A 57,671-nucleotide genomic window follows, 5' to 3' on the forward strand; every position below is an offset into this window, starting at 1 on the left:
AGAAGGTTTTGAAGCAGGTGGTCACAATGGCCGCGATGAAACAACAACTTTAGCCCTAATCCCGAATGTTAAAAGACATATCACAACACCACTAATTGCTGCAGGCGGTATTGCAACAGGAGCGCAGATGAAAGCAGCGATGATTCTTGGTGCAGACGCTGTACAGGTAGGATCACGTTTTGCCGCGACAACTGAGGCGAGTTCTCATGAAAATTTTAAAAATAAAATTGTTGAAATCGGAGAAGGTGACACACAGTTAACTTTGAAAGAATTGGCGCCAGTACGTTTGATAAAAAATAAATTCTATCAAGATTTGGAGGCGCTTTACGAGCAAGGCAGAAATGTTGAGGCGCTAAAGGAAACGCTTGGCCGCGCGCGTGCAAAACGTGGCATGTTCGAAGGCGATTTGGTGGAAGGCGAGTTGGAGATTGGACAATCTTCGGCTTTGATCGATGAGGTGCTTCCTGTTGAAAAAGTTTTTGAAAAGCTGATTGCAGAGTTCAATGCAGCAAAAGTTGATTTGATTCTTTAAGAAACTGGGAATTGGGAACTAGAAATTGGGAACTGGGAACTGGGAACTTGAAACTTGAAACTGGAAATTAATCATTAATAATTTAAAAAACGTGTTTTCAAAACAAGAAGCGGCGCAGTTAAAGAAAGAATTTTGGACAGCTTTTGGGAAAGCTTTTCCGAGAAAATGGCTATTGTATGATACCAAAATAAAAGATTTTTCTTTTAAATTTTATGCGGATAACAAAAAAGTAGAAGTTTCGCTGGATATCGAAATGAAAGATGAGCTTTTCCGAAATGCATATTTCGAGAAGATTTGGTCCTTGGAATCTATTTTGGAAGAATACGTAGGCGACTTTACGAAAGATGAATTTTATGTTTTGGACAATGGGAAAGTTATCAGCCGAATTTGGGTTACAAAAACGAATGTTAGTATTTTTAATAAAAATTCGTGGCCCGATATTTTTGATTTTTTTGTTGAGAAAATGTCGGCTTTCGAAATGTTTTATTACGAATATGAAGATTTTATAAAAGATGTGTGATCCAATGTGCTGCTTAAAATTAATGATTAAAGGCTTTTAAAATAAAAGTATAAGAATGAAGAAAATAACAATAAAAGCTAAAGATTTTTTCGAATTGTTAAAATTGAAAGGCGAGTCGATGTGGGACGTTTTTGCATCGCTTATTGATGGGGAAGAAAAGGAACTGATTTTTGTGGATGAGGACAACCGGTTTTTGTTCGCGTATATTTTGCCAAAAAATCTTGAAAAACTGAAAGAAGATAAAGCGCTTTTTTCTAAAGAATATGCCGAAAAATTGAGTGACCTCAATTAGTCCAGCAAAAGAAAAAATCTACATCTAGCCCCGATTGCAGCGAATAGCCTGAGCAGTCGGGGTTTTGTTTTGGCGCGAAGCCTAGCAGCGGAAAGCGGGCTGGGATTGTCGAAGAATGCACGCTTGTCCTGCTCCTAAGATTTGGGCTGAAGTTTTAAACTTTTCTGCCATTCGATATAACCAACAATGGCCATGAAACTGAACACGAAATATTGTAAAGATGTGATGGCGAGGCCTTTGTAAACCATCATCGGGATGCAGATGATATCGGCGACAATCCAAAAAATCCAGTTTTCGACGCAGCGTTTTGCCATGAGCAGCATGCCGACCAAGAATAAAGAGGTTGTTAAAATATCGAGATAATTGGCCCAATCCAAATGGTAAAGTCCGAGGTTGACATTTTCTAAACTGAATTTGTTGTCGATAAAAGGTTTGAAGTAATAAACTATTCCGACAAAAATTATACTCAATACAAATAAAATACTGGCATTGAACCAATCTTTTTTTGAGGCTTTTTGTACTTGGACATGGATATGGTCATCCGAATGTTTTGCCCACAAAATCCAGCCGTAGATGCTCATCACCGTGTAATAAACGTTGATAAGCATGTCGCCTAAAAGCCCGAAAACAAACATAATGTATATGAACAAAATCGTGGAAACCAAGCCAGTGGGATACACCCAAATGTTTTTTTTGATGGAAAAATAAACACTGAGGATACCAAAAACGGTCGCAATGATTTCTAAAATAACCAAATATCTGGGATAGTCTTTGTATTGGGACGCAAGATCTACGAAAAATTCTAACATGTTGTAAAGATATATAATTATTAAAAAATAAGGAATATTATTATGATATCTTTAAAGCTGATTTGTCGCTAGAGTGTTAAAGAATTTTAATAAAATTTTAGAAATTAGTTCTGTAATCGCCTTTTTTTTATATTTTCGTAAGCTTAAAATAAAAACGAAGTAAAGAGTATTTTTTATGTCAAATATTTGGATTAAAAAGCCGCTAAGTGCCTACGAAGCGGATATGAAAAAAAGCCAGCTAAAGCGCGTTCTTGGTAAATGGAGCCTTACAGCTATTGGTGTGGGAGCTATTATTGGAGGAGGGATTTTTGTGTTGACGGGGACGGGTGCTTATTATCATGCAGGTCCAGCTTTGGCAATTTCGTTTATTGTGGCTGGAATTGCTTGCGTTTTTGCAGCCTTATGTTACGCGGAGTTTGCTTCTATTATCCCAGTAGAAGGTTCGGCTTATGCTTATGCATACGGCACAGTAGGTGAGATTTTCGCTTGGGCCATGGGCTGGTGTCTTATTTTGGAGTATGCCATGGCAAGTATGGCGGTCTCGGTGAGTTGGTCCGGGTATTTTAATAAATTTCTGAAGATATTTGGTATTGATTTACCCGCTTACTTAACGACAGATCCTGCAAGTTTTACAGGGGAAGGTTTCTCTATGAATTTACCTGCTTTTATTATTGTGTTATTAATCACTGCTTTGTTGGTTAAAGGAACCAAAGAAGCTGCTGGTGCTAATAATCTTATAGTTATAATGAAAACTTCTGCAGTTATTTTTGTAGTAATTGCAGGTGCTTATATCGTTTTTACCAATACAGACCTTTATAATGCTGTAGATGGTGTTAAAAACTGGAAACCCTTTATTCCTGCCGAAACTTTAATAAAAAATCCGGATGGTGAAATGGTTTCCGCCTATGGTGTCAAAGGAATTATTTCTGGAGCAGCCGCAATTTTCTTCGCTTATATAGGTTTTGATGCCGTTTCGACGCAAGCAGGAGAAGCTATTAATCCGAAAAAAGATGTGCCTTTTGCGATTATCACGTCTTTATTAATTTGTACCGCTCTTTATATCTGTGTGTCTTTGGTATTAACAGGGATGATGCATTATACAGACTTTAATCCAGAAGGGAAATTCCCAGAGGCAATAAAAGCACCAGTAGCTTATGCATTTGAGATTGCAGGCTATCATTGGGCGAGTAATATTATAACTATTGCCGCGACAGTAGGGCTTATCTCTGTAATTATGGTGATGATGATGGGGCAATCCAGAATTTTTATCGGAATGTCAAAAGATGGTTTGATCCCAAAATTCTTAGGAGAGATTAATCCAAAAACCAAAACTCCAGCTAAAGGAATTATTCTTCTAGGGATTGTAGTTGCTTGTGTAGCAGCGTTTACGCCAATTTCGACATTAGCGGATATGACGAGTTTCGGGACATTGTTTGCCTTTACATTGGTGTGTATCGCTGTTTGGGTTATGCGTAAAAAAGAACCTAACTTGGAGAGAAGCTTCAAAGTTCCTGCTTATAAAATCGTGGTAGCATTAGGCGTGTTTATCAATATTTATTTAATACTCAATCTTAGTGCGCACGCTCTAGAATTGTCTGCGGGCTGGCTTTTGTTGGGCGTTTTGGTCTATATCTTCTATGGACGTCGCAACAGCCATCTTAACAATCCACACAAAGACACCAACAACTAATTATACTATTTTTAGCCCGCTTTTATGCGGGTTTTTTATTTGGGCGTCTTTGCGGTCTACGGGCAGTCGCTGTTATCCGCAAGGGCTTCGGCTGCGCTCAGCCACCGCGGATAACGAGCTCCGGCAATGCCCTTCGCCCGGACGCGAGATTTGTCATAAAAATTGTAATTTGTCCTTCGAATATTAATTGTACCTATGAAATCAATTTTCCTATTTATCAGCTTAGCTATTTTCGGCTTCTCAAAATCTCAAAACATCAAAATCGATACATTATTTACCGATAAAATTAGCATTAGAGCCATTCAGTTGCACGATGGGAAAGTGTGGTATGCAGGTTCGCAATCCAAATTTGGTTATGTTAACTTTCGAAATCCTAAAGATAAAAGTCAAATAAAAGTAAATGCAAAAAATCAAGAATTCAGAGTGATTGCAAGGTTTCAGGAAAACTTTTTTGAAACTGTTAATGTGGGGTCTCCCGCTCAATTTTATAGTATTTCCGCTGCTAATCTCAAAGTTTCGGAACTTACTAAAATGTCTGATTCCAGCGTTTTTTTTGATTGCTTCAAAGTCAATTCTAGTAATAATAACGGCATTGCAATCAGCGATCCCTATCCCGACGGAAAACCTAATTTTTTTATCACCTCAAAAAATAGACAATTGGTGGATGATCCGCTGCGAAAGCTCCCAACTTATGCGAAAGGTGAAGCGCATTTTGCAGCGAGCAATTCCAATGTTGCCATGCATCGTAACAAAGTATGGATTGCTACAGGTGGCACAAAAGCTAGAATTTTCAAATTCGATTGGAAGTCGCCTTACGTTTGGGAAGTTTATGAAACGCCTTTTGTGCAAGGTTCATCCTCCCAAGGGATTTATGCGATAGATTTTGCAGATGAAAATTTCGGAATCGCTGTGGGAGGCGATTATACCAAACAATCCGAAAATATTAACAACATCGCCACCACAAAAGATGGTGGGAAAACATGGCAAATACAAGCTTCAGGACAAAATGCCGGTTACTCCACTTGTGTGAAAATAAAACCAAAATCCAAAGGGAAAGAGATTGTGGCATTGGGCGACCAACACATCAGCTACTCTAACGATTACGGGAAAACTTGGACAAAAATCTCCGATGAAAAAGGATTTTATACGTTTGAGTGGCTGGATTCTAAAAGCTTAATATTAGCAGGTAAAGATAGAATCGTTAAATTGACTTTTCTAGATTATTAAAATGTAATAGTCTTTTTCAATGTTTGTCGATTGAAAATCATATTTTATAATTAAGGCATCAAGATTCTATTTCGTACCTTTGCTATTCATAACTAATGTCAAAGTACGAGATGATTTCTTTAGTTGATAAATACAATATTCCAGGACCACGTTACACTTCTTATCCAACTGTTCCATATTGGGACGAAAGCACTTTTTCCACTGAAAAATGGAAACAAAGCGTGATAAGAACTTTTAAAGATACGAATGCCAAAGAAGGTATTTCCATTTATTTCCATTTGCCATTTTGTGAGGCTTTATGTACATTTTGTGCGTGTCACAAACGCATTACCAAACAACATTCTGTTGAAGTTCCGTATTTAGAATCTGTGATTAAAGAATGGAAACTTTATTTAGAATTATTTGATGAAAAACCGATTCTTAAAGAATTACATCTTGGTGGAGGTACACCGACTTTTTTCTCTCCAGAAAATCTGAAACGACTTTTAGAAAGTATTTTTGAAACGGTAGAAATTGCAGAACATCAAGAATTTTCTTTTGAAGGTCATCCTAATAATACCACCAAAGAACATTTGCAAACGCTGTATGATTTAGGTTTTAGACGCGTAAGTTTTGGCGTTCAGGATTACGATATCAAAGTTCAGAAAGCCATTCATCGTGTTCAACCTTTTGAAAATGTTGAAAATGTAACCCAATGGGCGCGTGAGATTGGTTATAAAAGTATTTCGCACGATTTGGTATTCGGATTGCCACATTCCAATTGGGAAACAACCGAATATACAATCCGCAAAACTTTAGAATTAAAACCTGACCGTTTGGCATTTTATTCCTATGCGCATGTGCCTTGGATAAAAGGTGTTGGGCAACGCGGTTTCGATGAGAAAGATTTGCCTTCTGGCGAAGAAAAACGTAAACAATACGAAAACGGAAAAAAATTATTAGAAGAACTTGGCTACATCGAAGTAGGAATGGACCATTTTTCTTTGGAAGCAGACGACTTGTATCAGTCCTTGGTTCAGAAGAAATTGCACCGTAATTTTATGGGTTACACTTCTAGCAAAACACAATTGATGGTTGGACTTGGTGCTTCTTCGATTTCGGATTCTTGGTATGCTTTTGGACAAAACGAAAAGTCGGTTGAAGCTTATCAAGATTTGGTGGGAAAAGGAGAAATACCAGTTGTTAAAGGTCATATTTTGGATCATGAAGATTTGGTGATTCGTCGTCATATTCTCAATTTGATGTGTCAGTTGGAAACAACTTGGGACGCCGAAACCAGTTTCCCTGAACTGGAAAATGCTTTGGAAACTTTGAAAGAAATGGAAAGTGATGGTTTGGTAGAATTTGACGAAAATCAAATCAAGATTACTGAGAAGGGAAGGGCTTTCACGCGAAATGTTTCTATGGTTTTTGATCTTCGTATGATGCGCAACAAACCAGAAACCCGAATTTTTTCTATGACGATATAAATAAACCCCCGACTTAATTTTAAGTCGGGGGTTTATTTTTGGAATTTAATTATTCAATACTAATTTTCTACGAATATATTTTGTTGTTGTTATTCTTTAAGTCCCAAAATAAATAGCTTTTGGTAAAGTAGAAATATCAATTGCATCATTTTCTTTGACATTGTTTCTGGTCAATACGAGTTTTTTTGCCTCATTATAAGGATCAAAACTTACGATATTGGTGCATTTTGGTTTTTGTTGGATTTGGATAGCGTTTTGTCGAGTCTTAACAGAATGATTTGTTCTTAAATTTGTTGTTTTTAAGTTGTGGATTTTTCCAATAGAATGTTTGAGGATTGATAAGAATGAAAGAGATAAGCCTTGAAATGAAAAATTGGTTTTTGTAACACTTTGATATTTAGTATCTTGTGGATTTGGTGAAATCTGAAAAATGTATTATTCCTAAGTTTTTAATAAAAATATTTAATAATTCTCATTAATAAATTACAAGTAAATCTTCCGATGTAATTGGAAATAAATAGATTCGGGTGTTAAAAATTCATAAAATATCAAAAAATCATTATATTTGCCGACTAAATTAATTAATATATATTAAGAAAATGCAAGGAAAAGGACTCGTTACATTGGTTGCTATCGTGCTGGGACTTATTTGTCTTAATGAGCTTTTGCCATCTTTCTATGCTAACAAAATAGAAAAAGAGGCATTGGCAGTTGCTGGCGATAACCAACAAAAATACCAGGAGGAAATTGCAAGATTATCTAAAGATACGTTGAATTTAGGCTTTACTAAACTTAACTATACAGATGCTAAAGCTAAAGAAATGAAGCTTGGTCTTGACCTTAAAGGTGGTATTAACGTGCTTTTGGAAATTAACCAAAGAGACTTGGTGAATGACTTAACAAACTATTCAACAAATCCTGTGTTAATCGAAGCACTTAACAGAACTGAAAAAGTACAAAGAAGCTCAACCAAGAACTTTATTGATGACTTCTTTACTCAGTTTGATTTAGTGAACAAAGAAAAAGCTACAAACTTAAAACTTGCAGATCCTGAAATCTTTGGGAATACCAATCTTACAGAGATTAAGTATAATACGCCAGACGATCAGGTAAAAGATATTGTAAGAAAGAAAATTGACCAATCTGTAGGATTCGCGTACGAAGTTATCCGTACACGTATTGACAAGATGGGCGTTACACAACCCAACGTACAACGTGTCGCTGGTACAGGTCGTATCCTAGTAGAGATGCCAGGTATCAAAGACATCGATAGAGTTAAAAAGATGTTGGCGACTTCGGCTAAACTACAATTCTGGGAAGTACAACAAGTTCCTGAAGTGTATCCATATTTTGAACAATTAGGACAATTGGTTCGTGCAAAAGGTGATTCTATGGGTGTTAAAAATAACACGGACTTAGTGAAACTTATGCAGATTAATACACTAAGATCGAATGGTGTTGCTAATGTTAAATTGTCGGATACCGCGATTGTTAATAAAATTATTAACAGCGAAGTCGCTATTGCTGCAAGACCAACCAATATTAAGTACACCCAATTCATGTGGGGTTACAAACCAGAAAAAGAAGATCCTAACAATCTTGTACTCTATGCCATAAGAGGTAATATCAACCAAAAAGCGCCGGTAGATGGTGCGGTAGAAAGCTCTAATGTAAACTATGACCAGATCGGACGTATCGTTGTAGATATGCAAATGGATTCTAAAGGTGCTAAAGAGTGGAAAACCATGACTGGGAAAAACATCAACAAGCCTGTTGCTGTTACTCTAGATGGTAGAGTATATACTGCTCCTAACGTACAAAGTGTAATCCCGGATGGTAGAACACAAATTTCTGGTAATTTCTCTCAACAAGAAGCTAAAGATCTCACAGACGTTCTAGGTGCTGGTAAATTACCAGCAGGTGCTAAAATCGTTCAGGCTGATGTTGTAGGACCTTCGTTGGGTGCTGAGTCTATTCAGGCGGGTGTTGTATCATTCCTTATCGCATTTGCGGTTATCATTATTTATATCATTTTCTATTATGGAGGTGCAGGTATTTATGCCGTTATCGCGATGGTGATTAACCTGTTCTATATCTTCGGAATTATGGACTCTCTAGATGCGACACTCACGCTTCCTGGTATTGCAGGTATCGTATTGTCTATGGCAATGGCAGTCGATGCTAACGTAATTATTTACGAAAGAACCAAAGAAGAACTTTTCCGTGGCAAGTCTATTTTAGAAGCTTATAAAGATGGTTTCAAACATGCATTATCAGCAATTATTGATGGTCACCTTACGACTTTGATTACGGCAATTATCCTTTACATCTTTGGTACAGGACCTATCCAAGGTTTTGCGGTAACGCTTATCATTGGTTTGATTATGACTTTGTTCACATCAGTTCTTTTGTCAAGATTGATGATTTTCAACAGATTAAGCAAAGGTAAATCGCTTTCTGTATGGACACCAATGACGAAAAATGCATTCCGTAACGTATGGATTGACTTTATTGGAAAAAGAAAATATGCTTATATCTTCTCAGCAGTTTTAATGATAATCAGTATCACATCTATTGCTGTTAATGGGTTCAAATTCGGTATCGACTTTACAGGTGGACGTAACTATGTGGTACGTTTCGAAAAACCAGTCGATGCAGAAAAAATTGAATCTAGCATTGCCAAACTAATGCAAACAGAAGATGGTAAAAACTCTGCTGTAGAAGCTAAAACATTCGGTAGTGGTAGCCAACTTAAGATCTCAACAGATTACCTTATTGATGATGAATCTTTAGCAGCTGACCAAAGTGTAGAACAAAAAATCTACGAAGGCGTAAAAGCACAACTTCCAGCTAATATGACTTTAGCAGATTTCAAAGCAGCAGACAAAGATCATGCAGGTATTGTATCCTCAACAAAAGTAGGACCTACGGTAGCAGATGATATCAAAACAGGAGGTATGTTAGCCGTACTGGCATCATTAGTCGGTATCTTTATCTACATCTTGGTGAGATTCGACAAATGGCAATTTTCTCTAGGTGCAATTGTAGGTTTATTCCATGATACAGTTGTTATTCTGGGTGTATACTCATTATTCTATAAGATTGCACCATTTAATATGGAGATCAATCAAGACTTTATTGCTGCAATTCTTACCGTGATAGGTTACTCGATTAACGATACCGTAATTATCTTTGACCGTATCCGTGAGTATATCCGCGAGAAAAAAGCAATTACCCTTGCTGGATTGTTCGACGACTCTATCTCAAGTACAATCGGTAGAACATTCAATACCTCATTCACAACGATATTGGTAATCCTAGCGATTTTCATCTTCGGTGGTGATAATCTTAGAGGCTTTATGTTCTGTCTATTGGTAGGTATTGGTTTCGGTACATATTCATCAATCTTCATTGCGTCTGCAACTGCATACGATTTCTTAAAAGGAAAGAAAAAAGAAGAAACGCCACATGGCAAAACAACAACAGATAATCCTTTGGTTAATCAATAATCAAACAACTTGATACAAAAAACCTTCAGCACAGTTCTGAAGGTTTTTTTTTGTTTGGGCGCCATTTCCGGCTGTCACTAGTCGCTGCGCCGCGCCTTGGCTAATGCCCGCGCCTGCGGCGCGAGCTCCAACAGGCCGTTCCATCCGGGGCGCACCAGCTTTGCGTATATTTTTAATACCCATTTTAATAGACTATTTATACCTTATAAATTTAGCAAGCTTGGTAATATCCAATAGCAAGCTTGGTAATGCTCGATAGCAAGCTTGGTAATGTTCAATAGCAAGCTTGCTATTAATTTAAAACAAGTTTTCAGTTAGAATTATAATTTACAATTGATAATTTGTAATTCACAATTCGTAACTTCGCAACGCATGAAAAAGAAGCAAAAATCAGCCGCTATCGGCTTTATATTCATTACGTTATTAATAGATATAACAGGTTGGGGAATTATTATTCCAGTAGTTCCGAAGCTTATCCAAGAGCTTATCCATGCAGATGTTAGCGAAGCTGCACGCTATGGCGGATGGCTGAGTACGCTTTACGCGGTGATGCAGTTTTTGTTTGCCGCAGTATTAGGAGGGCTAAGTGACAAATTCGGGCGTCGCCCCATTATTTTAGCATCATTATTAGGATTTGCTATTAACTTTTACATTCAGGCCATCGCGCCGACAATATTTTGGTTGTTTGTAGGACGTGTATTTTCGGGCATTACAGGCGCAAGCATTACAACAGCCAGTGCTTATATTGCAGATGTATCGACAGACGAAGACCGTGCGAAGAATTTTGGATTAGTAGGGGCAGCATTTGGTTTAGGATTTATTATAGGACCTGTCATTGGAGGTGTTTTAGGACAATATGGTTCGCGTGTTCCGTTTTATGCAGCATCAGGATTGTGTCTGGTCAATTTTCTTTACGGCTTGTTTGTACTTCCTGAAAGTTTACCGAAAGAAAATCGCAGAAACTTCGATTGGAAGCGTGCCAATCCTATCGGTGCACTTATGGGATTAAAACGCCATCCCGAACTTTTAGGTCTTATTGCAGCTTTGGTTTTGGTGTATATCGCGGGACATGCTATGCAAACCAACTGGACATTTTTCACAATGTACAAATTCAATTGGAGCGAGCGACTGATAGGGATTTCATTAGGTGTTTCTGGTCTTATGGCGGCTTTGGTACAAGGTGTTCTGATACGTTATTTGCAGCCTAAATTGGGTAACGAAAGAAGCATTTATTATGGATTAATATTATATTCTATCGGGATGTTGTTGTTTGCATTTGCTAGCGAAAGTTGGATGATGTTTGCATTTTTGGTGCCTTATGGTTTAGGTGGAATTTGTGGTCCTGCTTTACAATCGGTGATTTCGTCTCAGGTCCCGAATAGTGAACAGGGAGAATTGCAAGGGGCTTTAGCGAGTTTGGTAAGTTTGACATCTATTGTTGGACCACCTTTGATGACTAATATTTTCTTTTATTTTACACACGACAGTGCGCTTTTCAAGTTTGCAGGTGCGCCATTCTTTTTAGGTTTTATTTTAATGGGAATAAGTGCTGCTGTGGCTTATTATAGTTTTGTCCATAATAGAAAGCTTAAAGAAAAGAAAAATAAAATGTCTTAGTTATAACTTGTAATTCGTTAGTTTCTTAAGAAATATTTAAGCCAAATATTTAGAATCGATTTAATAATGTTTTGTAAGTTTGCACAATGGAATTAAGTTTTGGTGAAATGCTTATGATAGCTTTGGCTATCATTGTTTTATTTGGACCGGACAAACTGCCGGAAATTGCCCGTGGTTTGGGACAAGGTGTTCGTAAAATGCGTGGTGCAGTGGATGATATCAAAACCGAAATTATGAAAGAAGCGGATAATCCTGTTGCCGAAATCAAAAAGGAAATTGACAAGGTGAAGCAATCTGTACAAGATTATAATCCAGTTAATGATCTTAAAAAAACGGTGTCCCTAGAGGAAGATAAACCTAAAGTTGCTCCGCTGAATGATGAACACGAAGGTCCTGTAAGTCGATAATATGCACGAATTAATAGATAAAGATAGAACGCTCTTAGTGTTTCTGAATAATCTTGGCGATGTAGGAAGTGATCCTTTTTGGTTGTTGATTACTGGCAAATGGATTTGGATTCCGTTGTATATTATTTTTCTTTATTTACTTTTCAAAACCTATAAGCCAAAATCCCTGATATTCATTGTTATTTTTATTGCTTTAGGAATAACTTTTACAGACCAAATTGCTGGTGTTTTCAAATATGGAATTGCGCGACTGCGACCTTGTCACGATGAAGAATTAATTCCACAATTAAGAATGATAACTTGTGGCGGAAAGTATGGTTTTTTCTCATCACATGCTGCCAATAGCTTTTTTATCGCAACTTTTCTAAGCATACTTTTAGCCAAAAAATACCGATGGCTTCCGATGGGCGTTTTTATTTGGGCAGGTTTTATTTCATACAGCCGCATTTATCTCGGGGTACATTTCCCATTAGATATTATTTTCGGTGCTTTGGTAGGTTTTTTATCAGGCGGATTGTTTGCTGAGTTTACCAAAATTGTTCTTAGAAAACAACAAGTAATCTAGCCTGTTGTGCATTTTGAAGTAAAGTAAAAAGTGATTGATAACCAGCAGTGCTTCATTACTTTAGTATAGCTTATATAAATTGAAGTGCTGTTGTTTAACTTTAAAAAAACTTTTTTTGAACAAAACTTTGTTTATCATTGCGATAATTTAAGTGCAAAGCAAGACAAGACAAGAATTATTCAATACCATATTGAAAATAGGTATAAACAACGACGTTACACTTATTTACTAAATACAAAAAGGAAAAATGCACAATGAGTAGGTAATCTAGTCTTAATTAATCGTTGTGATAAGGTTTTCCTTGCAGAATTGTGGCGGCACGATAGATTTGTTCCACAAAAAATAAGCGTATCATTTGATGTGTGAAGGTCATTTTGGAAAGTGATATTTTTTCGTTCGCTATTTGATAGATGTCATCAGAAAAGCCATAAGCACCGCCCACCAAAAAATTAATTTTCTTGACAGAACTACCCATCCAAAAATCAATTTTTTGTGAAAACTCTCTACTCGTGAATTGTTTTCCTTTTTCGTCGAGCAGAATGACCAATTCGCCAGCTTCGATATGATGTTTAAAAAGTTTGGCTTCTTCTTTTTTAAGCGCTTCTGGACTTAGGTTTTTTACATTTTTAACATCAGGAATTTCTACAAGACAAAAATTCCAATGCTTGGGAAGTCTTGGGATGTAATAGTTGATGAGATTACTGATTTCTTTGTCATCGGTCTTGCCAATGCAGAGCAAATTAATTCGCATTTAGTATATTTGTTTGTGCAATAAAAAGCTATGGCTAAAAAATTACCCAAATTTATTATAAAAATTCGAGATTTTCTGGATGGTATTCATATTCCAGGTTTGGGTATATCATTACTGCAAATGATGAAGGTCTATTTTGCGGGGATTTTTAATAATCCTTTGGGCAAGCAGGCGGCAAGTATATCATGGAGTTTCTTTTTGAGTCTTTTCCCGATGATACTATTCATGTTTTCTATTTTGCCATACATGCCACATTATGATAAGTTACAGTTCTATATTTTTGAAGTGCTGATGGACAATGTTTTTCCGTCTCATATGCAGCAAGACGTCAGCGATTATATCCAAAATAATATTGTCCCAAATATGAAGGGCATTAGCAATCTCACGATTTTGTTGGTGTTTGTTTTCGGGACCAATGGTGCTTTTAGTTTAATCAATGGTTTTAATCATAATACCGAACTGCAACGTGGTTTTATCAAAGAATATGCTTTGGCAATGCTCATTACTTTAGCATTTATGAGCTTAGCATTGCTTTCCGTTTTTGGGATTTATTACAGCGAGGTGGTACTCAAACTTTTTACGCCAGAATATAACATCAGTTGGTTGGTCGATAACTTGTCCAAAATTATTGGATTTATCTCATTTCCGTTATTTTACTTTATCCTATTGGCTTTGTTTTATTGGGTAGGCTGTCTTAAAATTACTAAGTTTTCTGAAGCCATTCCTGGTGCGATTTTAACGACCATTTTATTTGTTATTCTTACTTATGGTTTTGCGATTTATGTGGCTAAATTTGCGCGCTACAATGTACTTTATGGTTCTATTGGGTCTATTATATTGGTGATGGTTTGGGTAAATATCAATGTGATGCTTATCCTTCTTGGTAACGAATTGAATCTCGCTATTAAAAAGGTAAAACTCGAAAATATCATTCAGCAAGAGATGATTGTTCATGAAGAGCATGCGGAATCTCTATCAGAAAATCTGGATTAAAATTACCTAGAACTCGGTATGTTTTTTTAAAAAACATAATATATTTTTGAAATCAAATAATATACTATGAAAAAAATTACATTAGTTCTCACATTAATCTTTTCAATTTCAATTTTGAATGTAAGTTGTTTTGAAGATCTTTTTGGAGAAAGAGATGATGAGACGACTTCTACATCTTCGAGCAATACAAATGAAAGACCAGGTTATGACTACAGCTTTACATGTCCTGGTGGTACAAAAAGCAGCGTTCCCATTCCAAAAGGATCAGAGAAATGTCAAAAAGCACAAGAGTATTTTGCAAGAACTTACGGATGTAATGATGCTGATAATTTTAATACCGCTAATTGTCGAGTATGCAAGGATTGTAATTGGCAAAACTACTGCTCTGTCTGTAATTAAAATTTTTCTAAAAAAAACGACTGAAGATATTCAGTCGTTTTTGTATTAATTGTTTTTTGCTTTATCAAGATTTACTTTTAATAGAAAAAATCCAGCAACGCCCGAAATTAAGGATGCAAGAAGAATTGCAACTTTAGCTTCATTTTGATAATCGACATGTCCAGGGAAAGATAAAATCGCTAAGAAAATTGACATTGTAAATCCGATTCCCGCCAACAGCGCAACACCAAAGATAGAGTTCCAGTTGCTTCTCTCCGGAAGACTGCTTAGTTGAAGTTTAATAGCGATGTAGGAAAACAAACTGATTCCGATAAATTTTCCGAATATTAGGCCGCCCATAATTCCGTAAGATAAAGGATTGAAAAAGTTATTAAAAACTTGTGGGTCAATCATAATATTGGTATTTGCAAATGCAAAAACAGGCATGATAAAATAAGAAACAGGCTTGTGAAGACTGTGTTCAATACGTTTTAATAAAGAGCCACGATTGGTTTTGTTTGGAATACAAAATGCCAGAATAACGCCGGCAATTGTTGCGTGTATCCCAGAATGATGCATAAAATACCACAGCAATAATCCTGGAATAATATAGAAAATAGGCTGAGAAACTTTTTTAAGGTTAAGAATAATTAGCAATACGACAATCGCTAAACAATATCCCAAATACAGCCAATGTAAAGAAGTCGTATAGAAAATTGCAATTACCAATATCGCACCCAAGTCATCCACAATAGCCAAAGCCGCTAGAAAAACCTTCAACGATATAGGAACGCGTTTTCCCAATAATGAAAGAATTGCTAAAGAAAAAGCAATATCGGTAGCCATCGGGATTCCCCATCCAGCGTGATATTCGGTGTCGTGATTGATAGCAAAATATATTAAAGCAGGAACAAGCATTCCTCCGATGGCAGCAAAAATCGGGAGAGAAGCTTTTTTGATGTCCGATAATTCGCCTTCGAGGATTTCTCTTTTTATTTCAAGTCCTACCAAAAGGAAAAATACCGCCATAAGGCCATCATTAATCCATGTAGCGAGAGAGTATTGCAAATGCAGACTTTCGAAACCGAAAGGATGTGCTAGTAGTTCCGCAAAAAGTTCTCCCGCGGAGGAATTTGCAATTAACAATGAGAAAATTACACAAATGATAAGGATAACGCCAGAAGACTGCTCTGACCCAAAAATGCTCTTTAATTTTAATTTCAAAACTTTTATTTTACGAGGCGTTTTACTTTGTTAACGCCATTAATATTCTTTAGTTGTCGGAAGGTTTCATCCAACTGATTTCTATTACGGACTTCAAGATTTATTGTGCCAGTGAAAATTCCGTCGTTAGACGCAATAGACATCGACTTCATGTCCATCTCCATAGAGTTGCTGATAACGGCTGTAATATCGTTAATCATACCCATTCTGTCCAGACCTTCAATCTCGATTTGGATTCTGTTTTTGAAGCTTTCGGCATTTACCCATTTAGCCACCAAAACACGATAATCATAGTTGGCACGTAGGTTAATCGCATTGGGACAATTGTCGTTGTGGACTTTAATGCCTTCAGAAATGGTAATAAATCCAAAAATCTTATCACCAGGAATTACCGTACAACATTTTGCAAAACTATAATTCAGTTTTTCTTCATCTTTTCCAAATACAATCAGGTCAAGATCTTGCGTTTGGGTATCGTTTTCGATATTGACTTTGGAGGGTGGTGATTTTCTGAAACGTTGCAAAATATTGCTAAACAGACTTCTCCCTTCCAGATATCGTCGAAGGTCCCCTATGTCATAAGTGCCATCTTGGAATCCTAAAAAGACATCTTGCGATGTTTTTAAATTTAGGAATTTCTGAAGTTTATTAATTTCTTCATCATTGAAATTAAGTTTTGCATGGCGCATTTTACGTTGCAAAATTTCTTTGCCTTCTGTTGTGCGCGTGTTTTTTTCTGAATTAAGAATGGTCTTAATCTTCGATTTTGCTTTTGATGTTACTACAAAATCCAACCAATCGGATTTTGGTTTTTGGTTTTGCGAAGACAAAATATCCACTTGGTCGCCGTTTTGCAAAACGTAACTTATCGGCACCAATTTGCCATTAACTTTTGCACCAAGACATTTCATCCCCAAATCTGAGTGTACCGCAAAAGCAAAATCCAGAGCTGTTGCACCAGTTGGCAAAATTTTAATTTCTCCTTTTGGCGTAAATACAAAAACTTCCTTAGAATAAAGATTAAGTTTGATATTATCCAAAAGCTCCGAGGTTGATAGATCTTGTTGTTGCTCGAGAACTTCACGGATTTCGGTCACCCAACGGTCAAAATTTTGGTCGTCAGAATTTTTGTAACCTTCTTTGTAACGGTAATGCGCAGCGACACCTTTTTCGGCAATTTCGTCCATACGCTCGCTGCGGATTTGCACTTCTATCCATTTTTTATCAGGCCCCATCACGGTAAGGTGCAAACTTTCATAACCAGTTGACCTTGGCTGTGAAATCCAGTCGCGCATTCGCGAAGGATTGCTACGGTAAAGATCGGTTACAATGGAGTAGATTTTCCAAGCGAGGAACTTTTCATTTTTAGCATCAGATTTATAAATAATTCGGATGGCGTAGTTGTCAAAAACCTCTTCGAACGTTACGTTCTGCTTCATCATTTTACGATAAATAGAACTTATAGCTTTCGCGCGACCTTTTATTTTGAAGTTGAGTCCTTCTTCTTTCAGCTGTTCAGAAACTTCTTTTTTAAATTCTTGAATATATTTGTCGCGACTTTCTTTTGCAAGCTCGAGTTTGCTGACAATTTCGTTATATACTTCGGGGTTATTATATTTTAGAGAAAGGTCTTCCAGCTCGGATTTGATGTTATAAAGCCCAAGACGATGCGCCATAGGGGCGTAGATATAGACGGTTTCCGAAGCTATTTTCTGTTGCTTGTCGGGACGCATACTTTCCAGCGTTCTCATATTATGAAGACGGTCGGCAATTTTTATTAAAATTACACGGAAGTCTTCTGATAAAGTCAAAAGCAACTTACGATAATTCTCAGATTGTATGGAAATGTTTTGGTTATTCATGACCGATATTTTGGTCAAACCATTCACAATATCCGCAATCTTTTTTCCGAAGATTTTTTTGATATCTTCATAGGTGTATTCCGAATCTTCGATAACGTCGTGTAGCAGGGCACATGCAATACTTGTCGCACCAAGACCAATTTCGTTGGCAACAATTTTTGCCACTTCTATTGGATGATAGATGTAAGGTTCTCCCGTTTTTCGTCGCTGATCTTTGTGCGCGTCCAATGCAATATCAAAGGCTTTGCGGATCAACTTGTTTTGATCTTCGTCTAAAGTTCGATATGTATTGGCTATCAGGTCTTTATAGCGGGCAAGGATCTCCTTGTTTTCTTTTTCTAAATCGTAAGCCATGATTTGTGTAATGAAGCTACTAATTTAAGAAAAAAATCAAGTTTTGTTCAAGTTTTTGAGATAGAATCTTTGGTTTTTTCAGCGATTAACAATAAGTTTTCGAAGTTTTCGAAAATATGTAGATATTAAGCACTGTGTTTGATTTTCAAGATTTTTTTTGATTTTAAAATTAATCCTTGACAATCGCGTACAAAACATGATTTTGATACTTATCGCCTTTTTTAGAATTGGCTTTCAAAATACCTTCCATCGTCATTCCTGCTTTTTGCATAACTTTTCCTGAAGCGGGGTTGAAATCAAAATGTGTTGCAAAAATTCTTTTGAGATGTAAAGTTTCAAAACCGAAATCTATAATGGCTTTTACAGCTTCGGTTGTGTAGGCGTTGTTCCATAAGTTGATGTCCATCCAATAGCCTACTTCGGCTTTGTTAAAAGCTTTGTCAATGTTTAAGTCGATGCCGCCAATGATTTGATTATCTTCTTTTAGTCGAATAGCGAATATATAATAATTTTGATTTTTAAAACCGTTTTCGGAGAGATTTATCCAAAATTTTGCACTTTCTGTTGTGTATGGGAAAGGCATACTCAAGGTGTTTTCCGAATAGATCTTGTTATTAAGGATTTTTACAATGGATTCTATGTCGGTGTCGTGTGGTTGGTTCAGGATAAGGCGTTTTGTTTCTATTTTTGGAAAATCCATGCTTTGCTTTTTATTTAATTTAAAAATAATAAAACCTGCCGAATAGACAGGTTTTAATTTATGAAAATTGTTTTTTTCTTAACCAAAAAAATAGGCCTCCTAATAAACCTAAAATCCCAAGTGGTAGGAGAAGGTTGATCCATTGCCAATTTTGGCGCTCTGCATCAATACGTTGTTTATCTAATAGTCGCATTTCGAGATTTCGGTTGCGCAATGCCATAAGGTTGGAGTCGTCCAAAAGGTAATCTAGTGCGTTTCTCAAAAACTGCTCGTTACCATAACGTTGTTGGGTTAAATAATCGAATCCTAGTGGCATGGCTTGGCCTTTCACCGTTTGGTTTTTGGCAACGTCACCGTCGGCGATGACAATCATTTTGTTATTTTGACTTTGGGTTTTAAAATCGGGATAAGCATTTTTCTCACTTCTTGTTGCATAAGCAGATTGGAATTTTCCTTCCAAAGAAACCGCAAATATCTTGGGTGTAGAAGCTTGTTCCATAATGCCAAGGCTATCCATTTTTATCATTTCGGATAAGGCAACATAATTCGGGACAGTCTTGGTTATAGTTCGGTCGCTGGATTCAAACAACACATTGAATTTTACATTCTTTCGGGATAAGGTGTCGATAGAAGTTGGGAATTCGAATTTTACGGGATTAATGTTCTTAGTAATGGCATTTTGATTTTGTGAAATCCCGAGTGGAAAATAGGGCCACATCAAATTGGTGAATTGTGGGTTGCCTGCGATCTCTCCAGTTTTGAGACGGATGATAGCGGATTGTTTCATGTCTTTTACCAAACCTGGATTGACACGAACACCATAACTGAACATCATGTCTGTAAGATTTATATCAACAGGGAAAGCCATAATGTTTTTGGAACGGAAAAGCGTATCCATTTCAGCATTAACAGCATCGAGCATCCAGAGGCTTTTTCCACCATTCATGATGTATTGGTCGAGGATTATTTTTTCGTTTGTCGTAAAGGCTTTTCGTGGTTTTGCAACGACGATGGCATCCATTTGTTTAAGCTTCGGAACGTCGGCAAGACTTAATTCTGTTTTGTTTTCTGGGATAATAGGTCCAATATTATAATTTTCCAAAGCCATATCGATAAAACTGGTGAACTCTTGTCGTCCCAATTCGTCTTGATTAACCAAAAAACCAATATTTTTTTTAGTTTCTTCGGTTATTGCTTTGATGTTAGAAGCGAAGTTGTATTCGAGGTTTTCGATGGATTTGTTAAGCTGCTCGTTGGAGTCGATGCCGGCTTGTTGGATAATCAACGGGATGGAAAATCCGTAATTATCATAGGTGATTGCGGCATAAGGATAAAGTACAATATTGGTGATTTTTCCGTCTTTGATGTCTGGTAACATCGATGGTTGCATGCCCATAGCTTGTAGGGTATCCATTGGGATTTTTTCAGCAATTGGATCACGGAATTTATAATCGATTTTTGGATTTATTTTTCGAAATTCCTCCAAAATAAATTTGGTTTCGTTTTGTAATTGTTTGAAAGAAGCGGGGAAATCACCATCAAGATAAACTTCGATTGTGATGGGTTTTTTAACCGATTCCAAAGTTTTTACGGTGGCATCAGAAAGCGTATAGCGTTTTTCTTGAGTCAAGTCGAATCTTTTATAAAATACGCCAAAAACGCCTAATATTAAAAGAAGTCCTACAAGGATGTATATGATTTTGTTTTTGTTCATTTCTAAAAAAATATTGAGAGTCTTACTTCTTTTTTAATACCGAAAATTCAGCGGTTTTAAGACAAATTAATATCACCAAAACGAAATAAAATAAGTCCCGCGTATCAATTAATCCTCTTGTGAATGATGTGAAATGTTGATAAAATCCTAAGTTTTGTAAAATAAAATCTGCGGATCCGAGAAGTTTGTAACTCGCCAATTGTTCTATCCCAAAATACATTACAAAACATAGCAAAACTCCGATAAGGTAAGCCATGATTTGGTTAGACGAGAAAGAAGAAGCCAGAATTCCTAAAGCAGAAAAACCGCCTATCAAAACAATAAGTCCAAAATAGCTTCCCATAGTCATTCCCATATCAATATTTCCAGCAGGAACGCCCAATGTGTAAACGGTATAAAAATAAATAAGCGACGGAATTAAACACAAAATGCCAATCGTCCACACCGAGAAAAATTTGCCATTAACGATATCAGATATTTTTAAAGGTTGCGAAAATAACCAAAGCAAAGTTCCGGATTGTTGTTCTTCTGCCAAGCTTCGCATACTTAAAGCGGGAATGATGAACATGAGTAACCACGGCGCTAACACAAAAAAACTTTGTAAAGAGGCGCTGCCGATATCTAGAATGTTGAAGCTGTTTTCGAAGAAAAATAAAAATAAAGCCGAGATAAAACTAAAAGCGGCGATGATCATCCATGCGCTCCAGTTTCCAAAATAGCTCCAAAGTTCTTTTTTAAATAATGCAAACATGCGTTTTGTATAATTTATAGTTTTGGTATTTCTAAGATATTCAATTTTTCACCAATTATTTTTTTCCTTTGTTTACCAATTTTACTGTTGCCATAATAAGCATTATTATAACGATAAAGCTTACTAATAATTGCCACCAATAATCGATGATATATGATTTTAGAATAACTGTGAAAACAACACCGAACAAAATGAAAGTCGCAATCTCATTGAATTGTCGTAGTTTGATATTAGCTGTGTCCAGACTTTGTCCATCTAAGAGTTGAAGACTTTTGGTCTTTTTCCAACTCCAGATATGATAGGCGAGAAGTCCAAGGAGAAAGGTTAATTTTAAATGAAACCACGGCATTTTCATAAGGCTGGGGTTGAGTCCAATCATCGTAATGCCACTTATTAACATGATAATTCCGGCTGGGATGATGATGATATTCCATAATCTTTTTGCCATAAAAGCATATTGGTGACGAAGGATATTTTGTTTTGGGTTTTCAAAAGTATCTGTGTCTTTGTAGTACACAAAAATTCTTACCAAATAAAAAATTCCCGCAAAATAGCTCACCATGAAAATAATGTGGATCGCTTTGATAATCAAATAAAGCACGTGATAAATTTTTGCAAATATACTTATTTAAAGAATTTCAGATTCTATGAATTGCTAAATATGCTCAATTTCTTTAAATGTAAATAATTTATCTTAAGTTTGTGAAAATTAAAATAAAATAATTAGTATGAAGAGAGTTTTACAAGTGGTTTTCTTGTTTTTTGTGTTTTCGTTATCGTTGGGTCAGTCGGCTCAGTTGGTGGGTAAGAAAATTGCGGATTACAAATCGAGCAAACAAAGTTTTACCACTTACAATTTGTTTCAGCAAAGTAATGCTTTGGCAAAACAAGCGAAATTTCAATTGGCGGCAAGAGATGCGATTGCATTGGATCTTAACAAAGTACAGCTGAAAGAATTGGTGGCAAAAAGACCAACAGCTGTAGAAATTTCTGTTCCGTTTCGTGATAAAGAGATTACTTTAGAATTAATTCAAAATGATATTTTCGGAGGTCAGAATAATTTAACAATTCAAACGGATCAAGGTGAGTTTAAATCTTACGAACCTGGTGTTTATTATCAAGGTATTATTAAAGGCGATCCGACGTCGGTGGTAGCATTTAGCTTTTTTGAAGACGATGTTGTAGGTCTTGCCTCAGATCTTAAAGTGGGAAATATTGTGGTTGGAAAAGCAATAGATTCTGAAGATTTTTTAATTTATTCGGATTCAACCTTGACGGGTGCTAGCCCTTTTGTTTGTAAAGCTGATGAGTTGATGGAAAATCAAAGTCAGAATTTTTCTTTTGATCCATCTACTGTTAATAAAAAAGCGGAAACTACAGAAAATTGTGTACGTGTTTACTACGAAATTTGTAATAAACCTTACAAGCAAAATTCTAGTAATATTACAACAACGACCAATTGGATTACGGCGATTCATAATAATATAGGAACTTTGTATAATAACGACGGCGTGAAAATGTCGCTACACGAAATTTTTATCTGGACAACTGCAGATCCTTACACAGGCGATTATGGCGAAAATTTAGCGCAATTCCGTGCAACGCGTACGACTTTTAATGGTGATTTAGCGCATTTGGTTAACTATCCATCAACTACGAGTGTGGCTTATCTTAACTCGCTTTGTTCAAATTCTAAATATGCCTACTCTGGAATTTCTATGAGTTATGCTTCTGTACCGACCTATTCTTGGACTATAATGGCAATGACGCATGAGATGGGACATTCTCTAGGTTCGCCTCATACGCATGCATGCGTTTGGAATGGTAATAATACGCCTATTGATGGTTGTGGTGCTGTAGGTGGTTTTTCTGAAGGTTGCGATGGTCCACTTCCTGCTAAAGGAACCATTATGAGCTATTGTCATCTTGTGGGAAGTGTTGGGATTAATTTGGCTTTAGGTTTTGGACCGCAGCCAGGCGCATTGATTCGTCAAACTGTAGATTCGAAATCTTGTCTTAATACAGATTGTATAACGGGTTGTAATCCTACCGTCTCGGCACTTCAGATGTCGAATATAACGAGCAATTCTGCAACAGCAACCATTGTTGATACAAAAGGCGGGACAGAATGGAAATATAGAATAACCAAGCCCGATGGCACTATTGTGAAATCCGGAATTGTTACTAATAAAGTTATTAATTTGACCAATCTGGATTCTAATACCTATTACTATGTTTTGGTGGGGGTTAATTGTGGTGGCGAGAATTCTTATGCGGCAAAACAACTTATTTTGACCGATGCGCAATGGTGTAATTCTAATCTTAAATTTACCGATACAGGAGGAGAAGCGGATAACTACGGTAATAGCGAAACTGTTATCAAAACCTTTACACCAGCCGATCCTAATGATAAAATTAAATTAACGTTCTCAGAATTTGTGACAGAGCAAGGCAGCGATTTTATGAGAATTCATAATGGTCCAAGTATTGGTTCTCAAGCATTTTTGGTGAATGGAAATGTTAATATATCAGGGAATTTGGATCTTGGAAGTTTCGAATCTACACACGAGACAGGCGCCATTACAATTAGATTTATTTCAAATGCATCTGTTGTTGAAAAAGGTTGGGTAGCACAGGTTGAATGCAAAAAATTGTCAAGTATAGATATTAAAACAACCAGCTTTTCATTAGCACTTAATGCATCAAAAACCAGTCTGAATTTAAAATCTAATAAAACAATTGATAAACTTGAACTTTTTGATATGAATGGGAAACTTATTCACACATCGTTAACCTTGGATAACAACTCCGAAATCGCGATTTCTCATTTGCCAACAGGCGTTTATGTAGCATACGCTCATATTGATGGTCAAGTGATTTCGAAGAAATTTGTGAAATAAATTAAAATATATTCTTCTAAAAAAAACAAAAGCGCTTGTGAATAACGAGCGCTTTTTTTATTTATTTTTGTCCCGTCCTGAAATAGCGATACAAAAAAAATAATCGTTATTATGGAAGAAAGAAAAATTTATGTAAAACGCACTCAGCGCGATTACAGCATGTCTTTTAAGTTGAACGTTGTAAAAGAAATCGAGTCTGGAGAACTCTCTACCACTGGTGCTTGCCGAAAATATGGCATCCAAGCCCGAAGCACAGTTGTGAGTTGGCTCAGAAAATTTGGTACCTTTGATTGGGAGAACCAATCCCCATCGAATATGCCAAAGTCACCAGAACAAAAGATTATGGAGCTTGAAGCTCAAGTAAAACTTTTGCAAAAACAGAAGACCTTTCTTGAAAAACAGGCTTATGTAGCGGATAAAAAAGCTATTATTTTCGACATGATGATTAACCTTGCCGAAGAGGAATATCAAATTGATATACGAAAAAACTCACCACCCGAACTATCGAATCTTTCCGAAAGGAACAAAAAGAAACCATAAGTTTCTCCTGTGAATTGTTCGGGGTTGACCGACAGGTTTATTATCGTCATTTAAAGCGAAGAGCAAAGCGGCAACAAAATGCACAGCAGGTTGTGGATTGGGTAGAAGAAGTGCGAATGGTTCATCCCAAAATGGGTGGAAAGAAGTTGTATTTTCTTTTGAAGGAGAAGCTTGAAGATTTAAGAATTGGCAGAGACAAATTCTTTGATATCCTAAGGGCTAACCATTTGTTAATCATCCCTAAAAGATGTTATCACAAAACTACCAATTCATATCATCGTTTTAAGAAACATAAAAATTTAATTAAAGATTATCAATGCAGAAAACCAAATAATGTATGGGTGTCGGATATCACCTACTTGGGAAACAGAGAAAATCCTGCCTATCTAAGTTTAATAACCGACGCTTATTCCAAAAAAATCGTAGGCTTTGATGTGTCGGATTCTTTGGCTACAGCATCTTGTTTAAATGCTCTAAAAATGGCATTGAAAAAAGAAAACCCGAAGAGTCTTATTCATCACTCAGACAGAGGTTTACAATATTGTTCCGATGATTATCAAAAGTTATTAAAAAAGCATAAAATACGTTGTAGTATGACACAAGAATCAGATCCTTATGAGAATGCCATAGCCGAAAGAATTAATGGAATTTTAAAACAAGAGTATGAGGTCAAACAAACCGTAAAAGTTTATAATGAGTTAAGACCGCATTTGTCAAACTATTATTTAACACCGATGCAAATGCACCAGCAACAAGAATTAATACCAAAAACGTACAAAAAGAAAAACAGTACAAATACGAATATATGTACTGTTTAAAATAAAATTTTATTAGTCTAATCCTGTATCATTTTTTCAGGACGTTACATTTTAAAACTTAAGAATCGAATTCGATGTAGATCTTTTCGCCCATATTCATTCCGAATAAAGAGGCGGCGCCATTGTGAAGACTTCCTTTGTAGACAGTAAGTTCCAGAAGCTTGTTGTCGTTAAAAATGACTGCCGATTTGCCATGATATTCGGCTTCGTCATTCCAATCTGCCACAAGGTCTGTGTATTGATTGTAAATTTTGGTCAAAACGATATTCCTAAATTTTATAATAAAACTTGTTGCATTACTCATATGAAGCTCAAACAAACTACGATGTATATTGGAAACAACATTTCCAAAATTGTCCACATACATTACTTCGCCAATAATCATTTTTTCGGAAGCTTTGTAACTCGCATTTACAAAATAGGTTTCTTTGGTTTCGGTAATAAGTTTTCCGATAACTTCTGGCACGCCACCGTTATACAGATGTATGGCTGCTGGCACAAAAATATCTGTTGCGGTGAAGTTAATTGTATCATCAAACCTTTTATTTAAAGTAATTTCAAAAATATAATCAGGTTTAATATCAAAAAAAATAAGATTGAGAATACCATTGTCTGCTGCTAAAAAATAATGACCATCAATTTTGACTAAAATATTTTTTCGGTCTTTATGGAAAAAGCTGTCAACGCAAATAATATGGATGCTACCTTCAGGAAAATTTTTATAAGAACTTCTAATAACGTAAGCTGCCTGCTGAATGTTGTATGGCAAAATATCATGCGTGATGTCAACAAGTTTGATATCTTCATTCATGCTCAAAAGACTTCCTTTAATGCAAGCGACGCGGTGGTCGACAGTTCCGTAATCGGAAGTTAAACTTATTATAGGCATGCAATTTCTTTTGCGCAAAATTAATGATAAATATCTTCTCGGGTCAAGCATTTCGTCAAATCAATTCTTATATTTGTTAGGAATAACACAGTATTTTTTATGTACGAACTCAATTACGAAATTAATGACATAGACACCAAGATGTTTTATGGTGTACAAAATCAGTATTTTAATCTTATAAAATCCAGCTTTCCAACGCTCAAAATTACAGGTCGCGACAATTATATTTTTGCCATGGGAAATCAAGATACTTTGGATATTTTGAAAGGGCGACTAGATGATATGGTGTCCTTTATTTCCAAACATAATTCGATAGATCTTAAAAACGTTGAATCCATTCTTAAAATTAAAAATGAAGAAGAAAAACAATTGCTTTTTGATCAGAATATTATTGTAAAAGGCGTCAACGGAAAAGTTATAAAAGCTAAAACATCGAATCTTAAAAAACTGGTAAAAACGAGTGATAAAAAAGATATGGTGTTTGCTATTGGGCCTGCTGGGACAGGGAAAACCTACACGAGTGTTGCTTTGGCGGTGAAAGCGCTTCGCGATAAAGAGGTGAAACGCATTATATTAACACGACCCGCTGTGGAAGCAGGAGAAAGTTTAGGATTTTTGCCTGGCGATCTTAAAGAGAAGTTGGACCCCTATTTGCAACCTTTATATGACGCTTTGCGCGATATGATTCCGCACGAGAAATTGGAAGGCTTTATAGAAAAAAAAGTCATCGAAGTGGCGCCTCTGGCTTTTATGCGCGGCCGTACCTTGGATGATGCTTTTGTGATTTTGGATGAAGCGCAAAATACGACACATTCTCAAATGAAAATGTTCCTCACCAGAATGGGAATGAATGCCAAATTCATTATTACAGGTGATCCCAGTCAGGTGGATCTCCCCAAAAATCAACAATCTGGACTTCGGGAGTCGATGCGAATTCTGAAAGATGTGGAAGAGATAGGTTTTGTGCATTTAACAGAAGAAGATGTGGTGCGCCATCCTGTTGTGAAGAAAATAATTTTAGCATATAATAAGGAAGAGCAATATAATCATCAGAATAAATGATTTTTTTGTAAAAAAAATAATGATATATTTGCAAAGTTTCATTGATATGGAAGATAAGGTATGAAATGTATTTTTGCTTTTTTGAGTTTTGTTGTAATGCTGAATTGTTCCTCGCAGCATCAACAAGAGAACCAAATGCCGTTAGAATTTGAGATTGTTCACCAATCCAAGTTCGATGTCCTAGAGGATTATGCATTTGTGTTATTGAAAAACCAAGAAGAAATAGACAATATTTATAAATATTTGTCAGCTTCACCAAAAGGATTACGACAAATCCCGATTCCGAGTTATGATGAAAATGAAACTTTAATCGCAATAAGTGCGACGCCAAAATCTAAAAATGATATCGATATTAAATCTGTAAATTTAATTGGAGATAAAATAAATATCGAAATTATAGATGTGGATAATCCACAATTAGGAACCAGTGGACGACTGAAAAGTCTTGTAATAATCAAACTTTTGAATAATTATAAAAACAAATCAATAAACTTAATTATAAAATAATTACTATGGTTAAAAATTTCTTTACGTTTGCTGCGGTAATAGTTTCAGCTTCTGTATTTGGGCAAGCCAATTATTGGAGTAAAACTTCAAATGTTGCAGGAAAACAAGTTACAGAAAGACAATCTCAACCTATGCAATACAAATTGTATAATTTGAATTTGGATAAATTGAATGGTGCTCTACAAACGGCGCCTCAGAGATTTTCTAACGATGAAAGTTTAATCTTAAAGTTTCCTGATGCTAATGGGAATTTTGTTGATTATATAATTCAAGAAGCTTCGGTACTTTCTCCAGAACTACAAGAAAAATATTCTGATATTCGATCTTATGTTGGTTATCAAAAATCGAATAAATCTAATACTATTAGATTTAGCGTGACGCCAACAGATGGTGTTAATATTATGTATTTCGATGCAGGAGAAGTTAGCTATATGGATACTTATACCAAAGACAAAGGGACTTATGTCGTGTATAAGAGAAAAGATCTTAAAGCCAACCCAGAACAATTTAATTGTGGTTTCGTTGAAGAAAATAACGATGTTATCCCAGGAGTTGGAGAGGTTGATAGCAAATTCCCTTTAGTACAAGATGGAAAATGGAGAACCTACCGTTTAGCTTTAGCTTGTACAACGCAATATTCAACCTTCCATGTGAATAGAGCGGGGATGAGTCAAGGTACTGTTGAGCAAAAGAAAACTGCTGTCTTAGCAGCAATGGCAGCATCTATGACACGTGTTAATGGTGTTTATGAAAAGACGATGTCTTTAACTATGGTTTTGGTACCTAATAATGACCAGGTTATTTTCTTGACTAGTGCAGATTATCCAGCTTCAGGAGGTTACACCAATAATGATGGTGCGGCTATGTTGGATCAAAACTTAAGAATCTGTAATGAAATAATAGGTTCTGCAAATTATGACATAGGACATGTTTTCAGTACTGGAGGTGGTGGTATTGCTCAGCTTAATTCTCCATGTGGAACAGGCAAGGCAAGAGGTGTAACGGGATCTTCTGTACCAACTAATGATGCGTTTAATATTGATTATGTAGCACATGAAATGGGGCATCAATTTGGTGCAACGCATACCTTTAATAACAATACTGCTGGTAGCTGTGCAGGTAATAGATCCTTAGCTACAGCTTATGAGCCAGGAAGTGGTAGTACAATTATGGCTTATGCAGGTATTTGTACGGCAACACAAAATGTACAAAGTAGAAGTGATGCGTATTTTCATACCGCATCTGTTAACCAGATGTATAATTTTATATCAAGATCAGCAGATTGTTCTGTAAAAACTAATAATAACAATCAACCACCAGTGGTAGCTGATTTGTCAGATTATACTATTCCAAAAGGGACGCCATTTGCGCTATCAGCAACAGCAACAGACCCAGATGGAGATGAGGTTACTTATCTTTGGGAACAGTTGGACTCACAAAATAGTACACAGCCGCCCGTGTCGACTGCCACTTCTGGGCCAGTTTTTAGATCGTATTTTCCAGTGGTTGGAGGAACAAGATATTTCCCTAGAATGCTAGACCTTCTTAATAATGTTGATAATAAATGGGAAGTCTTGCCAACGGTAGCTAGAAATCTTAATTTTACGTTATTGGTTAATGATAACAAAGCTACGGGAGCACAATCGGCTAGAGCTAATATGCAGGTTGTAGTGTCTAATGTTGGGCCTTTCAAGGTGACTTCGCATGCTACTAATGCACAGTATATGGGAGGTTCTACTACAACTGTAACATGGGATGTTGCGGGGACAAACGCTGCGCCAGTTAATACTCAGAATGTTCAGATTTTATTATCAAAAGATTCTGGTGAAAACTTCGATATAGTTTTGGCGGAAAATGTGCCGAATACAGGTAGTGCCGAAGTGACTTTGCCAAATGACGATATTGCGACTGCAAGAATAATGATTAAAGCAAAAGAAAACATTTATTTTGCTATTAACTCTACTTATTTCTCCATCAAAAAAGATTTGGCGGTTAATGATATTACTAAAAAGTCATTCACGGTTTATCCGAATCCTGCAAAAGGAGAAGTTAGCATTGCATTGTCTAACAAATCTTCAGAGGCTAACTATATGATTTATGATCAATCAGGTAGATTGTTGAAACAAGCTAAAGTGCCAACAACTGAGAAAATTAATGTTTCCGACTTAGCTACAGGTACTTATCGTATTGTTGTTAACGCTAATGGTACTGTGAATAGTCAAAATTTAGTTATTCAGAAGTAATTTTTATAAATTTATAATATTCGAAAAGGCTTGTGTTTGCAAGCCTTTTCTGTTTTTATTTAATAAAAATATCATAAAATTTGTTAAATTAAGAAATAGTATTATATTTGCTGTGTGAAAATAACAATTGTAATTATTTATTTATTTAATCTATTGTTTGATTTTATTCACTTAAATAATGCCAAAATGTGAAGATAATTTCAATGTAATATAGTATATTTTGATTGTAATTGTTTTTAATAAGGGATTTGATAATTAGTAAACTCTTAAATATATATTAATAAAAATTTTAAAATCATGAAAAAATTATTCTTAGTAGGTGCGTTAGCACTTTTTGCGTCGATGAATGCACAGCAATTTGGAATCAAGGCAGGTATGAATATTTCTAGTCTTAATGGAGATGTAGAGAATGTGAAATCTAAAGTTGGTTTTAGTGCTGGTGTATTTGCGCAATTTCCAATCTCGAGCCAATTTACATTCCAGCCAGAAGTTTTATACTCTGGACAAGGAGCTAAAGAAAAAGAAGATGGTTTTGAAGCAACTTGGTCTATGGATTATATTGCGGTGCCTTTGATGTTTAAATATAACTTAGCAGAGAAATTTAGTTTAGAAGCTGGTCCTCAAATAGGTTTTTTAATGAGTTCAAAATTAAAAGGTGATGGTGAATCAGTAGATATTAAAGATGAAATGAAATCTACAGATTTTGCAATTAATTTAGGTGCAAATTATGACATTATGCCAAATTTATTTATTGGTGCTAGATATAGTGCTGGTCTAACAAATATTATAAAAGATTCTGATGATTTTAAAGTTAGAAACAATGTGTTTTCTGTATCATTAGGTTATAAATTTTAATTAAGCCAATCTATATTTTATATTAAGAGCACTTTATAGTGCTCTTTTTTTTAACATTAAATGCACTTTTTGATGAGTTAAATAGTACAAAATAATAATCTTTTGTATTTTCTAATATCTCGCTAAATTTTTTATAATGGGTTTGGTTTCGGAATTTTCTGTTGTAAGTGTTGAGGTATTTTGTTAAATAAGGTATTTTGTTTATTAAAATAATAATTTTTCATATTGATGTTTACGTGTTGTATGTAGTTATATAATTGGTTTTTGTATGTATAATCATGTTTTTAATTAATATGATTTTTTTCATAAATAGTGTTAAAAATTTTAAGATTAATTATTGTAATTTTGCGCTATTAATTTTTAATAAAATGAAAAAAGTAATTCTAGTTGGTGCTTTGGCACTTTTCGGAGCAGTTAATGCTCAAATTGCAAAAGGAACTGCATTTATTTCTGGTACTGTAGGATATCAAGGTCAAAAAAATAATAATAATGATGTAACTAATGATTCGTTTACAGTTGTTCCAACTGTTGGATATTTTGTTGCTCCTAATGTTGCAGTAGGATTAGGTGTTGGTTATGCATCTGCATCAGAAAAAGGAAAATTTAACGGGGTTGATTATAAAGACACTACTTCAGCATTCGTTATTGAACCATTGGTAAGAAAATACTGGAATGTTTCAGATAACTTCTTATTGTTTGGTCAATTGTCTGTGCCAATGGCATTTGGTAATGACAAAGCTGAGGTTGCTGGTAAAGAAGTTGGTAAAGATAAATTCTCTTCTTTTGGAGTGGTTGTAAGACCAGGTATCGATTATGTAGTTGCTCCTAACTGGACTATCGAAGCTACTATCGGTGAATTCGGTTACAGATCTGCTAAATATAAAGATGCTAAAAGTGTAGATAACTACAACTTCGGTCTTGATTTAGGATCAGTTACTTTTGGTGTTAAATACCTTTTCAAATAAGATTTAATTCTTATAAAAATACAAAAGAGCTGTCAATTAATTTTGATAGCTCTTTTTGTGTGCACAAAAAAACTCACTTCTAAAATTTTAGAAATGAGTTTTTATATTTATTAGGTTTAAAACTATTTACCTCCAAAAAGCCCGCCGCCCATGCCTGGCATATTTGGCATTTTGCTCATCATCTGCATCATTTGTTTACCTTGAGGACCTTGCATCATTTTCATCATTTTTCCCATTTGGTCAAACTGTTTCATAAGTTGGTTAACTTCTTCCAGGCTTCTTCCGGCGCCTTTTGCGATACGTTGCTTTCTAGGCATGTTAATGATAGATGGTTTTCTTCTCTCGTCAGGAGTCATGCTATGGATAATTGCTTCGATATGTTTGAAGGCATCGTCGCTAATATCAACATCTTTGATGGCTTTTCCTACGCCAGGAATCATCCCCATCAAATCTTTCATATTACCCATTTTTTTGATTTGATTAATCTGCTTTAAGAAATCATCGAAACCAAATTCGTTTTTAGCAATTTTTTTGTGAAGTTTTTTTGCTTCTTCCTCGTCAAATTGTTCCTGAGCTCTTTCTACTAAGGAAACAACGTCACCCATACCAAGGATTCTGTCCGCCATCCTTTCTGGATAGAAAAGATCCAAAGCTTCCATCTTCTCACCAGTAGAGATGAATTTGATAGGTTTCTCAACAACAGAACGAATCGTCAAGGCTGCACCACCTCGCGTGTCACCGTCCAATTTGGTAAGGACAACACCATTGTAGTTAAGGACGTCGTTGAAGGCTTTTGCTGTGTTAACGGCGTCTTGCCCTGTCATGGAGTCAACAACGAATAATGTTTCTGTAGGTTTTACAGCTTGATGAACATTGCGGATTTCGTTCATCATTTCTTGATCAATTGCCAAACGTCCCGCGGTATCGATGATGATAACGTCGTGGTTGTTTTGTTTAGCAAAATTAATGGCGTTTTCAGAAATGCTAACAGGCTTAAGATTTCCATCTTCTGTATATACCGGAACTCCAATCTGAGCGCCCAAAACTTTTAGCTGATCAATAGCAGCAGGACGATAGACGTCACATGCTACCAATAGAGGTTTTTTACTTCTTTTTTGTTTAAGATAATTGGCTAACTTTCCAGAAAAAGTCGTTTTACCAGAACCTTGCAAACCAGCAATCAAAATAATTGTCGGCTTTTCAGAAAGGTTGATGCCTTCTTGTGATCCTCCCATAAGATCCACCAATTCGTCATGGACGATTTTGGTCATCAACTGGCCAGGTGTTAAAGAGGTCAATACATTTTGACCAATAGCTTTGTCTTGAACTCTTTTGGTGAGGTCTTTTGCTACTTTGTAGTTAACATCGGCATCTACCAAGGCACGACGAATTTCTTTAACCGTTTCGGCTACGTTAATCTCGGTAATTTTGCCTCGTCCTGATATATTGTGTAAGGCTTTATCAAGTTTGTCTTGTAAACTATTGAACATTGTTTAGAAAATTAGATTTGCAAAAATAACGAATTTATAATAAATAAAGTAGTTCTGAATAATTTTTGGTAGTTTTGCCAAAATGAAGAATCTGAAGCTTATCCCAACGTACGCGTTATTATTTCTTTTGTTCTCTGCTTTGATGTTCTTGGTTCAATGGATATTGGAGACTCAGGGCATTCTGAATTTAAGTTATAAAATCCATTTCTTGTTATTTTTCGTTACCTTAGTTGGGGTTGTAACAATGCTTTTGGTTTTTGGTTTAAAAAAGAAAAATATTATAGGCTTTATATTTTTGGGATTTGTAGTTTTTAAGCTTTTTGCGATAGGATATATTGCTTTGTTTGAATCAGATTTTAAAAACAATCTTTTAGTTTATTTTGGAATGTATTGGTTGTATCTTGCGGGAGAAGTTGTTCTTGTAGTGGCTTTGGTAAGAAAACAAGACGAATGTCATAAAAATATTTGAGTTAAAGGTTTCCCAAAATCGGATATTATTTTATATTTTTGCAAAAAAATTTTAGAAATCGATCTAGTCATGAATTTTAAAAAACTGTTAATTTTCCTTCATGTTTTTGTTTTTAGCTTTTCTTTTGTTAAAGCTAGCGAAACAGCTACAGTAGCAGGAACTGAGGAAAAGTACAATCCTGTACCGTTCATTATGCATCACATTGCTGATGGTCATTACTGGCATTTGTGGGGAGAGGGCGAAAACTCTGTTGGTTTTGCACTTCCAGTTATTTTGGTTGATAATGGATTGAAAGTTTTCAGTTCTTCAAAATTTGGTCACGAAGGTGAAGAAGTGGCTCATATTGATGGAAAGAATTACAAATTGTTCCATGGTAAAATCTACGAAACGGACGAACTAGGAACACTTACTATGCATAAAGATGAGAAAGGAGTAGAGCATCCTACGAATGCTAAGCCGCTGGACTTGTCTATTACTAAGGTTGTTGCACAAATGATTTTTGCAGCATTTATTCTTATTATTTTAGCTTTTGCAACGAAAGCAAGTTATAAAAAATCTGCTGTACCAACTGGTATTGCGAAGTTTATGGAGCCTCTTATTTTATTTGTTAGAGATGATATTGCTTTGCAAAATATTGGTTCGGTAAAATATAGAAGATATGTTCCTTATTTAGTGACTTTGTTCTTATTTATTTGGATTCTTAATATTTTAGGACTTGTTCCTGGCGCGGCTAACACAACAGGTAATATCGCTTTTACGATGATGATGGCGGTGTTTACATTGTTTGTAGTTAACCTTAGTGGTAAAAAAACTTACTGGATGCACATGTTAGATCCCTTAGGAAATAATATGCCTTTGGGTGGTAAAATATTGGTGTATATTATTTTGGTTCCGGTAGAATTGTTAGGAATTATTACTAAACCTTTTGCCTTAATGATTCGTCTTTTTGCAAACATGACAGCAGGGCACATTATCATCATGAGTTTGATCGCTTTGATCTTCATCATGAAAACATATATGATCGCTCCTGTGTCTTTAGGTTTAACATTATTTATATACGTGTTAGAAGTATTAGTGGCAGCATTACAGGCTTATATCTTTACAATGTTAACAGCACTGTTTATCGGATCAGCGGTGGAAGAACCTCACCACGATCATTAAAATTATTAAAACAATAAAAGCAACTTTTTAAATTATATATTATGGCAATCACAGGTAGTGTAGCAGCAATCGGAGCTGGTTTAGCAGTTCTAGGCGTTGGATTAGGAATTGGTAAAATTGGTGGAAGCGCTATGGAAGGTATCGCTAGACAACCAGAGCAATCAGGAAAAATCCAAACTGCAATGATTATCGCAGCAGCTCTTATCGAGGGTGCTGGTCTATTCGGTATCGTAGTAGCATTACTAGGTAACGGATAAGAAACAATTAAGGATTCTGCAAACGGTTGGTTTGTAGAATCCTTTTATTAAACTAAAACAATTATAACTTTAATATACATTTAGATAATGGACTTATTAACGCCTTCAATTGGTAACTTATTTTGGACAGCAGTTGTATTCCTTTTACTTTTGGCTTTATTAGCTAAGTTTGCATGGGCTCCAATTTTAAGTGCTGTGAGAGAAAGAGAAAACAACATTCAAGATGCTCTTAACCAAGCTAAATTAGCTCGTCAAGAAATGTCTCAACTGAAAGAAGATAACGAAAGAATTCTTCGTGAAGCAAAAGTTGAGCGTGATGCTATCCTAAAAGAAGCCAGAGACATGAAGGATAAGATCGTTAGCGATGCTAAAGAAGTTGCAAAAGTAGAAGGAGACAAAATGATCGAATCTGCTAGACAATCTATCCAAACGGAAAAGAATGCTGCTATGGCAGATATTAAAAACCAAATCGGTACTTTATCTGTAACTATTGCAGAAAACATCCTAAAACAAAAGTTAGATAACAACGAAGCGCAAACAGCCCTAGTTGAAAACTTAATCAATAAGTCTAACCTTAACTAAAAACAATGCTAACATCTAAAGTTGCAAAAAGATACGCGCAAGGTCTGCTAGATTTCTCCAAAGAAGCTGGTAGCACAGACGCTATTTTCCAAGAAATGCAAGATGTGGTAAAAATCATGTCTGAGTCAAAGGAGTTGAACCAATTTTTCAACACTCCTTTTATCGATGCTAAAAAGAAAATAGAAGTTGCTGGAGAAGTTTTTAAAGCTTTTTCACCTGTTGCGCAAAATCTTGTAAAATTGACTATTAAGCAAGGACGAGAGTCCCATCTTAAGCAAATAGCACAAGAATTTATTAACAAAGTGGAAGATATTAGAGGTACAAAACGTGTATCGGTAACATCTGCAACAGCTTTGTCAAAAGAAACTGTAACGGATATTTTGAAAGCCTCAAAGCTTATCCCAACCAATACAGATTTTGAAGTGGAAAGTATTATCAAACCAGAAATTCTTGGAGGTTACATTCTAAGAGTTGGTGATAAACAAATCGACGCTTCTGTGAAAACAAAACTTAATAACATTAAGAAAGAATTTCAACTTAATTAAGAAAAAACAACCATAAAATGGCAGAAATAAATCCAGCAGAAGTATCCGCGATACTGAAGCAACAATTAGCAAATTTCGATACGCAATCTAACGTAGAGGAAGTAGGTACTGTACTCTCTATCGGGGATGGTATTGCACGTGTTTACGGTTTAGAAAACGTACAATACGGAGAATTGGTAAAATTCGAAAGTGGTGTTGAAGGTCTAGTACTTAACCTAGAAGATGACAATGTAGGTGTTGCTCTTCTTGGCGAATCAAAACTTGTAAGAGAAGGAGATACTGTTAAAAGAACCAACACAATCTCTTCTATAAAAGTAGGAGAAGGAATGTTAGGTAGAGTTGTTGATACATTGGGTAACCCTATTGATGGTAAAGGTCCTATCACAGGAGATCTTTACGAAATGCCACTAGAAAGAAAGGCTCCAGGGGTAATCTTCAGACAACCTGTAACGGAACCTTTACAATCAGGTATCGTTGCAATTGACTCGATGATTCCTGTAGGTAGAGGGCAAAGAGAGCTTATCATTGGTGACAGACAGACTGGTAAAACAACTGTTGCGATTGATACGATTATCAACCAAAAAGAATTCTATGATGCTGGACAACCAGTATTTTGTATATATGTTGCTATCGGACAAAAAGCGTCTACTGTAGCACAAATCGTTCAGACTTTAACGGACAAAGGCGCTTTAGCTTACACAGTTGTTGTAGCGGCTAACGCATCAGACCCAGTTCCTATGCAGGTGTATTCTGCAATGGCTGGAGCTGCTATCGGAGAATACTTCCGTGACACTGGTCGCCCAGCGTTAATCGTTTATGATGATTTATCGAAACAAGCTGTTGCTTACCGTGAGTTGTCTTTGTTATTAAGAAGACCACCAGGACGTGAAGCTTATCCAGGTGACGTTTTCTACCTTCACTCAAGATTGTTAGAAAGAGCAGCTAAAGTTATTGCTGATGATAACATAGCTAAGCAAATGAATGACTTGCCAGAATCTCTTAAACCTATCGTAAAAGGTGGTGGATCTTTAACAGCACTTCCAATTATTGAGACTCAGGCCGGAGACGTATCTGCATACATCCCAACTAACGTAATTTCGATTACAGATGGACAGATTTTCTTGGAGTCTGACTTGTTCAACTCTGGTGTTCGTCCAGCGATCAACGTAGGTATCTCTGTATCTCGTGTTGGTGGTAACGCACAGATCAAAGCAATGAAAAAAGTATCTGGTACATTGAAGCTTGACCAAGCGCAGTACAAAGAGCTAGAAGCATTTGCTAAATTCGGATCTGACTTAGATGCAGCTACATTGGCTGTTATCGGAAAGGGTGAAAGAAACGTAGAACTTCTTAAGCAACCAGTTAACTCGCCATTACCAGTAGAAAATCAAATTGCGATGATCTACGCAGGTACTGAAAACTTGCTAAAAAATATTCCTGTTAAAAAAGTTAAAGAATTCACTGTAGAATATATAGAATTCCTTAAAAATAAACACCCAGAAGTTATGGCTTCTTTGAAAGCTGGTAAAATCGATGATTCTATCACTGGTGTGTTAAAACAAGTTGCACAAGACTTAGCTGCAAAATATAACTAAAATTAGTTGATGGTTATTGGTTGATAGTTGATGGAGATTTCTATAACTAACAACCAACAACCGACAACCAACAACTAAAATCTATTATGGCAAACTTAAAAGAAATTAGAGGTAGGATTTCATCTATATCATCTACGATGCAGATTACAAGTGCTATGAAAATGGTTTCCGCGGCGAAACTAAAGAAAGCACAAGACGCTATCGTTATGCTAAGACCTTACTCTGAAAAGCTTCAAGAAATTATTGAAAACGTTAGCTCTAGTTCTGACTCCGAAAACGTGTCAGAATACGCAATACAACGTGAGGTAAAGAATGTTCTTTACATTGTTGTAACTTCTAACAGAGGTCTGGCAGGCGCTTTCAACTCTTCAGTTATCAAAGAGCTGAATCATCAACTTGCTGCTAATTCTTCTCAAAATATCGAGATTGTTACGGTTGGTAAAAAAGTATATGATGCGGTAAGAAGAAACAAGACTGTGTTCGAAAATCACAGTAACTTATTTGATAATCTTTCTTTTGAGAATGTTGCTAAAATGACTCAAAAAATTATGGATGAGTATAAGTTGGAGAAATTTGACAAAGTCTATTTAATCTATAACAAATTCATAAATGCAGCAACTCAAGAGGTTGTAACAGAACAAGTCCTTCCGATTGCGATGCCAGAAAAAACTGAAGAAATCAATGTTGATTATGTTTTTGAACCTGGTAGAGATGCGATTTTAAAAACGCTTATTCCAAAGTCAATCAAAACACAAGTTTACAAAGGTATTTTGGATTCTGTAGCTTCTGAGCATGGTGCCCGTATGACGGCGATGCACAAAGCAACAGATAATGCACAAGAGCTTAAAAATGACTTGGTTATTTTCTACAATAAAGCCCGTCAGGCTGCCATTACAAACGAAATTCTTGAGATCGTTTCTGGAGCAGAGGCGCTTAAAAATAGTTAATTAAAGTTAATAGTTAGTTTGGTAAAACGCATCGAAGATGATTCTTCGATGCGTTTTTGTTTTAGTTTGGAGACCATTCAACAAGTCAATGTCGCAGTTCGTCAATTTTTGGCTAATTTTTTCTTTCAAATGTTGATATTTGTTGGTGCCAAAGATATTAAGAAAAAATGCTTATTTTTTCTTACGAAAACTAATAACACGACAGGTGATTACAAGATTGCTTTTTTTCTTGCTTCCTTTCTTCGTATTTTCTCAGTCTAGCTATAGGACAGAGGTCATACAATATACTGATGGATTGACCTCAGATGTTGTGTTTGGAACATTCAAGAAAGATAATTTTATATATATATTTACACAAAAAGGTATCTCATTATATGATGGTTATGTATTTGTTCCACATAAAGAAATTTCGTCAAATGTAAGCAGCGTGACCGCTAATAACAAGACTATTTTTTTAGAAGAAAACGGAAAAGGACTTCTTAGATTTGATAATATTCATTCAAAAGTTAAAACTTTAATTCCTGTCAATTTTACAGATAGCAATCCCAATAATGATCATTTCAAAAATCTTTATTTAGCTAATGATTTTAAACTTTGGTCGACCGATTTCAATTATGTTAAGTATTTAGATTTAAAGTCTAACACACAAAAGAGCTTTCTTATAGATAAAAATAATAAGAAGCTTAAATATAATTTTCAGTTTATTCCTAGTAAGAATGGATTATTAATGTTTTCAAATTTTGGAGTTTATGAGTGGAATAAAGCGACAGATAAGCTTTCGTTAATAAAGCGTGAATCCATAAATAGTGGAATACAAGTAGGAGGGGATGTTTTTGTAATTTCGAAAGAAGCTTGGCTGGGAAAATGGAATGGGCAGGATTCTACTCATAAACAAATATTTTTGACAGCGACTGCAAAATTTGTTCAACAAAAAGTTTCCAATAACGTGTTGGCTTTATATGATGAAAATAAAATTTATCTATACAATATTCATTCTAAAAATATTGAGATTATCTTCAATGGTTTAGAGTTTATAAATCATGTTTCTTATGATGAGGATACCAAAATTTTTTGGGTTTCCACCAATAATGGTTTGCTGAAAGTGTCGAAAACTCAGAATAAAATACAATCAATTAAACTTAACAAACCTGATCCTCAAATAATTTCTGACATTGTTGAAGATGGTCTAGGACAAGTTTGGTTTGCAGATAAACAGCAACTCATCTACCGTCAGGATAAAGATTTTAAAATTAATGCTTTTCCAATTTCTGGAGTTCCAGAGAGGTTATCTATTCACAATCAATTTTTATATGTTGCGACAGACATTGGGATTTTCAGAAAAAATATCAATAATGATGCTGCTTTTGAAAAAATTATATCGACTAGTAGTTACAAACCAAAGTTAGCGAAAGTTTGGGATTCCAAAATTTGGGTACTTCCAGATGCCGGTCCCATTTGGGTTTATGATTTGAAAACTTTTCAAGAATTAAGTAATTATATTAACAATACAGCAAGTTTTTTTAGCACTAATTTATTTAATGATTTAATTGCAACATCCGATAAAATGTGGTTAGCGAGTTGGATGCCGCAAGACTTTGGTATTTCTTATTTTGATAAAAATTTGCGTGCTTTTAAACAAATTACAAAGCTTGGAAGCAATCAAGATAGGTTTGTTGCGGATTACTACAACCGTGCCGCTTTTTTACAAAATGGAGATGTTATTTTTTCTTCCTATGGTGGATGGAATGTCGTTAACCCCAAATGTGAGATTGTGAAATCTATGAATACCCGTGAGTTTAAAATCGAGAATGATAATATACAAGGCATTGCACAAGATTCCAGAGGAAATATTTGGTTCGGGTCTGGCGAAGGTTTGTATCAATTCAATCTTAAAACGGATAAAACTACGCGACTTTCAAAGATTGATGGCTTGGCTTCTAACAATATAACACAAGCCTTTTATTTAACAAAAGACGATTGGCTTTACTTTTCAACAGATTACCATGTCCAGAAAATTAATCTTAAAAATATTCTTAAAACAGAATTAATAAACGTTCTCAAACTAACGAGTATAAAAGTTAATAACGAGAATCTTACCGATACTGATGATCTTATTTTGAGTTTTAAAGAAAAGAAAATCAATCAATTAGATTTTAATTTTTCTGCACTCAACTTTGCTGATAAAGATAAGCTCATCTATCGTTATCGTATTAATAATGATATTTGGATTTATCTAGGCAATGAACCAAAAATTAGTTTGATAAAACCTGTTTCTGGTGATTACTTCATAGAAATCCAAGTGGGCGATAATCTAGGAAACATACAACCGAGAACTCTAAAAATTAAATTTGAAATTGTACCACCTTTTTACAAAACTTGGTGGTTTTGGATGCTAAGTCTTTTGTTGGTTGCATTTTTGACCTTTAGATTCACCTATTTTTTAGTAAGACAAGAAAAACAAAAAGGCATTCTAAAAAAACAAGCCAAAGAAAATGAAAACAAAATGTTGCGATCACAAATGAATCCTCATTTTATGTTCAATTCGCTTAATTCGATTAATAGTTTTATCATTCAGAATAAAGACAAAGAAGCTAGCAAATATTTAACAGCCTTTTCAAAGCTTATGCGAAAAATACTGGACAATTCTCAAAAAGAAGTTATAAGTCTTAAAGAAGAATTGGATACGACCCAATTGTATCTGGATCTAGAAGCCGTACGTATGGATTATAAATTTGACTATCAAATATTAATGTCCGAAGATGCCGATCCAGAAGCTGTGTATATTCCGCCACTTATTTTGCAACCTTTCTTGGAAAATGCGATTTGGCATGGTATTAATAACAAAAATGGAAACGGTCATATCGATATTAAAATCAACAGAGAACATTGTGATATAATTGTTATAGAGATCGAGGATGATGGCGTTGGGCGTGAAAAAGCGTCGGAGATCCGAAAATCTTCAGCGCATAAATCTTACGGTTTGGATATTACTAAAGAACGAATTTTAGGAATAAATAAGAAAAATTGGGTTGAGATAATAGACTTCTATGATGACGAACATAATGGTCGGGGAACGAAAGTAGTAATCAAAATAGTTAATAACCATGATTAAAACAATAATTCTAGATGATGAGCGACATTGCCTTATCACTTTAGAACATATTTTGAAACAAATAGAGGATGTAGAAATATTGGCGGTTTTACAAGATAGTCGAGAAGCAAAATCTATAATAGATCGTCTGAAACCAGATATTGTCTTTATAGATATTGAGATGCCTAATCTTTCTGGATTTGAAGTTTTGGAGCAGTTTGAGAGTTTTGATTTTAAATTTGTTTTTACTACTGCATATGACCAATATGCGATAAAAGCTCTTAAAATGAATGCCTTGGATTATCTTCAGAAACCTATTTCTTATGAGGACGTCGAAGATGTTATTGTGAAATTTCGTCAAGATCAAATACAAGCGTCAAAGGAGCAATTGAGTAATGTTTACAAATTTAGTAAAGATAAAATCCAAGATCGTTTAGCTTTATCCGTACAAGAAGGGCTTTTGTTCGTAATGATTGAAGATATTATGTATGTAGAAGCCAGCGGATCTTATTCTAATATTGTCATGAAAGATCAGACCAAATATCTTATCAGCAAAGGTATATCCATGTTTGAAGAAGTATTGTCAGACCATTCTTTCTTTTTTCGCGCACATAAATCTTATATGATAAGTCTAAAATTTGTTAAACAATACATTCGTGGTGATGGTGGCGAAATCGTAATGCATGATGGCAAATATGTCAACATAAGTCGCAACAAAAAAGCAGAGTTTCTTAGTCTTTTCCAAAAGATTTAATAAGAGATTTGTGATTACTTTTTCACCATTCAACAACTCAAATCCACCATAGGACAATTTCCGTAAAGGATTTTTATAACTAATGTAGAAATTTGACTAATTAAAAATCAAAGAATACATTAATTATGAAATCAAAAGCATTATTAATCTTGTTAGCATTATTTTCTCTCGTAGGTTGTAGAAAAGATGACGATACACCAGATCCTAAAATCTATCTTGAAGAGAATCCTCTAACAGGTTTTTTACAAAATTCTGGATTCTCTCAGAAGACACTCGATTATGTAAACTTCAATGTTAATTACGAATTTGGATATCGTTTTAGACCACTCGTAAAAGGCCAAATAAATGCAGTTAGCTACAAAATACCAGCTAATGCAACCAATGTGCGAGTGACCCTGTGGAACGCTTCTACAAAATCCCCTTTGAAAACTATAACAATCCCTAATGTTGTCGCCAATACAGAAATAAAACAAACTATAGAACCATTTTCAGTAGATCCCACTATAGAATATTTAATCTCCTATAATGGTAACGATTGGTATCACAGAAAAAAAAGTGATGACACAGGCATCATATATCCAGTGAATGTTGGTAATATTAGTATTACTGGATATAGTTTCGCTGGATCAACCGTTACGGAACAGACTTATCCAGTAAACAACTCCAATACCTATTATGGAGGTGACCTAAGCATTATATTCCAACAGACAGACTAAAAACCTATCTATAAGAGGTTGTCTCAAAAGTAAAAAATCATTAGATTTTGTCATTTAACCTCGTTCAGTTCGGCTAGAGCCTTGTGTCAACAGAAGGAAGGTCTTTAATAATCAGTATTTTAAATTTAGTCTCGCTGAAGCTTCGGTTTCTCATTTTCGCTTTACTTTATACGAAATGACACTTTTGAGACAGCCTCTTTTTTGTTATGTATTCTATTATGTGAATTGAAGAATAATACTGAGATTAATAGTATTTTACAAATAATTTTGATTCTATGGTATATCAATGTTGTAAAACGACTTTTTGTGAACATAATTCCACCATTCAACAATTCATATTCACCATTCAAAAATTGTAATTAATTGTATATTAAAATATTGTGGAATTTTGGAGTATTAAATAACAACAAAAACAAAACATTAATTATGAAGTCAAAAATTACATTATTCGTAGCTATACTTATCTATGGTTTGACTACTGCGCATTACCTTAAAGTAGAAGGTAAAGTTTTGAAAAACGACTGCAGGAATTTCAATTATTTTACAAGGGATAAATTATCCAATCTGCAATAATGGCGATTTTAACACTTCCACAATTTACTAAACTAACATAACAGAATTTGTAAAAATTGGTGCTCATTACATTAGAATACCTTAGATTATGAATACTGAAAAATAATAATCAAAACCCCGTGTGCATTTTGAAGTAAAGTAAAAGTAGCTGATAATCAACAGTATTTAATTACTTTAGTATAACTTATATAAAAACGAAAGCCGTTGTTTAACTTTAAAAGGACTTTTTTTGAACAAAACTTTGTTTACCATTGCGATAATTTAAACGCAAAGCAAGACAAGATTTATTCAGTACCATATTGAAAATAAGTATAAACAAAGGCGTTACACTTATTTATGAAATACAAAAAGTTAAAATATACAACGAGTTAATCAAAACTAAAAAATCCAATCATCAACGGTACTCTTAATCTTAAAATTACACTAGAAAATGCTACAAAAGTCAATAAGAGAATATAAAATAGATTTTTCTTCAGACATTTTGGATTATTCCTAGCATGTTTTCAAAATCAAAATAATTGATAGCATTTTGATTTAAAATATACTTCATCAATCAAAAAAAACGGACATGAAAATTAAACAATTAATATTAGCAATTGTTGCAGTGTTCTCTCTAAAAGGATTTTCACAACAATCAGTTAATACTTCGGGAGGCAATGCCTCAAGTGCGACTGGGAATATTTCTTATTCTATTGGACAGACGTTTACCAATACGTTCTTTAGTTCCAATCACTCCTTGTCCGAAGGTGTACATCAGGCATTCGAAATTTCTACTTTGGGAGTCGATAATCAACCTTCAATTAATTTGGAAATGAAAGTTTTTCCAAATCCAACAGCTTCAATGTTGTACCTAAGTTATCCTAATTATTCTAAAAACAAATCCAAGTATAATTTGTTTGACGCCTCTGGAAGGCTCGTAAGATCTGCAAATATTTCTAGTCAAGAGAGTCAAATTGATTTGCAAATAGAAAGCTCAGGAATGTATATTCTCCAAGTTTTCAGTGATAACCAAATATTGAAATCATTTAGAATTATTAAAAACTAAAATTTTATATCATGAAAAAAATTAAATTTTATTTAAAATCAATGTTAGTGTTAAGTGCATTCTTTTTTGTACAGAAACTAACTGCACAAGCACCTGAACTAATGAGTTACCAAGCCGTCGTTAGAAATGCAAGTAATGCACTGGTTGCTAACCAAAATGTTGGTGTTAAAGTGACCATTGTGAAAACCTCTCCAGCAGGCACAGAAGTCTATAAAGAAACATTTTCTCCCAATCCAATGACCAATGCTAATGGACTGTTGTCTTTTAATATAGGTTCGGGAACACCAGTTGCAGGAACTATTGCGGGAATTGATTGGTCAACAGGTCCTTATTTTATAAAAACAGAAATCGATCCCGAAGGAGGCACAAGTTATTCTCTGACTTCTACAACACAATTATTAAGTGTCCCTTATGCATTAAATGCAAAAACAGCACAATCCGTTGTAGGAGTTGCAGGGACTAGTAATCTGCTATCAAAATTCACCTCAGCTAATACTTTAGGAAATTCTCAGTTGTCAGACGATGGTACATCGATGGGAATTAATACGGGAAGCCTAAGTCCTAATATAAAACTTCATGTTAATGCAGGTGCTATTGGTAATACAATTCGTGGAACCTTAATTGGCACTCCACCCACAAGTATTGCAACTGCAGGATCTATCTATGGAGAATCTACATCAGGAATTGGAGTAATTGGGGTTAGTGGTTCTCATAATGGTGTTTATGGATTATCTACAGGAACTTTAGGAGGAACAGTGGGGGTTTCTACAGGAACAGGTAGTGGTATTTGGGGAGTTGCAACTGGTGCTGGCGTTGCAGGATATTTTGATGGAGGCACAACAGGACGTGGTATTATTGTATCAAGTGGAGCTTCTGGTATTGGGACAAGCAATCCTACAGGAAGATTAGTAGTAATGCAACCCGCAACACCAGTTCCTGCAATTGATAATAGTCCTGCAATTACAGGATATTCATATACTGTTCCAGGAGCTTTAAGTGGAGGAGTTTTCGGATATTATAATAGCTCTAATTATGGAGTGGGAGTGCAAGGTACAGGATATAATGGTGTAGATAACAAAGATTCGAATACCATATTTGGAGTAGGAAATCAAGATTTGGGAGTTTATGGCTCTGCAAATACTGCAGGTGTAATGGGAGCTTCTGTTGGCGGGATTGGAGTCGTTGGTTATAATAAAAATTCAGCTTTTGCAGCAACAACAGGTATTGGTAACACTTATGGTATTTATGGGGTCTCACAAACAGTGGGAGGTGCAACAGTACCTAATACTCGTTATGGAGTGTATGGTTTTGCTTCTGGGGCTGCCACCAATTATGCTGGATACTTTTCTGGAAATGTACAAGTAACAGGGTCTTTATCTAAAGCCAGTGGAACTTTCAAAATTGATCACCCATTAGATCCAGCTAATAAATATTTGTACCACAGTTTCGTAGAAAGTCCAGATATGATGAACGTCTATAATGGTAATATAACGACTGATCAAAATGGTTATGCTAACGTAAAATTACCAGAGTATTTTAATGCTCTAAATAAAGACTTCAGATACCAATTAACAGTTATCGGAACATTCGCAAATGCTATTATTTCAAACGAAATTAAAGATAATAGCTTTCAAATAAGAACCGATAAGCCAAGTGTAAAAGTAAGTTGGCAAGTTACTGGGATTAGAAATGATGCTTATGCAAAAGTCCATCGTGTAGTTCCCGAGGTTGAGAAAGAACCAGAGTTTAAAGGTAAATATCTTTATCCTATTGAAATGGGCAAATCAGCTTCGCAAAGTATAGATGACCTAACGAGACCTAAAAATGAAAATGAGTTGAAAGTAAATAAACCTTCTAATATAGTCTCAGAAAAAAAAGAGGAAATATACAATAAAAATGAAGTTGGCGGAGCTATTTTAGAAAGCAATAATTAATTGCATAGAATTATTAAAAACTAAAATCATTTAACATGAAAAAAACTATTTTTTATTTAAAATTCATACTAGTGATTGGTACATTCTTTTTTGTACAAAAACTAAATGCGCAGTCACCAGAACTAATGAGCTATCAAGATGTAGTTAGAAATGCAAGGAATGCACTGGTTGCCAACCAGAATGTTGGTGTTAGAGTTAGTATATTAATAACATCAGCAGCAGGAACAGAAGTTTACAAAGAAACATTTTCGCCAAATCCAACCACCAATGCTAATGGATTGTTATCTTTTAATATAGGTTCTGGGACACAAGTTACAGGTGCTTTTTCAGGAATTGATTGGTCAGCAGGTCCTTATTTTGTGAAAACAGAAATCGAGCCCACAGGAGGTGCCAATTATTCTTTGACTTCTACATCGCAATTGTTGAGTGTTCCTTATGCGCAATTTGCAAAGAGCGTACAAGCGACATCAGATAATGGATTAGGACTACGCTCAAAATCTAATAATAGTATTTGGTGGGGTATTTATGAAAACAATCTTTATAGAGGCTACCTCGGGAGTTATGCAGGGAATAATGAAGATGTCGATTTTGGAACAGGAGCAGGAAATACAACCTGTAGTACACACTTAACCATAAAGGATGAACCAAAACTAACAATCGATCCTAACGGAAATGTAGGTATAGGAACCGCTACGCCATCTACCAATCTTTCAATAAAGTCTAGTTACAATGATATTATTAATATTTGTAATCATAATGGTTGGACAGCAATTGGACTTGCAAACAATCCAAATCTTCCTTACAATGCTATTGCAAGTGGAGGAACTTATTTAAGCTTTCTATATGCATCTTCTGCAACAACAAATTTTACAAAAGCTAATTCCAAAATGTTAATTCCAAAATGTTAATGGATGGTTCATCTAATACATTTAGGCCAACTAATGTGATCGGATGAATGAGGTGATACCAACTTCGGATGAACGTTTCAAAACTAATATTAAGCCTTTGTCGCAAGGTTTAGAAGCTGTTTTAAAATTAAAACCAATTTCTTATAATTGGAAGAGTACAGCGTCTAAGTTAGGAAAACTGGTTTTAACTATGGGTTTTCGGCACAAGATTTAATAAAAATAATTCCCGATTTAGTTGTTCATCAAGATACTCCTTTAGATAAAGAAACTGGTAAATTAGTTAACGAATATTCTGACAGTTACGGTGTTAAATATGCCGAGTTGATCCCAATCTTAGTAAAGGCAATTCAAGAGCAACAATCTGTTGTTAATTAATTAGAGAAACGTATACAGGTTTTGGAGAAGAATAAATAAAAAATTATTACATGGATAAAGTACATGGTCGATACTTTTCATCGACCATGTTTTATAATAAAGACACAAGGTTTTTTTATCTTTTAATTATAAAATGTAATTAGAATAAGACTTATTTATTTTTCTATATCTTTGTAGCAATTATATTTATCTTTAATAATTAAATGGACCCCGATAGTTTAGTCAAACTTCTTATAGCACTTCTGTTAGTGCTTCTCAATGGTTTCTTCGTAGCCGCAGAATTTTCAATCGTTAAAGTACGTTACTCACAAATCCAGCTAAAAGCTGCTGAAGGTAACAAAATGGCAAAGCAAGCCGAACATATCATCAAACATCTTGATGAATATCTTTCTGCAACACAGTTAGGAATTACGCTAGCTTCCCTAGCTCTAGGTTGGGTAGGAGAGAGCGCGTTGCATCATATTATCGAAGATCTGTTTCATTATTTTAATTTTGCAATTTCTCAGACGACGATTACCACAATTTCGGTGGTTTGTAGTTTTATGTTAATTACGATAATGCACATAGTTTTTGGAGAATTGGTTCCAAAGTCGATTGCGATTCGTAAGTCAGAGCCGACAACATTTTTTATCGCAACGCCGCTTCGTTTGTTTTATAATATTTTCAAACCATTTATTTGGTTAATGAATTCATTGTCAAATAATTTCTTACGATTGATAAATATTAATCCTGTTTCTGATCAAGATATTCACTCTACCGAGGAATTACAATTGTTGGTAAAGCAAAGTGCTGATAATGGAGAAATTCAGGAAGAGAATTATGAAATCATAAAAAATGCTTTTGATTTTACCGATCACAATGCAAAACAAATTATGATTCCGAGGCAGAACATTGTGTCTGTAGATATAGAAGATGATCGCGAAGAAATTATCAATCAATTGATGGATAGTGGTTATTCGCGTATTCCGGTTTATGAAGGATCTATCGATAATATTATTGGTATTTTCTATACCAAAGAAATTATTAGAGAATATATCAGGAGTAAAGGCGAGTTGTCACATGAGGATCTTAAACGCTTGATGCGTGAAGCTTATTTTGTAGTTGGCAGTAAAAAGATTTCTGATCTTTTGAAAATTTTCCAACAGAAAAAACAACATTTAGCCGTTGTTATTGATGAGTTTGGCGGTACGGAAGGTATTATCACATTAGAAGATATTCTGGAAGAATTGGTGGGCGAAATCCAAGACGAAGAGGACGAAGAAGAAAAAATTGTTGACGAAGTGGCTCAAAATGTCTATTGGGTACAGGCAACGCAACCTTTGGAAGAGATTAATGAGTTTTTACCAAAAGGTTTCCAATTGTCCGACGAGTCAGAGTATAATACGTTGGCAGGTTTTATCCTTAAAGAATTGGAAGATATTCCAGAAGAAAACCAAGAGTTTGATTGTAATGATTATCACATCAAAATTCTGAAAATGCAAAACAAAAGTGTGGAAGTTGTGGAATTGGTTTACACACCGCACGAACCCGATTTTGATGTGGAAGCTTAATCCAAAATTTCAAAAATTTTAATTTTTAAAATCCATGAAAATTTTTAATCACGATTCTTTTGACAAACCGCAACGTCAGCACGAAGAAGATGTTTTGGTCCTAGAAAAAGAAGACGAAGTTTACAAACTCGTTTTGTACAACGACGATGTTAACACGTTCGATTTTGTCATCGAATGTCTAATAGAGATTTGTAAACATAGCTTCGAACAAGCAGAACAATGCACCGTACTTGTTCATTATAAAGGCAAATGTACGGTGAAAACAGGCGATTTGGATTTGTTAAAACCAATGAACCAAATGCTATCCGAACGTGGCCTAACCTGTGAAATCGTTTAAAATAATAGATACAAAACGCGCCTCAAAATTTTATTTTGAGGCGCGTTTATTTTTAATATTTTCGTTATAAATTCTGAAGATTAATCGTATTGGTTCGGTCTTCAATTTTATAGTTCAGTGCTTTTGCAAGGATAAATATTTCGTTAAGGTTATCGATAAGTTGCTTTTTACCTTCGTTTTGTAACTTGGTATAATCGATATTTTTCTCCATGTTTTTCTTTGCAGATTCCATAATGCCGTTGATGTCGGCTTGACTAAATCTGTTGATGGCATAGTCATCCATAAAATGAATTTTAACATCAGGGAAAACCTTAATCTCGGCTTGCGGAAGTGCATCAATCACCAATTTTTTATTAACTGTGTCAACATCCACTTTCATCTTCTTCAGATCATAAGTTACTTGCGCTTTCGCTGTGGTGTAAAGTACCATTTCTTTTGGTAATACATCGTAGCCACCTATGGAAAAAGCTTTGCTCTTATGCGTCTGGAAGCTTGAGAAGTCCTGCTCCATAACGACCATTTTGTTCATTTTGGAGATTTGGTTGGTCAGCAGATAATAGTCTTTATTAATAACTGCAGCTTCTTCTTTGTGGCAACCTTTCCACGCTAATAGACAAAAAATGGTCAGAAGAATTCCAACCACAAAAGATAATATTGCATTAATGTTTTTCATTAACCTCAGGCTGTATTTTAGTTTGATCTTTGTTTTTAAGAACGTTAAGGAGATCTTTTTCTAAGAATCCAGATTCAGGATATTCAATAATTCTGCCAACTTCCTGTCCATATTTTTTTATAATAAAAGTCGGAACTCTTTGGATGTTAAAAAGTCCTTCTTCACCGTTGGGTGCTTCTTTTTTTCGGTTAACAGCGATAATTTGAATTTTGTTTTGGTTAACGCCCGCTTCATTCATTATTTTCATAAAACGAGGAAATTCGCGATGGCTATCTTCGCACCAAGTTCCCAAAAAAACGACAAAAGAATAACCTGAAATTTTTTCTTTTTTGAGTTGTTTCAAACTTTCTTCGTGGATTTTGTAGTCGTTATATTCTTTGGTGTACCAATCCGAAAATGGTTCTTTTTTAAATTGATCCAAAGTCTGTTCTCCCAACAACATTTTGCCATCGGTCTGTGTATCTACTTCGCGGTTCACCACCACTTTTTGTGCAAAACAACTTTGTAAACTCATAGTCAGTATTCCGATTGTTAAAATTCGCGTTAATTTTTGTTTCATTATGTTGTGTTTTAAGAAAGAATAGATTTAAGGTCTGCTGGAGAATAGTTGATACTTTTGAGAACTTTGTTATCCTCTTTTCTGTAAACATTATATTTTTCACCAGATTTTTCATAAAAAACATCAACGTTTTTATCTTGATAATTTTTTACAGTTTCTTGTGCTTCTTCTTCATTCGCGCAAGCTTTGGACATATTAGAACGTTGTACTTCGTTGAAAAGTTCTACAAATTTCTCACCCATACCAAACTCTAAAACCGCACCAGAAAGAACGTATTGTAAATCGCAAAGAGCATCGGCAATTTCCACCAAATCATTATCAGCAATGGCTTGTTTTAATTCGTTAAGTTCTTCTTGTAAAAGACTCACTCTTAAATCGCAGCGTTCTTTGGAAGGGATTTGTGGGGTGTCAAGAATTGGGGCTTTGAAGGTTTTATGAAATTCGCCAACTTGGTTAAGGCTGTCTATTTTGTCCATTTAGATTTTTATTTTAAAGCAAATATAATGATTAATGACTAAAACTTTTATAAAGAAAAAGACCGAAACAGAGTTCCGATCTTTATTTTATTAAATTCTAAATTTTTTTAAAATTTATTTTGTGATAGCTCTTCCGATGACCAATCTCTGGATTTCTGAAGTTCCTTCGCCGATTGTACAAAGTTTTGAATCTCTATAGAATTTTTCTGCTGGGAAATCTTTGGTATAACCATAACCTCCAAAGATTTGTACCGCGTTGTTAGAAATTCTTACACAAGCTTCGGAAGCATAAAGTTTTGCCATCGCACCTTCTTTGGTCATTGGCTGTTTTGCCATTTTAAGACTTGATGCTCTTTGGATTAATAATTCTGCAGCATCGATTTCTGTTGCCATGTCCGCTAGCATGAAGTTAATGGCCTGGAAACTTGAAATCGGATTCCCAAACTGATGTCTTTCTTTAGCATATTTCAAAGCCGCTTTGTAAGCGCCTCTTGCAGTGCCTAAACTAAGTGCAGCAATAGAAATTCTACCGCCATCCAAAATTTTCATAGCTTGTTTGAAACCTTCTCCAACTTCGCCTAATCTGTGAGAATCAGGAACTCTTACGTTATCGAAAATGAGTTCCGCCGTTTCTGAAGCTCTCATTCCTAATTTATTTTCTTTTTTACCAGACGTAAAACCAGGCATTCCTTTTTCTAAAACAAAAGCTGTTGAATTATTTTTGGCACCTTTTTCTCCTGTTCTTGTCATTACCACTGCGATATCGCCAGAAATAGCGTGCGTAATAAAGTTTTTTGCCCCGCTAATGATCCACTCGTCACCATCTTTAACAGCTGTTGTTGACATGCCTCCAGAGTCTGATCCTGTGTTGTGCTCAGTAAGTCCCCAAGCTCCGATTACTTTACCAGAAGCTAGTTGTGGAAGCCATTTCATACGCTGTTCTTCGTTCCCGAATTCGTAGATGTGGTTGGTACAAAGTGAATTGTGTGCAGCAACAGATAGTCCAATAGATGGGTCAACTTGAGAAATCTCATCCAATATCGCTACATATTCGTGGTAGCCAAGGCCAGAACCTCCATATTGTTCAGGAATTACAATGCCCATAAAACCCATTTCTCCTAATTGGTGGAAAAGTTCTACAGGAAATGTTTGACTTTCGTCCCATTCCATAATATTCGGGCGGATATTTTTTTCTGCGAAATCTCTTGCGGTCTCAGCGACCATTTTTAAGTTGTCCATATTAAATTATTGTTTTCCAAATATAATCCAATTTAGAATCGAGTCAAAATTTTTCTTTTAATTCATTGAATGTTGTTTTGTTTAGTCTTTTGATTATTAGGTTATTAATTTTTAATGTGATGTTTATATATTGTTTCGAACAGATAGCAGATAATTAATTATCTTTATACCCTTTTAATTTTAAGTATGAAAAACCTCTATTTTGGATTATTGATTCTACCAAGTTTAATTTTTGGTCAAATGGAAACTTATTATTTTGGTACAGAAAATCTTTCAGGATATCAATTAAAATCAAAATTACACGATATAATTTCTAACAAACCAATTAGCTGGAACTACGGTGATCTTCCCAATTTTTACGCGATAACCGATGTCGATCGTTATTATGAAAATAATGGAAGCCTTTTGGATATTTATTCTGAAATTCCAGATGGGCAAGATGCCTACGAGTATAATTTTAGTCAAATGATTGGAACTGCTTCGCAAGAAGCCCAAGGTTGGAACCGCGAACATGGCATGCCGCAAAGTACGTTTAATAGCAATTACCCAATGTATTCGGATTTATTTTTTGTAATTCCTACAGATGCCAGAATCAATCAATTGAGAAGCAATTATCCCTACGGAATTGTTGGCAACGCGAGTTATACTTTTACAAATGGTTCTAAACAAGGTACGAATGCAATCCCAAATTCTACTTACGGAGAACGTGCCTACGAACCTATTGATGAATTCAAAGGTGATGTTGCGAGAATGCTTCTTTATTATGCCGTGCGTTACGAAGGGAAATTAGGAACGTTTAATTATAGTTCGAATGCGACGCCTTCTAAAGATCGAAATCCGATGGATGGTACGGAAGAGCGTGCTTACGAAAAATGGTATATCGACATGTTGATTAGTTGGCATAATCTGGATCCAGTCTCACAACGAGAAATCGATCGCAATAATTATGTGTACACTATTCAGAAGAATAGAAATCCATTTGTCGATCATCCAGAATGGGTTGATTCTATTTGGAATCAAACTTCGGATAATGTCGCGCCACAAGCAATTTCGGCTTTGTCTGTTACTAAAAATTCGGCCTATTTCACGAGTTTGCAATGGCAGGCAAGTCCCGACGCCGATGTTATTGGGTACGAAATTTATCAAAACGGAACTCTAATTGCAAAAACAAAATCTACCAATTTTACGATTGACAGATTATCGCCCTCCACAACTTACACTTATCATATTATTGCTTACGATAATGCCTATCTTAAAAGTGCACAAAGCAATACGTTGTCTGTAACCACTTTGGATTCTGATGTTTATTCTAAAGATTTGTTTATTTCAAAATATATTGAAGGATCAGGAAATAATCGTGCTTTGGAAATTACCAATTTAACAGGTCATGAGGTTGATTTGCAAGGCTATCGGTTGGGAATTCAGATGAAAGGAAGTGTTTATTATTTCGCAGAAGCTTTGGAGTTAGAAGGTGTTGTGCCACATGGACAAAGTTTTGTAGCGATTAATCCAAATGCAAATTTGTCGTGTTATACAACATCCAATGCAAAAATCCAATCTGCTGCGCCAGCTTTGCAATTTACAGGTAAAAATTATGTGGAACTAAATTTTAAAAACTTCACAGTTGATGCGATTGGTACAAAGGGCGAGGATAATGCTAATGCGGATAAATCCTTATACCGATTGGCATCGATTACAGAACCGAACACGACTTTTGCTTGGAGCGAATGGCAATCTTACCCGATTGATTATTGTCAAGATTTAGGCGTTTTGACAACGCAAGAATTCGTAGCAAAGGCGCCACAAATTTATCCAAACCCAGTTTTTGATATTCTGAACATCAAATCCGATACAAAAATGTCTCAATTCCAAATTTTGGATACTTCAGGCCGAATGATGAAAACTGGAGTTCTTAATTCGAAAAATAACGCAGTTAATGTTTCTGATCTCGCTACTGGAGTTTATTTCTTGAAGTTAGATAATCAAGTTCACCAGTTTATTAAGAAATAAGTAATACTACTAATAAATAAATATTATAAGGTTTTAACCTAATATTTACATATTATAATCTTTTTCGCTAATATTTTAATTTATAAGCTTTTTGTATTATATTTTAAAATATTAGCGATTTTTATTATATTTGTAACATGAAAGCGGTAATCACAGGTGATATAATTGATTCTCAAAAATTTGGCGCAGAAGTCTGGTTTCAGGCATTGCAAAAAATTTTCGAAGGCAAAACTTCGCAAGAATGGGAAAATTATCGAGGCGACGAATTTCAATATTTGGTACCAAATGCCGAAGATGCTTTCTTGGAATTTCTAAAAATAAAAGCAGGAATCAAAAAAATCCAAGATTTGGATGTTCGTATTTCCATAGGCTTGGGCGATCAAAATTTTGTAGCAGAAAAAGTCTCGCAAAGTAACGGCAGTGCTTTTGTCAATTCAGGCCGCAATCTCGAAAGAATAAAAGCTGAAAAAGTCAACCTCCACATCGCCTCCGAAAAACCTGAATTGGATGAGCAACTCAATTTAATTTTCAAATGGGTGAGTCTTACGCTAGACAGTTGGAGTGTGATGTCTGCAGAAATTGTCGAAATGTTTTTATGCAATCCGAATCTTAATCAAGATGAAGCGGCGCGCCAACTTAATGTCACGCAATCGTCCATTAGCCAACGTCTCAAACGTGCTAACTACGATCTCTTAATAGAAACCGAAGCCTATTACAGACAACTTCTCTCTCAGCAAAAATGATAGTTTTACCACTCATATTGGCACATTTACTCGGAGATTTCATCTTCCAGCCAACGACGTGGGTTAAAGATAAAGAACACAAAAAACTTAAAAGCTCCTACCTCTATTGGCATGTATTGTTGCATGTTTTTTTAAGTTTTGTTTTCCTTTGGAATATTGATTTATGGTGGATCCCGATGCTTATTGGGATAACACATTTTGCGATTGATTTAACAAAGCTCGAATTACAAAAAATTGGAAATAAACGATTATGGTTCTTTATTGATCAAGCATTACACGTAATGGTGATTGCAGGATTAAGTTTAATCGCTCAAAAGAATATTGATTGGGAAATTATTTTTAATGAAACTAATCTAAAGCTATTAACCGCAGCAGTTTTTCTAACAACACCTTCGTCAATAATCATTAAATTATTAATCAGCATTTGGACGCCCAATCCGCAAGATCGAGAGTCCGTACAGACCGACTCTTTAGCAAACGCCGGAAAATATATTGGAATTTTGGAACGCTTGATGGTTTTTGTTTTTATTATTGTCAACCATTGGGAGGGTGTCGGATTTATGATAGCTGCAAAGTCCGTTTTTAGATTTAGCGATTTGGCACAAGCAAAACAACGAAAGTTGACAGAATATGTGCTGATAGGGACTTTGCTGAGTTTTGGAATAGCCATACTTACAGGGATTTTGGTTGGATTTTAAACCAATTATTTCCGTAAATTTGTATAGAAATAAATTAAAATAAAAAGTAAAAAGAATAAATGGAAAAGAAAGAAATGCTTTACGAAGGTAAAGCAAAACAAGTTTTCGCAACAGAAAATCCTGATGAAGTTGTTGTAAGATATAAAGACGATGCAACTGCTTTCAATGCGCAAAAACGTGGCTCTTTTGCGAGAAAAGGAGAACTTAACAATGCTATATCGACGCTTATTTTTGAATATTTAGCAAAAAACGGCGTGCCAACACATTTTATCCAGAAACTTAACGATATAGAACAACATGTGAAAAAAGTCGAAATTATTCCTCTAGAAATGGTTGTTCGTAATTATGTGGCAGGAAGTATGGCACAACGCCTAGGCGTGGAAGAAGGTCTTAAATCGCCTGTAACGATTTTTGATATTTGCTACAAAAAAGATGAGTTGGGAGATCCACTTATTAACGATCATCACGCTGTTTTTTTAGGCGCTGCAAGTTATGATGAACTTAAAGAAATGTATGCATTAACCGATAAAATCAACCAACTTCTGATTGACTTATTTGATAAGATGAACATTATTTTGGTCGATTTTAAAATTGAACTGGGAAAAACAACGGATGGGAAAATTGTTCTAGCAGACGAAATATCGCCTGATACATGCCGCCTTTGGGATAAAGACACAATGAAAAAATTGGACAAAGACCGTTTCCGTAGAGATCTTGGCGAAGTAACAGAAGCTTACGAAGAGATTTATGATAGATTACAAAAAGCATTAATGGCTTAAAATCTAGATATCAAAAAAAATG

The 57,671-nt window shown here is 35.2% G+C and carries 56 protein-coding genes (2 of these 56 cut by a window edge); 42 read left to right on the forward strand and 14 right to left on the reverse strand.

Translation table 11 applies throughout. The features are described 5' to 3' along the window. The 3 genes from ACVFVN_RS06145 to ACVFVN_RS06155 all read left to right on the forward strand — a co-directional run. Positions 1-532, forward strand: the 3' portion of a protein-coding gene (locus ACVFVN_RS06145) for an NAD(P)H-dependent flavin oxidoreductase (protein WP_165137766.1). Its footprint begins 404 nt before the window's first position; only the last 532 of its 936 coding nucleotides appear in the window; its start codon lies off the left edge, out of view; the stop codon is at positions 530-532. A gap of 91 nt (positions 533-623) precedes the next feature. Continuing rightward, positions 624-1,052: a DUF4268 domain-containing protein gene (locus tag ACVFVN_RS06150; protein WP_165137168.1), complete on the forward strand. Its 429-nt coding sequence runs from the start codon at positions 624-626 to the stop codon at positions 1,050-1,052. Between the two features lie 55 nt (positions 1,053-1,107). Continuing rightward, positions 1,108-1,344, forward strand: coding sequence for a hypothetical protein (locus ACVFVN_RS06155; protein ID WP_456234629.1), 237 nt, complete (start codon positions 1,108-1,110; stop codon positions 1,342-1,344). A gap of 134 nt (positions 1,345-1,478) precedes the next feature. Here ACVFVN_RS06155 and pnuC read toward each other — a convergent pair whose 3' ends face one another. Then, positions 1,479-2,153: a nicotinamide riboside transporter PnuC gene (pnuC, locus tag ACVFVN_RS06160; RefSeq protein WP_456234630.1), complete on the reverse strand. Its 675-nt coding sequence runs from the start codon at positions 2,151-2,153 to the stop codon at positions 1,479-1,481. A 175-nt stretch (positions 2,154-2,328) separates the two neighbouring features. Here pnuC and ACVFVN_RS06165 point away from each other — a divergent pair, with 175 nt between their 5' ends. The 7 genes from ACVFVN_RS06165 to ACVFVN_RS06195 all read left to right on the forward strand — a co-directional run bounded on the left by ACVFVN_RS06165 (position 2,329) and on the right by ACVFVN_RS06195 (position 12,637). Further along, positions 2,329-3,843 carry an APC family permease gene (locus ACVFVN_RS06165; protein WP_456234631.1) on the forward strand — a complete coding sequence of 505 codons (1,515 nt, stop codon included), beginning with the start codon at positions 2,329-2,331 and terminating at the stop codon, positions 3,841-3,843. 195 nt (positions 3,844-4,038) lie between these two features. Continuing rightward, complete coding sequence (locus ACVFVN_RS06170; RefSeq protein WP_456234632.1) at positions 4,039-5,070, forward strand: WD40/YVTN/BNR-like repeat-containing protein; 1,032 nt, start codon at positions 4,039-4,041, stop codon at positions 5,068-5,070. A gap of 110 nt (positions 5,071-5,180) precedes the next feature. Continuing rightward, positions 5,181-6,539 carry an oxygen-independent coproporphyrinogen III oxidase gene (gene hemN / locus ACVFVN_RS06175; protein ID WP_456234731.1) on the forward strand — a complete coding sequence of 453 codons (1,359 nt, stop codon included), beginning with the start codon at positions 5,181-5,183 and terminating at the stop codon, positions 6,537-6,539. Between the two features lie 599 nt (positions 6,540-7,138). Continuing rightward, positions 7,139-10,048: a protein translocase subunit SecD gene (secD, locus tag ACVFVN_RS06180; protein WP_456234633.1), complete on the forward strand. Its 2,910-nt coding sequence runs from the start codon at positions 7,139-7,141 to the stop codon at positions 10,046-10,048. A 372-nt stretch (positions 10,049-10,420) separates the two neighbouring features. After that, positions 10,421-11,665, forward strand: a complete 1,245-nt coding sequence (locus tag ACVFVN_RS06185; RefSeq protein WP_456234634.1) for a TCR/Tet family MFS transporter — start codon at positions 10,421-10,423, stop codon at positions 11,663-11,665. An 86-nt stretch (positions 11,666-11,751) separates the two neighbouring features. Then, positions 11,752-12,072 (forward strand): Sec-independent protein translocase subunit TatA/TatB, encoded by a 321-nt coding sequence (locus ACVFVN_RS06190; RefSeq protein WP_456234635.1) that lies wholly within the window; start codon positions 11,752-11,754, stop codon positions 12,070-12,072. A 1-nt stretch (position 12,073) separates the two neighbouring features. Further along, positions 12,074-12,637, forward strand: a complete 564-nt coding sequence (locus ACVFVN_RS06195) for a phosphatase PAP2 family protein (RefSeq protein WP_456234636.1) — start codon at positions 12,074-12,076, stop codon at positions 12,635-12,637. A gap of 277 nt (positions 12,638-12,914) precedes the next feature. Here the strand turns inward: ACVFVN_RS06195 and ACVFVN_RS06200 are convergent, their stop codons facing one another. Continuing rightward, complete coding sequence (locus ACVFVN_RS06200) at positions 12,915-13,388, reverse strand: 23S rRNA (pseudouridine(1915)-N(3))-methyltransferase RlmH (RefSeq protein ID WP_456234637.1); 474 nt, start codon at positions 13,386-13,388, stop codon at positions 12,915-12,917. Between the two features lie 30 nt (positions 13,389-13,418). Here ACVFVN_RS06200 and ACVFVN_RS06205 point away from each other — a divergent pair, with 30 nt between their 5' ends. Then, on the forward strand, positions 13,419-14,381 hold the full coding sequence (locus ACVFVN_RS06205; protein WP_165137198.1) for a YihY/virulence factor BrkB family protein: 963 nt from the start codon (positions 13,419-13,421) through the stop codon (positions 14,379-14,381). A 66-nt stretch (positions 14,382-14,447) separates the two neighbouring features. Beyond that, positions 14,448-14,780 carry a hypothetical protein gene (locus tag ACVFVN_RS06210; protein WP_456234638.1) on the forward strand — a complete coding sequence of 111 codons (333 nt, stop codon included), beginning with the start codon at positions 14,448-14,450 and terminating at the stop codon, positions 14,778-14,780. Positions 14,781-14,825: 45 nt separating this feature from the next. Here the strand turns inward: ACVFVN_RS06210 and nhaA are convergent, their stop codons facing one another. The 6 genes from nhaA to ACVFVN_RS06240 all read right to left on the reverse strand — a co-directional run bounded on the left by nhaA (position 14,826) and on the right by ACVFVN_RS06240 (position 21,965). Next, positions 14,826-15,992 carry a Na+/H+ antiporter NhaA gene (gene nhaA / locus ACVFVN_RS06215; RefSeq protein WP_165137772.1) on the reverse strand — a complete coding sequence of 389 codons (1,167 nt, stop codon included), beginning with the start codon at positions 15,990-15,992 and terminating at the stop codon, positions 14,826-14,828. After that, the gene (locus ACVFVN_RS06220) at positions 15,989-18,199 is read right to left on the reverse strand and encodes a RelA/SpoT family protein (protein ID WP_456234639.1); all 2,211 of its coding nucleotides are present in this window, start codon (positions 18,197-18,199) and stop codon (positions 15,989-15,991) included. Before ACVFVN_RS06220 ends, nhaA begins: the two co-directional genes overlap by 4 nt. A 169-nt stretch (positions 18,200-18,368) precedes the next feature. Then, positions 18,369-18,899, reverse strand: a complete 531-nt coding sequence (locus tag ACVFVN_RS06225) for a GNAT family N-acetyltransferase (RefSeq protein WP_456234640.1) — start codon at positions 18,897-18,899, stop codon at positions 18,369-18,371. Between the two features lie 58 nt (positions 18,900-18,957). Then, a complete protein-coding gene (gldG, locus tag ACVFVN_RS06230) occupies positions 18,958-20,613 on the reverse strand; it encodes a gliding motility-associated ABC transporter substrate-binding protein GldG (protein WP_456234641.1) in 1,656 nt (551 codons plus the stop codon). Between the two features lie 22 nt (positions 20,614-20,635). Then, complete coding sequence (locus tag ACVFVN_RS06235) at positions 20,636-21,364, reverse strand: ABC transporter permease subunit (RefSeq protein WP_456234642.1); 729 nt, start codon at positions 21,362-21,364, stop codon at positions 20,636-20,638. A gap of 55 nt (positions 21,365-21,419) precedes the next feature. Next, complete coding sequence (locus tag ACVFVN_RS06240) at positions 21,420-21,965, reverse strand: CopD family protein (protein ID WP_456234643.1); 546 nt, start codon at positions 21,963-21,965, stop codon at positions 21,420-21,422. A 127-nt stretch (positions 21,966-22,092) separates the two neighbouring features. Between ACVFVN_RS06240 and ACVFVN_RS06245 the strand changes: the two genes are divergently transcribed. The 3 genes from ACVFVN_RS06245 to ACVFVN_RS06255 all read left to right on the forward strand — a co-directional run bounded on the left by ACVFVN_RS06245 (position 22,093) and on the right by ACVFVN_RS06255 (position 25,622). Further along, positions 22,093-24,264: a M12 family metallo-peptidase gene (locus ACVFVN_RS06245; RefSeq protein WP_456234644.1), complete on the forward strand. Its 2,172-nt coding sequence runs from the start codon at positions 22,093-22,095 to the stop codon at positions 24,262-24,264. A 111-nt stretch (positions 24,265-24,375) separates the two neighbouring features. After that, a complete protein-coding gene (locus tag ACVFVN_RS06250) occupies positions 24,376-24,804 on the forward strand; it encodes a transposase (RefSeq protein WP_456234645.1) in 429 nt (142 codons plus the stop codon). A gap of 14 nt (positions 24,805-24,818) precedes the next feature. Beyond that, positions 24,819-25,622, forward strand: a complete 804-nt coding sequence (locus tag ACVFVN_RS06255; RefSeq protein WP_456234646.1) for an IS3 family transposase — start codon at positions 24,819-24,821, stop codon at positions 25,620-25,622. A 58-nt stretch (positions 25,623-25,680) separates the two neighbouring features. Here the strand turns inward: ACVFVN_RS06255 and ACVFVN_RS06260 are convergent, their stop codons facing one another. Then, positions 25,681-26,511 (reverse strand): SAM hydrolase/SAM-dependent halogenase family protein, encoded by an 831-nt coding sequence (locus ACVFVN_RS06260; protein WP_456234647.1) that lies wholly within the window; start codon positions 26,509-26,511, stop codon positions 25,681-25,683. Positions 26,512-26,610: 99 nt separating this feature from the next. Between ACVFVN_RS06260 and ACVFVN_RS06265 the strand changes: the two genes are divergently transcribed. From ACVFVN_RS06265 to ACVFVN_RS06285, 5 genes are all read left to right on the forward strand, one after another. Further along, positions 26,611-27,573 (forward strand): PhoH family protein, encoded by a 963-nt coding sequence (locus ACVFVN_RS06265; protein ID WP_456234648.1) that lies wholly within the window; start codon positions 26,611-26,613, stop codon positions 27,571-27,573. Positions 27,574-27,708: 135 nt separating this feature from the next. After that, entirely contained in the window at positions 27,709-28,080 is a 372-nt protein-coding gene (locus ACVFVN_RS06270; protein WP_456234649.1) for a hypothetical protein, read from the forward strand. Positions 28,081-28,085: 5 nt separating this feature from the next. Continuing rightward, the gene (locus ACVFVN_RS06275) at positions 28,086-30,323 is read left to right on the forward strand and encodes a reprolysin-like metallopeptidase (protein ID WP_456234650.1); all 2,238 of its coding nucleotides are present in this window, start codon (positions 28,086-28,088) and stop codon (positions 30,321-30,323) included. Positions 30,324-30,620: 297 nt separating this feature from the next. Then, positions 30,621-31,178 (forward strand): porin family protein, encoded by a 558-nt coding sequence (locus ACVFVN_RS06280; protein ID WP_456234651.1) that lies wholly within the window; start codon positions 30,621-30,623, stop codon positions 31,176-31,178. 293 nt (positions 31,179-31,471) lie between these two features. Next, entirely contained in the window at positions 31,472-32,143 is a 672-nt protein-coding gene (locus ACVFVN_RS06285) for an outer membrane protein (protein WP_456234652.1), read from the forward strand. A gap of 122 nt (positions 32,144-32,265) precedes the next feature. Here the strand turns inward: ACVFVN_RS06285 and ffh are convergent, their stop codons facing one another. After that, positions 32,266-33,633, reverse strand: a complete 1,368-nt coding sequence (gene ffh / locus ACVFVN_RS06290) for a signal recognition particle protein (RefSeq protein ID WP_456234653.1) — start codon at positions 33,631-33,633, stop codon at positions 32,266-32,268. Positions 33,634-33,715: 82 nt separating this feature from the next. Here ffh and ACVFVN_RS06295 point away from each other — a divergent pair, with 82 nt between their 5' ends. The 17 genes from ACVFVN_RS06295 (at position 33,716) to ACVFVN_RS06375 (ending at position 50,472) form a co-directional block, all read left to right on the forward strand. Next, the gene (locus tag ACVFVN_RS06295; protein WP_456234654.1) at positions 33,716-34,102 is read left to right on the forward strand and encodes a hypothetical protein; all 387 of its coding nucleotides are present in this window, start codon (positions 33,716-33,718) and stop codon (positions 34,100-34,102) included. A gap of 69 nt (positions 34,103-34,171) precedes the next feature. Next, complete coding sequence (gene atpB / locus ACVFVN_RS06300) at positions 34,172-35,263, forward strand: F0F1 ATP synthase subunit A (protein ID WP_456234655.1); 1,092 nt, start codon at positions 34,172-34,174, stop codon at positions 35,261-35,263. A 47-nt stretch (positions 35,264-35,310) separates the two neighbouring features. Then, positions 35,311-35,520, forward strand: coding sequence for an ATP synthase F0 subunit C (atpE, locus tag ACVFVN_RS06305; RefSeq protein WP_456234732.1), 210 nt, complete (start codon positions 35,311-35,313; stop codon positions 35,518-35,520). An 87-nt stretch (positions 35,521-35,607) separates the two neighbouring features. Continuing rightward, positions 35,608-36,102 (forward strand): F0F1 ATP synthase subunit B, encoded by a 495-nt coding sequence (locus ACVFVN_RS06310; protein WP_165137249.1) that lies wholly within the window; start codon positions 35,608-35,610, stop codon positions 36,100-36,102. Between the two features lie 5 nt (positions 36,103-36,107). After that, positions 36,108-36,647, forward strand: coding sequence for an ATP synthase F1 subunit delta (gene atpH, locus ACVFVN_RS06315; protein ID WP_456234656.1), 540 nt, complete (start codon positions 36,108-36,110; stop codon positions 36,645-36,647). A 17-nt stretch (positions 36,648-36,664) separates the two neighbouring features. Next, the gene (gene atpA, locus ACVFVN_RS06320) at positions 36,665-38,242 is read left to right on the forward strand and encodes a F0F1 ATP synthase subunit alpha (protein WP_165137255.1); all 1,578 of its coding nucleotides are present in this window, start codon (positions 36,665-36,667) and stop codon (positions 38,240-38,242) included. Between the two features lie 86 nt (positions 38,243-38,328). Beyond that, on the forward strand, positions 38,329-39,189 hold the full coding sequence (atpG, locus tag ACVFVN_RS06325) for an ATP synthase F1 subunit gamma (RefSeq protein WP_456234657.1): 861 nt from the start codon (positions 38,329-38,331) through the stop codon (positions 39,187-39,189). 145 nt (positions 39,190-39,334) lie between these two features. After that, the gene (locus ACVFVN_RS06330; protein ID WP_456234658.1) at positions 39,335-42,301 is read left to right on the forward strand and encodes a sensor histidine kinase; all 2,967 of its coding nucleotides are present in this window, start codon (positions 39,335-39,337) and stop codon (positions 42,299-42,301) included. Continuing rightward, entirely contained in the window at positions 42,294-43,034 is a 741-nt protein-coding gene (locus ACVFVN_RS06335) for a LytR/AlgR family response regulator transcription factor (RefSeq protein ID WP_456234659.1), read from the forward strand. Before ACVFVN_RS06330 ends, ACVFVN_RS06335 begins: the two co-directional genes overlap by 8 nt. A gap of 125 nt (positions 43,035-43,159) precedes the next feature. After that, the gene (locus ACVFVN_RS06340) at positions 43,160-43,750 is read left to right on the forward strand and encodes a hypothetical protein (RefSeq protein WP_456234660.1); all 591 of its coding nucleotides are present in this window, start codon (positions 43,160-43,162) and stop codon (positions 43,748-43,750) included. Between the two features lie 426 nt (positions 43,751-44,176). After that, positions 44,177-44,323: a hypothetical protein gene (locus ACVFVN_RS06345; protein ID WP_456234661.1), complete on the forward strand. Its 147-nt coding sequence runs from the start codon at positions 44,177-44,179 to the stop codon at positions 44,321-44,323. A 568-nt stretch (positions 44,324-44,891) separates the two neighbouring features. Continuing rightward, positions 44,892-45,368, forward strand: a complete 477-nt coding sequence (locus tag ACVFVN_RS06350; RefSeq protein ID WP_456234662.1) for a T9SS type A sorting domain-containing protein — start codon at positions 44,892-44,894, stop codon at positions 45,366-45,368. Positions 45,369-45,379: 11 nt separating this feature from the next. Continuing rightward, entirely contained in the window at positions 45,380-47,302 is a 1,923-nt protein-coding gene (locus tag ACVFVN_RS06355; RefSeq protein ID WP_456234663.1) for a hypothetical protein, read from the forward strand. 35 nt (positions 47,303-47,337) lie between these two features. Continuing rightward, positions 47,338-48,210, forward strand: coding sequence for a hypothetical protein (locus ACVFVN_RS06360; RefSeq protein WP_456234664.1), 873 nt, complete (start codon positions 47,338-47,340; stop codon positions 48,208-48,210). 43 nt (positions 48,211-48,253) lie between these two features. Then, positions 48,254-48,424, forward strand: a complete 171-nt coding sequence (locus ACVFVN_RS06365) for a tail fiber domain-containing protein (RefSeq protein WP_456234665.1) — start codon at positions 48,254-48,256, stop codon at positions 48,422-48,424. A gap of 364 nt (positions 48,425-48,788) precedes the next feature. After that, complete coding sequence (locus ACVFVN_RS06370; RefSeq protein WP_456234666.1) at positions 48,789-50,135, forward strand: hemolysin family protein; 1,347 nt, start codon at positions 48,789-48,791, stop codon at positions 50,133-50,135. A gap of 34 nt (positions 50,136-50,169) precedes the next feature. Beyond that, positions 50,170-50,472, forward strand: a complete 303-nt coding sequence (locus tag ACVFVN_RS06375; RefSeq protein WP_165137264.1) for an ATP-dependent Clp protease adaptor ClpS — start codon at positions 50,170-50,172, stop codon at positions 50,470-50,472. Between the two features lie 64 nt (positions 50,473-50,536). Here the strand turns inward: ACVFVN_RS06375 and ACVFVN_RS06380 are convergent, their stop codons facing one another. The 4 genes from ACVFVN_RS06380 to ACVFVN_RS06395 form a co-directional block, all read right to left on the reverse strand. Next, a complete protein-coding gene (locus ACVFVN_RS06380) occupies positions 50,537-51,145 on the reverse strand; it encodes a DUF4230 domain-containing protein (protein WP_456234667.1) in 609 nt (202 codons plus the stop codon). After that, positions 51,132-51,704: a TlpA family protein disulfide reductase gene (locus ACVFVN_RS06385; RefSeq protein ID WP_456234668.1), complete on the reverse strand. Its 573-nt coding sequence runs from the start codon at positions 51,702-51,704 to the stop codon at positions 51,132-51,134. The genes ACVFVN_RS06380 and ACVFVN_RS06385 overlap by 14 nt, the downstream gene beginning before the upstream one ends. Before the next feature lie 11 nt (positions 51,705-51,715). Next, positions 51,716-52,180 carry a pyrophosphohydrolase domain-containing protein gene (locus ACVFVN_RS06390; protein ID WP_165137271.1) on the reverse strand — a complete coding sequence of 155 codons (465 nt, stop codon included), beginning with the start codon at positions 52,178-52,180 and terminating at the stop codon, positions 51,716-51,718. Between the two features lie 114 nt (positions 52,181-52,294). Then, positions 52,295-53,419, reverse strand: a complete 1,125-nt coding sequence (locus ACVFVN_RS06395) for an acyl-CoA dehydrogenase family protein (protein ID WP_456234669.1) — start codon at positions 53,417-53,419, stop codon at positions 52,295-52,297. Between the two features lie 186 nt (positions 53,420-53,605). Here ACVFVN_RS06395 and ACVFVN_RS06400 point away from each other — a divergent pair, with 186 nt between their 5' ends. The 5 genes from ACVFVN_RS06400 to purF form a co-directional block, all read left to right on the forward strand. Beyond that, on the forward strand, positions 53,606-55,429 hold the full coding sequence (locus ACVFVN_RS06400; RefSeq protein WP_456234670.1) for an endonuclease: 1,824 nt from the start codon (positions 53,606-53,608) through the stop codon (positions 55,427-55,429). Positions 55,430-55,566: 137 nt separating this feature from the next. Continuing rightward, the gene (locus ACVFVN_RS06405) at positions 55,567-56,172 is read left to right on the forward strand and encodes a SatD family protein (protein WP_456234671.1); all 606 of its coding nucleotides are present in this window, start codon (positions 55,567-55,569) and stop codon (positions 56,170-56,172) included. Further along, entirely contained in the window at positions 56,169-56,870 is a 702-nt protein-coding gene (locus ACVFVN_RS06410; RefSeq protein ID WP_456234672.1) for a DUF3307 domain-containing protein, read from the forward strand. Before ACVFVN_RS06405 ends, ACVFVN_RS06410 begins: the two co-directional genes overlap by 4 nt. Before the next feature lie 59 nt (positions 56,871-56,929). Further along, positions 56,930-57,649 carry a phosphoribosylaminoimidazolesuccinocarboxamide synthase gene (gene purC, locus ACVFVN_RS06415; RefSeq protein WP_165137281.1) on the forward strand — a complete coding sequence of 240 codons (720 nt, stop codon included), beginning with the start codon at positions 56,930-56,932 and terminating at the stop codon, positions 57,647-57,649. A 19-nt stretch (positions 57,650-57,668) separates the two neighbouring features. Beyond that, a protein-coding gene (gene purF, locus ACVFVN_RS06420; RefSeq protein ID WP_456234673.1) for an amidophosphoribosyltransferase crosses the window boundary here: on the forward strand, positions 57,669-57,671 show its beginning. Its footprint extends 1,506 nt past the window's final position; only the first 3 of its 1,509 coding nucleotides appear in the window; the start codon lies at positions 57,669-57,671; the stop codon falls past the right edge of the window.

It is taken from the genome of Soonwooa purpurea (genome assembly GCF_053891095.1).

What these genes read in the sequence shown, in the direction of transcription:
- ACVFVN_RS06155 (WP_456234629.1), top strand. Translation starts at nt 1,108, where the DNA reads ATGAAGAAAATAACAATAAAAGCTAAAGATTTTTTCGAATTGTTAAAA.
- pnuC (WP_456234630.1), bottom strand. Translation starts at nt 2,153, where the DNA reads ATGTTAGAATTTTTCGTAGATCTTGCGTCCCAATACAAAGACTATCCC.
- ACVFVN_RS06165 (WP_456234631.1), top strand. Translation starts at nt 2,329, where the DNA reads ATGTCAAATATTTGGATTAAAAAGCCGCTAAGTGCCTACGAAGCGGAT.
- ACVFVN_RS06170 (WP_456234632.1), top strand. Translation starts at nt 4,039, where the DNA reads ATGAAATCAATTTTCCTATTTATCAGCTTAGCTATTTTCGGCTTCTCA.
- hemN (WP_456234731.1), top strand. Translation starts at nt 5,181, where the DNA reads ATGATTTCTTTAGTTGATAAATACAATATTCCAGGACCACGTTACACT.
- secD (WP_456234633.1), top strand. Translation starts at nt 7,139, where the DNA reads ATGCAAGGAAAAGGACTCGTTACATTGGTTGCTATCGTGCTGGGACTT.
- ACVFVN_RS06185 (WP_456234634.1), top strand. Translation starts at nt 10,421, where the DNA reads ATGAAAAAGAAGCAAAAATCAGCCGCTATCGGCTTTATATTCATTACG.
- ACVFVN_RS06190 (WP_456234635.1), top strand. Translation starts at nt 11,752, where the DNA reads ATGGAATTAAGTTTTGGTGAAATGCTTATGATAGCTTTGGCTATCATT.
- ACVFVN_RS06195 (WP_456234636.1), top strand. Translation starts at nt 12,074, where the DNA reads ATGCACGAATTAATAGATAAAGATAGAACGCTCTTAGTGTTTCTGAAT.
- ACVFVN_RS06200 (WP_456234637.1), bottom strand. Translation starts at nt 13,388, where the DNA reads ATGCGAATTAATTTGCTCTGCATTGGCAAGACCGATGACAAAGAAATC.
- ACVFVN_RS06205 (WP_165137198.1), top strand. Translation starts at nt 13,419, where the DNA reads ATGGCTAAAAAATTACCCAAATTTATTATAAAAATTCGAGATTTTCTG.
- ACVFVN_RS06210 (WP_456234638.1), top strand. Translation starts at nt 14,448, where the DNA reads ATGAAAAAAATTACATTAGTTCTCACATTAATCTTTTCAATTTCAATT.
- ACVFVN_RS06220 (WP_456234639.1), bottom strand. Translation starts at nt 18,199, where the DNA reads ATGGCTTACGATTTAGAAAAAGAAAACAAGGAGATCCTTGCCCGCTAT.
- ACVFVN_RS06225 (WP_456234640.1), bottom strand. Translation starts at nt 18,899, where the DNA reads ATGGATTTTCCAAAAATAGAAACAAAACGCCTTATCCTGAACCAACCA.
- gldG (WP_456234641.1), bottom strand. Translation starts at nt 20,613, where the DNA reads ATGAACAAAAACAAAATCATATACATCCTTGTAGGACTTCTTTTAATA.
- ACVFVN_RS06235 (WP_456234642.1), bottom strand. Translation starts at nt 21,364, where the DNA reads ATGTTTGCATTATTTAAAAAAGAACTTTGGAGCTATTTTGGAAACTGG.
- ACVFVN_RS06245 (WP_456234644.1), top strand. Translation starts at nt 22,093, where the DNA reads ATGAAGAGAGTTTTACAAGTGGTTTTCTTGTTTTTTGTGTTTTCGTTA.
- ACVFVN_RS06250 (WP_456234645.1), top strand. Translation starts at nt 24,376, where the DNA reads ATGGAAGAAAGAAAAATTTATGTAAAACGCACTCAGCGCGATTACAGC.
- ACVFVN_RS06260 (WP_456234647.1), bottom strand. Translation starts at nt 26,511, where the DNA reads ATGCCTATAATAAGTTTAACTTCCGATTACGGAACTGTCGACCACCGC.
- ACVFVN_RS06265 (WP_456234648.1), top strand. Translation starts at nt 26,611, where the DNA reads ATGTACGAACTCAATTACGAAATTAATGACATAGACACCAAGATGTTT.
- ACVFVN_RS06270 (WP_456234649.1), top strand. Translation starts at nt 27,709, where the DNA reads ATGCCGTTAGAATTTGAGATTGTTCACCAATCCAAGTTCGATGTCCTA.
- ACVFVN_RS06275 (WP_456234650.1), top strand. Translation starts at nt 28,086, where the DNA reads ATGGTTAAAAATTTCTTTACGTTTGCTGCGGTAATAGTTTCAGCTTCT.
- ACVFVN_RS06280 (WP_456234651.1), top strand. Translation starts at nt 30,621, where the DNA reads ATGAAAAAATTATTCTTAGTAGGTGCGTTAGCACTTTTTGCGTCGATG.
- ACVFVN_RS06285 (WP_456234652.1), top strand. Translation starts at nt 31,472, where the DNA reads ATGATTTTTTTCATAAATAGTGTTAAAAATTTTAAGATTAATTATTGT.
- ffh (WP_456234653.1), bottom strand. Translation starts at nt 33,633, where the DNA reads ATGTTCAATAGTTTACAAGACAAACTTGATAAAGCCTTACACAATATA.
- ACVFVN_RS06295 (WP_456234654.1), top strand. Translation starts at nt 33,716, where the DNA reads ATGAAGAATCTGAAGCTTATCCCAACGTACGCGTTATTATTTCTTTTG.
- atpB (WP_456234655.1), top strand. Translation starts at nt 34,172, where the DNA reads ATGAATTTTAAAAAACTGTTAATTTTCCTTCATGTTTTTGTTTTTAGC.
- ACVFVN_RS06310 (WP_165137249.1), top strand. Translation starts at nt 35,608, where the DNA reads ATGGACTTATTAACGCCTTCAATTGGTAACTTATTTTGGACAGCAGTT.
- atpH (WP_456234656.1), top strand. Translation starts at nt 36,108, where the DNA reads ATGCTAACATCTAAAGTTGCAAAAAGATACGCGCAAGGTCTGCTAGAT.
- atpA (WP_165137255.1), top strand. Translation starts at nt 36,665, where the DNA reads ATGGCAGAAATAAATCCAGCAGAAGTATCCGCGATACTGAAGCAACAA.
- atpG (WP_456234657.1), top strand. Translation starts at nt 38,329, where the DNA reads ATGGCAAACTTAAAAGAAATTAGAGGTAGGATTTCATCTATATCATCT.
- ACVFVN_RS06335 (WP_456234659.1), top strand. Translation starts at nt 42,294, where the DNA reads ATGATTAAAACAATAATTCTAGATGATGAGCGACATTGCCTTATCACT.
- ACVFVN_RS06340 (WP_456234660.1), top strand. Translation starts at nt 43,160, where the DNA reads ATGAAATCAAAAGCATTATTAATCTTGTTAGCATTATTTTCTCTCGTA.
- ACVFVN_RS06345 (WP_456234661.1), top strand. Translation starts at nt 44,177, where the DNA reads ATGAAGTCAAAAATTACATTATTCGTAGCTATACTTATCTATGGTTTG.
- ACVFVN_RS06350 (WP_456234662.1), top strand. Translation starts at nt 44,892, where the DNA reads ATGAAAATTAAACAATTAATATTAGCAATTGTTGCAGTGTTCTCTCTA.
- ACVFVN_RS06355 (WP_456234663.1), top strand. Translation starts at nt 45,380, where the DNA reads ATGAAAAAAATTAAATTTTATTTAAAATCAATGTTAGTGTTAAGTGCA.
- ACVFVN_RS06360 (WP_456234664.1), top strand. Translation starts at nt 47,338, where the DNA reads ATGAAAAAAACTATTTTTTATTTAAAATTCATACTAGTGATTGGTACA.
- ACVFVN_RS06365 (WP_456234665.1), top strand. Translation starts at nt 48,254, where the DNA reads ATGAATGAGGTGATACCAACTTCGGATGAACGTTTCAAAACTAATATT.
- ACVFVN_RS06370 (WP_456234666.1), top strand. Translation starts at nt 48,789, where the DNA reads ATGGACCCCGATAGTTTAGTCAAACTTCTTATAGCACTTCTGTTAGTG.
- ACVFVN_RS06375 (WP_165137264.1), top strand. Translation starts at nt 50,170, where the DNA reads ATGAAAATTTTTAATCACGATTCTTTTGACAAACCGCAACGTCAGCAC.
- ACVFVN_RS06380 (WP_456234667.1), bottom strand. Translation starts at nt 51,145, where the DNA reads ATGAAAAACATTAATGCAATATTATCTTTTGTGGTTGGAATTCTTCTG.
- ACVFVN_RS06385 (WP_456234668.1), bottom strand. Translation starts at nt 51,704, where the DNA reads ATGAAACAAAAATTAACGCGAATTTTAACAATCGGAATACTGACTATG.
- ACVFVN_RS06390 (WP_165137271.1), bottom strand. Translation starts at nt 52,180, where the DNA reads ATGGACAAAATAGACAGCCTTAACCAAGTTGGCGAATTTCATAAAACC.
- ACVFVN_RS06395 (WP_456234669.1), bottom strand. Translation starts at nt 53,419, where the DNA reads ATGGACAACTTAAAAATGGTCGCTGAGACCGCAAGAGATTTCGCAGAA.
- ACVFVN_RS06400 (WP_456234670.1), top strand. Translation starts at nt 53,606, where the DNA reads ATGAAAAACCTCTATTTTGGATTATTGATTCTACCAAGTTTAATTTTT.
- ACVFVN_RS06405 (WP_456234671.1), top strand. Translation starts at nt 55,567, where the DNA reads ATGAAAGCGGTAATCACAGGTGATATAATTGATTCTCAAAAATTTGGC.
- ACVFVN_RS06410 (WP_456234672.1), top strand. Translation starts at nt 56,169, where the DNA reads ATGATAGTTTTACCACTCATATTGGCACATTTACTCGGAGATTTCATC.
- purC (WP_165137281.1), top strand. Translation starts at nt 56,930, where the DNA reads ATGGAAAAGAAAGAAATGCTTTACGAAGGTAAAGCAAAACAAGTTTTC.